The sequence below is a fragment of the Chitinophaga sp. genome, assembly GCF_035538455.1.
Classification (GTDB): Bacteria; Bacteroidota; Bacteroidia; order Chitinophagales; family Chitinophagaceae; genus Chitinophaga.
Genome location: NZ_DATLKJ010000156.1, coordinates 1 through 49,893 on the forward strand (window position 1 = coordinate 1; position 49,893 = coordinate 49,893).

General features: G+C 48.2%; 40 protein-coding genes. 21 read left to right on the top strand and 19 right to left on the bottom strand.

Annotation, left to right across the window (positions count from 1 at the left end; all coding sequences use genetic code 11):
• The 3 genes from cobA to VM802_RS19355 all read left to right on the top strand — a co-directional run.
• Window positions 1-757: uroporphyrinogen-III C-methyltransferase (cobA, locus tag VM802_RS19345; RefSeq protein WP_325533570.1), on the top strand; the 757-nt coding region annotated here is incomplete at its 5' end.
• Window positions 732-1,415, top strand: coding sequence for a Crp/Fnr family transcriptional regulator (locus VM802_RS19350; RefSeq protein ID WP_325533572.1), 684 nt, complete (start codon window positions 732-734; stop codon window positions 1,413-1,415). The genes cobA and VM802_RS19350, both read left to right, overlap by 26 nt.
• A gap of 226 nt (window positions 1,416-1,641) precedes the next feature.
• Complete coding sequence (locus tag VM802_RS19355; RefSeq protein ID WP_325533574.1) at window positions 1,642-2,160, top strand: hypothetical protein; 519 nt, start codon at window positions 1,642-1,644, stop codon at window positions 2,158-2,160.
• A gap of 90 nt (window positions 2,161-2,250) precedes the next feature.
• Here VM802_RS19355 and VM802_RS19360 read toward each other — a convergent pair whose 3' ends face one another.
• The 10 genes from VM802_RS19360 to VM802_RS19405 form a co-directional block, all read right to left on the bottom strand.
• On the bottom strand, window positions 2,251-3,468 hold the full coding sequence (locus tag VM802_RS19360) for a M57 family metalloprotease (RefSeq protein ID WP_325533575.1): 1,218 nt from the start codon (window positions 3,466-3,468) through the stop codon (window positions 2,251-2,253).
• Between the two features lie 199 nt (window positions 3,469-3,667).
• Window positions 3,668-4,078: a DsrE family protein gene (locus tag VM802_RS19365; protein WP_325533577.1), complete on the bottom strand. Its 411-nt coding sequence runs from the start codon at window positions 4,076-4,078 to the stop codon at window positions 3,668-3,670.
• An 18-nt stretch (window positions 4,079-4,096) separates the two neighbouring features.
• Entirely contained in the window at window positions 4,097-5,008 is a 912-nt protein-coding gene (locus VM802_RS19370; RefSeq protein WP_325533579.1) for a c-type cytochrome, read from the bottom strand.
• A 41-nt stretch (window positions 5,009-5,049) separates the two neighbouring features.
• Window positions 5,050-5,739: a hypothetical protein gene (locus tag VM802_RS19375; RefSeq protein ID WP_325533581.1), complete on the bottom strand. Its 690-nt coding sequence runs from the start codon at window positions 5,737-5,739 to the stop codon at window positions 5,050-5,052.
• Between the two features lie 142 nt (window positions 5,740-5,881).
• Complete coding sequence (locus tag VM802_RS19380; protein WP_325533582.1) at window positions 5,882-6,694, bottom strand: DUF6597 domain-containing transcriptional factor; 813 nt, start codon at window positions 6,692-6,694, stop codon at window positions 5,882-5,884.
• Between the two features lie 52 nt (window positions 6,695-6,746).
• On the bottom strand, window positions 6,747-9,404 hold the full coding sequence (locus VM802_RS19385) for a hypothetical protein (RefSeq protein ID WP_325533584.1): 2,658 nt from the start codon (window positions 9,402-9,404) through the stop codon (window positions 6,747-6,749).
• Entirely contained in the window at window positions 9,401-9,898 is a 498-nt protein-coding gene (locus tag VM802_RS19390) for a DUF4402 domain-containing protein (RefSeq protein WP_325533586.1), read from the bottom strand. The genes VM802_RS19385 and VM802_RS19390 overlap by 4 nt, the downstream gene beginning before the upstream one ends.
• 31 nt (window positions 9,899-9,929) lie before the next feature.
• The gene (locus VM802_RS19395) at window positions 9,930-17,828 is read right to left on the bottom strand and encodes a DUF8693 domain-containing protein (protein WP_325533588.1); all 7,899 of its coding nucleotides are present in this window, start codon (window positions 17,826-17,828) and stop codon (window positions 9,930-9,932) included.
• 170 nt (window positions 17,829-17,998) lie between these two features.
• Entirely contained in the window at window positions 17,999-18,871 is an 873-nt protein-coding gene (locus VM802_RS19400; RefSeq protein WP_325533590.1) for a fimbrial biogenesis chaperone, read from the bottom strand.
• A gap of 88 nt (window positions 18,872-18,959) precedes the next feature.
• Window positions 18,960-19,469: a DUF4402 domain-containing protein gene (locus tag VM802_RS19405; RefSeq protein ID WP_325533592.1), complete on the bottom strand. Its 510-nt coding sequence runs from the start codon at window positions 19,467-19,469 to the stop codon at window positions 18,960-18,962.
• A 307-nt stretch (window positions 19,470-19,776) separates the two neighbouring features.
• Between VM802_RS19405 and VM802_RS19410 the strand changes: the two genes are divergently transcribed.
• The 5 genes from VM802_RS19410 to VM802_RS19430 all read left to right on the top strand — a co-directional run bounded on the left by VM802_RS19410 (window position 19,777) and on the right by VM802_RS19430 (window position 24,542).
• Window positions 19,777-20,331 carry a carboxymuconolactone decarboxylase family protein gene (locus VM802_RS19410; protein WP_325533594.1) on the top strand — a complete coding sequence of 185 codons (555 nt, stop codon included), beginning with the start codon at window positions 19,777-19,779 and terminating at the stop codon, window positions 20,329-20,331.
• Window positions 20,321-21,127 carry a mycofactocin-coupled SDR family oxidoreductase gene (locus VM802_RS19415; RefSeq protein WP_325533596.1) on the top strand — a complete coding sequence of 269 codons (807 nt, stop codon included), beginning with the start codon at window positions 20,321-20,323 and terminating at the stop codon, window positions 21,125-21,127. The genes VM802_RS19410 and VM802_RS19415 overlap by 11 nt, the downstream gene beginning before the upstream one ends.
• A 1-nt stretch (window position 21,128) precedes the next feature.
• Entirely contained in the window at window positions 21,129-22,316 is a 1,188-nt protein-coding gene (locus tag VM802_RS19420) for a dicarboxylate/amino acid:cation symporter (protein ID WP_325533598.1), read from the top strand.
• A 231-nt stretch (window positions 22,317-22,547) separates the two neighbouring features.
• Window positions 22,548-23,381, top strand: coding sequence for a DUF6438 domain-containing protein (locus VM802_RS19425; protein WP_325533600.1), 834 nt, complete (start codon window positions 22,548-22,550; stop codon window positions 23,379-23,381).
• Window positions 23,382-23,471: 90 nt separating this feature from the next.
• Complete coding sequence (locus VM802_RS19430) at window positions 23,472-24,542, top strand: ArsO family NAD(P)H-dependent flavin-containing monooxygenase (protein ID WP_325533602.1); 1,071 nt, start codon at window positions 23,472-23,474, stop codon at window positions 24,540-24,542.
• 42 nt (window positions 24,543-24,584) lie between these two features.
• Here VM802_RS19430 and VM802_RS19435 read toward each other — a convergent pair whose 3' ends face one another.
• A complete protein-coding gene (locus tag VM802_RS19435; RefSeq protein WP_325533604.1) occupies window positions 24,585-25,064 on the bottom strand; it encodes a nucleotidyltransferase in 480 nt (159 codons plus the stop codon).
• The gene (locus VM802_RS19440) at window positions 25,061-25,483 is read right to left on the bottom strand and encodes a hypothetical protein (protein ID WP_325533606.1); all 423 of its coding nucleotides are present in this window, start codon (window positions 25,481-25,483) and stop codon (window positions 25,061-25,063) included. The genes VM802_RS19435 and VM802_RS19440 overlap by 4 nt, the downstream gene beginning before the upstream one ends.
• Before the next feature lie 356 nt (window positions 25,484-25,839).
• Between VM802_RS19440 and VM802_RS19445 the strand changes: the two genes are divergently transcribed.
• Genes VM802_RS19445 through VM802_RS19465 form a run of 5 tightly spaced genes read left to right on the top strand, consistent with a single transcriptional unit; the run spans window position 25,840 to window position 31,109 of the window.
• The gene (locus VM802_RS19445; RefSeq protein ID WP_325533608.1) at window positions 25,840-27,195 is read left to right on the top strand and encodes a TolC family protein; all 1,356 of its coding nucleotides are present in this window, start codon (window positions 25,840-25,842) and stop codon (window positions 27,193-27,195) included.
• Window positions 27,196-27,241: 46 nt separating this feature from the next.
• Window positions 27,242-28,252, top strand: coding sequence for an HlyD family secretion protein (locus VM802_RS19450; protein ID WP_325533610.1), 1,011 nt, complete (start codon window positions 27,242-27,244; stop codon window positions 28,250-28,252).
• A 7-nt stretch (window positions 28,253-28,259) separates the two neighbouring features.
• Window positions 28,260-29,810, top strand: coding sequence for a DHA2 family efflux MFS transporter permease subunit (locus VM802_RS19455; RefSeq protein WP_325533612.1), 1,551 nt, complete (start codon window positions 28,260-28,262; stop codon window positions 29,808-29,810).
• Window positions 29,811-29,834: 24 nt separating this feature from the next.
• Window positions 29,835-30,518, top strand: a complete 684-nt coding sequence (locus VM802_RS19460; RefSeq protein ID WP_325533614.1) for a hypothetical protein — start codon at window positions 29,835-29,837, stop codon at window positions 30,516-30,518.
• A 39-nt stretch (window positions 30,519-30,557) separates the two neighbouring features.
• On the top strand, window positions 30,558-31,109 hold the full coding sequence (locus VM802_RS19465) for a Crp/Fnr family transcriptional regulator (protein WP_325533616.1): 552 nt from the start codon (window positions 30,558-30,560) through the stop codon (window positions 31,107-31,109).
• A 54-nt stretch (window positions 31,110-31,163) separates the two neighbouring features.
• Here the strand turns inward: VM802_RS19465 and VM802_RS19470 are convergent, their stop codons facing one another.
• Window positions 31,164-31,748 carry a Crp/Fnr family transcriptional regulator gene (locus VM802_RS19470; RefSeq protein WP_325533618.1) on the bottom strand — a complete coding sequence of 195 codons (585 nt, stop codon included), beginning with the start codon at window positions 31,746-31,748 and terminating at the stop codon, window positions 31,164-31,166.
• Window positions 31,749-31,977: 229 nt separating this feature from the next.
• Between VM802_RS19470 and VM802_RS19475 the strand changes: the two genes are divergently transcribed.
• The 3 genes from VM802_RS19475 to VM802_RS19485 all read left to right on the top strand — a co-directional run bounded on the left by VM802_RS19475 (window position 31,978) and on the right by VM802_RS19485 (window position 34,505).
• Window positions 31,978-32,694, top strand: a complete 717-nt coding sequence (locus tag VM802_RS19475; protein WP_325533620.1) for a hypothetical protein — start codon at window positions 31,978-31,980, stop codon at window positions 32,692-32,694.
• Window positions 32,695-32,738: 44 nt separating this feature from the next.
• Complete coding sequence (locus VM802_RS19480) at window positions 32,739-33,557, top strand: AraC family transcriptional regulator (RefSeq protein WP_325533622.1); 819 nt, start codon at window positions 32,739-32,741, stop codon at window positions 33,555-33,557.
• A gap of 69 nt (window positions 33,558-33,626) precedes the next feature.
• Complete coding sequence (locus VM802_RS19485) at window positions 33,627-34,505, top strand: SDR family oxidoreductase (protein WP_325533624.1); 879 nt, start codon at window positions 33,627-33,629, stop codon at window positions 34,503-34,505.
• Window positions 34,506-34,693: 188 nt separating this feature from the next.
• Here the strand turns inward: VM802_RS19485 and VM802_RS19490 are convergent, their stop codons facing one another.
• The 4 genes from VM802_RS19490 to VM802_RS19505 form a co-directional block, all read right to left on the bottom strand.
• A complete protein-coding gene (locus VM802_RS19490; protein ID WP_325533626.1) occupies window positions 34,694-35,113 on the bottom strand; it encodes a winged helix-turn-helix transcriptional regulator in 420 nt (139 codons plus the stop codon).
• Between the two features lie 262 nt (window positions 35,114-35,375).
• Entirely contained in the window at window positions 35,376-36,197 is an 822-nt protein-coding gene (locus tag VM802_RS19495; RefSeq protein WP_325533627.1) for a M57 family metalloprotease, read from the bottom strand.
• A gap of 527 nt (window positions 36,198-36,724) precedes the next feature.
• The gene (locus VM802_RS19500) at window positions 36,725-37,333 is read right to left on the bottom strand and encodes a hypothetical protein (RefSeq protein ID WP_325533629.1); all 609 of its coding nucleotides are present in this window, start codon (window positions 37,331-37,333) and stop codon (window positions 36,725-36,727) included.
• A 31-nt stretch (window positions 37,334-37,364) separates the two neighbouring features.
• On the bottom strand, window positions 37,365-40,241 hold the full coding sequence (locus VM802_RS19505; RefSeq protein ID WP_325533631.1) for a triple tyrosine motif-containing protein: 2,877 nt from the start codon (window positions 40,239-40,241) through the stop codon (window positions 37,365-37,367).
• A gap of 290 nt (window positions 40,242-40,531) precedes the next feature.
• On the opposite strand from VM802_RS19505, the gene VM802_RS19510 reads away from it, so the two are divergent.
• The 5 genes from VM802_RS19510 to VM802_RS19530 all read left to right on the top strand — a co-directional run bounded on the left by VM802_RS19510 (window position 40,532) and on the right by VM802_RS19530 (window position 47,603).
• Complete coding sequence (locus VM802_RS19510) at window positions 40,532-43,747, top strand: SusC/RagA family TonB-linked outer membrane protein (protein ID WP_325533633.1); 3,216 nt, start codon at window positions 40,532-40,534, stop codon at window positions 43,745-43,747.
• 21 nt (window positions 43,748-43,768) lie between these two features.
• Window positions 43,769-45,268 (top strand): RagB/SusD family nutrient uptake outer membrane protein, encoded by a 1,500-nt coding sequence (locus VM802_RS19515; protein ID WP_325533635.1) that lies wholly within the window; start codon window positions 43,769-43,771, stop codon window positions 45,266-45,268.
• 25 nt (window positions 45,269-45,293) lie between these two features.
• On the top strand, window positions 45,294-46,157 hold the full coding sequence (locus VM802_RS19520; protein WP_325533637.1) for a PKD domain-containing protein: 864 nt from the start codon (window positions 45,294-45,296) through the stop codon (window positions 46,155-46,157).
• A gap of 9 nt (window positions 46,158-46,166) precedes the next feature.
• Window positions 46,167-47,198 carry a family 16 glycosylhydrolase gene (locus VM802_RS19525; protein ID WP_325533638.1) on the top strand — a complete coding sequence of 344 codons (1,032 nt, stop codon included), beginning with the start codon at window positions 46,167-46,169 and terminating at the stop codon, window positions 47,196-47,198.
• Window positions 47,199-47,363: 165 nt separating this feature from the next.
• Window positions 47,364-47,603: a hypothetical protein gene (locus VM802_RS19530; RefSeq protein ID WP_325533640.1), complete on the top strand. Its 240-nt coding sequence runs from the start codon at window positions 47,364-47,366 to the stop codon at window positions 47,601-47,603.
• Window positions 47,604-47,621: 18 nt separating this feature from the next.
• Here the strand turns inward: VM802_RS19530 and VM802_RS19535 are convergent, their stop codons facing one another.
• Entirely contained in the window at window positions 47,622-49,280 is a 1,659-nt protein-coding gene (locus tag VM802_RS19535) for an NAD(P)/FAD-dependent oxidoreductase (RefSeq protein WP_325533642.1), read from the bottom strand.
• Between the two features lie 15 nt (window positions 49,281-49,295).
• A partial coding sequence (locus VM802_RS19540; protein WP_325533644.1) for a sensor histidine kinase occupies window positions 49,296-49,893 on the bottom strand: 598 nt, incomplete at its 5' end.

Consider the following 49,893-nt stretch of genomic DNA (forward strand, 5'->3'; position numbering starts at 1 on the left):
AGCAGGCCCTGGGGATCCGGAGCTGATCACCGTAAAAGCTATTCATGCCATCCGGCAGGCAGACGTTGTACTATATGATGCGCTGGTGAACACTGCGTTGCTGGAATACGCCTCTCCGCATGCTATTATACAGTTCACCGGGAAACGATACGGGTGTCATACCTTATCACAGCAGGAAATCAATCAGTTGATTGTGGAGATGGCATTGGCTCATGGGCATGTGGTAAGGCTGAAAGGCGGCGATCCGTTTATATTCGGCAGAGCTGCGGAAGAGATCACGGCAGCTAAAGAACACGGTATAGGTGTCAGCGTCATACCGGGTATCAGCAGTGCGCTCGCGGTACCGGCTTCACAAATGATACCGCTTACTTCCCGTGGCACTGCGGAGAGCTTCTGGGTTACCACGGGTACTACCAGAACCGGCGATATTTCAGCCGACATAGCATTGGCGGCACGCTCTACTGCCACTGTGGTAATATTGATGGCGATGAACAAGCTGGAAGCGATCATGGACATCTTCATCAGCCAGGGCAGAAAAGATACACCGGCTGCCATTATTATGGAAGGCACCACTCCCACTGCCAGAACAGTAACGGGTACCGTTGGCGATATTGCCCTGCGGGCGCAAGCCGCCGGCATAGGTAACCCGGCCGTGATCGTAGTGGGCGATGCTGTATCCCTTCAATCATTATTACAGACACAACATGCACTTATCAACCCATATTTAATACATGAAGAAAGACAAAGAGGGATGTGACGGAAAAAGCTGCCTGCTCTGCCGCTTGTCGGTTCGCGAGTGGGATGTGGCTATTGCTTCCCACAAAAAGAACTTCCGGTTGGCGAAAGGAGAAACGTTATTTAAGGAAGGCGATGAAGTAACAGGCATCTATTTCGTGTACGAAGGCATTGTAAAAGTACATAAGCACTGGGGAGCAGACAAAGAGCTGATCATCCGTTTTGCGAAACCGGGCGATATAGTGGGGCATCGTGGAATTGGAGGTACGGATCTGCGTTTCCCGGTAACCGCCACAGCGCTTACGCCTGCAAGGGTATGCTTTGTAGCCATGGATTTCTTTCAGTCTTCCCTGCACATCAATCACCACCTGCTTTATGAACTGATGCTCTTCTATGCACAGGAGTTACAGACGTCAGAGAAACAGATGCGTAACCTTGCCCATATGTCTGTAAAAGGCCGTGCCGCCAACGCGTTGCTGCTATTACAGCAACAGTTCGGCCGTACTGATAAAGGTTTTATTAATATCACCCTCCACAAACAAGACCTCGCGTCCTATATCGGTACTACTTATGAAACTGTATTCCGTGTTTTGAATGAACTTATTTCCGATAAGCTGATTATCTTATCGGGGAAAGATATAAAAATAGCAGATAAAGCAGGACTGAAGCAATTCCTGTAGCGTATAACTCCAATTATGATTTATTGTATAGCAATGGGGAAAATGGGAGAAAAACGGCGAAAGTGCGCTTTTAACCGGGCGTTGACTGGGCGTTGACTGGGGGATGGCTGGGGGATGGCTGGGGGAATCGAATGACAAGCCTGTGAAAGCATTGTGTTAAACACTTGGCGCCTTTAGACAATATTGGTAAATTTAGGTAAGACGTTGTTGTTTAAACCCTTATCCCATGGCAAAGATAGATTTAGGTGAAGGCGTTAAGCCTCCGTTTATGGGTACTATTCAGCATCTTTGCATCTACGAGATGCATGGGAGATATTATATACGCCTGAAGAGTTCCCTTACCGGTAAAAGGGTAAAGAAAGACCCTGCCTTTCGCAGAACGATGGAGAATGCGGGGTTGCTCGCTACTGCGTCAAAGATGGCATCCGGCGTATACCGGCAGCTGCCTCAGGAGCAGAAGATACATGCCTTTTACCGGCAACTCACCGGAAAGGCATTACTCTTATTACGGGCAGGGATGCACCATGAGGTGATTATTGCGGAGCTGTTGAAAATGTGTCAACCTGCGACGGCGGCGAAGCCTATTCGTAAACCAGTGGTTCGTTGTAATCAGTTACCGGCCCTGTGGCGATATGGTAACAAAGCTCTCTCTTCCAAGCACAGAAAGAAGCATGTGGAGCATCAGTATGTATCGAAACAATCAGGGAATAGATTCATTTATACCCGGCGGATAGATGATACCTAGTGCCTATTATGGCGCTTGCATGCAGATGTAAGCTGACCCAAAAGCGTTCTTTTACTTTTGAGTCAGCTGTGTATTATATGTTAACCTTTACTATTGTTGTTGCCAGTAGAATTTCTCCCAGGCGCCAATTGCTTCCCTGTTGGCTACCAGTTCATTTGCACCTGCATTTTCAGCGCATACATAGCTATTGTTCACAAACGCCTGTAAGCTGATAGTACCGTCTGCATTATTGATCCAGCGGAATTTTTCCCAGAGACCTACAGCACCGCGATTTGCGATCACAGGTGACGCACCCGCATTCTCTGCACAGGTATACGCGTTGTTAACTACTGCGCGCAAGGAGATCAAACCATTCCCGGCGTCCAGTACCACAAATTTCTCCCACAGACCAACGGCCGTGCGGTTTGCTATTAATGGATTGGCGCCACCGTTTTCAGCACACACATACTTTCCATTGATAGCGGCTTGCAGGGAGATGGTCTTTCCGATAGGAGCGGCATCACCAGGATAAGTGCCGGGGTAAGTAGTGACCAGCGCGATTTTGTCGTAGAAGGTGAAAGGCCGGTCGGTATTGCTGGAACAGGCCAGCATCCAGGAATTAGCAGAAGGTGTTGTAGGTGTTCCCAGGATTGGGTTTGCCCCCACGCCTGCTGTGCCTTCGTCGCCACCGGCACCACAACTAAAGGCCCTGTTCATGTAATCTGTATGCCGGAATCCAATGGCATGACCTATTTCATGAGCAATCACCGTAGTGGCATCAGGGCGTTGAGAGCCGTTGTTATAGTAGTAAGTGTTCAGGCGGATAGGGCTGGCAGGGTTTCCGGCGGAAGGGAAGCCAGCGCTGTATCCCAGCACATTGCTCACTTCATAGAAAGAGAAGATACTGATATCTGCTCCTGCGGAAGCAGCATTCCTTTGAAATGACAAGGCCAGATGCTGAGCATTATAACGAGCCAGCGCAGCGTCAAAGGCGCTTTGCATATAAGTGTCGAAACCTGCATCCATAAAAACTTTGATCACTCTGTTGGTGCCGGATACCAGGTTATTGGTGCTGTAGTGCTCTACTTTGGGTTTTTGTTTGTCTTTGACTGCGGCCAGTTCATCAATCTGTTTTTCTGTGAGGAATATGTCATATTCAACGAGATAGCCATCCTTGTATTTCATCACACCTTCGCTGGTATCAAAGCCAGCGGCCTTTAGTTTTTCAATAACGCTGTTATTAACTTTTGTGGGTTCCTCGCTATTTTTCTTACAAGCAAAGAGGAACATCAGGGCTACAATGAGAAGATAACGAAATGAATTTTTCATGCTACTTGATTTTGGGTTTATCATTGAGGTTGTATGAACGGGGTAAACACGTGGAAGGGCTGTCGGGTCTATAGGTCAACAGGTATAAGGGCAATTGGCTGATCTTTAAGGTAACAGCATACTTCTTCAGCAAGATATCTACAATGTATGTAGTTATATCGCAGTTACAGTAATTGTCTTTCGCAACCAGTGGCAGGTGTTAATGCGCCACCTTTATATATCCCCAGCCTTCACGTTGCCGGGAAATGATTTCATAAATAGCATCCGGCACTACCTGTACCCCAGGCAGCAGCTGGCTTTCATCTTTGTTATTCCTTTTCATGGTGAAGCCACACACTTTCACACAGACTTTTTTATCGTTGATCAGCTGTGTGAGTGCCGGGGCAATTTTCGATTTATCTTTCAACACCATATCCAGTGCATCGCCGTATACGGCTACTTCCAACTTTGCGTCCGGGTTGCTGTTCATGATAGCATTCACCTGGCGCACGATGGTGTTATGGTCTTCCGGATTTTTACTGGTGATGTCAAATACTACTTTGTAGTCCGCCTGTGCATAGCAGAAAATACCTGCCAGTAAAAGCATGGAGAGCAGGATTAATTTTTTCATGATGCTATTTTTTTGATATTACTTTTTATGTTGCCGGGCGATAGGTTCGAATGGACCGTATTTATGTTGATGGGAAGAGAAGGTATCACTGAAGGGACCGAAAGGATGATCGGGAGGTTTGGCGCTGATGTCTGGCCAGTCTGACGGGAAGGCGATAACGGGCCGTGGCTGCGAGTTTACAAATGCCGCCACATTCCAGGCTTCGTCATCGGTGAGTTGTGTGTTATTATAGGTAGCTCCCAGTGGCATATTGTATCTGGCATATCCGGAGAACCTGGAAAGCCTGTATAGTCCGGCGCCTGTGTTGTAGCTATTTTCGCCCCACAGGGGCGGATACAGGTATTCGATGCTGTCTGGCCTGAGTTGCCCTGTTCCGTTGCTACCGTGGCATCGCTGGCATTTCTGTTCAAATACGGTTTTCCCTTTTGCAGTATCCGCAGCATATGGCAGGTATGCCAGTTCGCGGATGCCGCTGCCGGGGGCTTTGTACCCTTTGGGCAGATCTTTTCCCAGCCAGCGTATGTAAGCAATGATGGCCTGTAATTCACGGCTGTTGCTGTCCAGCGGTTGCCCATTGAGGCTGCGGATGAAGCAGTCGTTTACTTTTTTCCCGATTGATTCTACGGTGCCGCTCCTTGCCCTGAACCTGGGATAAGTGGTGGCAGTGCTCCCGTAATTATTGCCCCAGGGCCGCGTGCCGGCCTCCAGGTGACAGTTCTGGCAGTTCATGCCATTGCTGATCTGCGCTACACTGCCATGCGGGCCAAGATATGCAGCGGTATGCGCGATGAGCTCACGCCCGTATCTGACCATATCTCCTGTTGCAGTGTGAGGGATAGCGGTGGTATCGGGCGCCTGCCAAAGGGAGGCCGGCCGCGGTCCGGTATTTCTCAGCATATACCTGACCGCACCAACGATTAAAAAGGTCATCAGGAATCCTGATAATAATACTGATGACCCTTTGAAATTATTCATCCCGCAAAGCAGTAGCCGCAGTTCCTTTCCTGCGCACGGCCTATTGCCCACATACCGGAAGGCACCAGTTGCACGCCCGGTAACAGGCCGTCAATCCACTCTTTCTTTACCATTTGCGGATCGAGCGACATCTTCTGGGCCATGATTGCGCTGTATACGGTGATAGCCATATTGCATACACAAAATAATACGCCGCTGGCCTGTAATTCATTGATGCCTATTTCCACATTACCTATACCGGGTACACTGAAGTCGCCCGGTTTCGGTTCCCAGAAAGGGTTACGTGTTGCGGGTGTCATTGTTTTCGGGTCATCGGCCTTAAACATCTCACCGAATTTGTATTTTTCCCACAGCTCATTCTTCATCGCATAGGGGATCGCATCATGCCGCAATACTACCACTGCGCAACAATCTTTTTCAGTAGCGCCGGTGGCCTGGTTAGTCAGCAGGAACACTTTAGCCCAGGCAAAGGGGAAGATTTCATGCGGGCGTGTAACATCCAGTACAATCCTATGTTTTCCCTTGATCTTATTGAGCCAGTTTTCAACACTGTCTGTACTGAGCCGCATGCCTTCCTGCCCGGAAGCCTCTTGTACACCCATTGGAGCAAAGGATGGCATACCCAGAATGGCGGCTCCGGTAATCATTTTTCCCAGAAAATCGCGACGGTTGGTTGAATGCTTCATTTCACGGAGTTTTATTTTATAAAATGGATTCACATGAAACAGAGGAGGTAGATTCACGGGGATGGCTAAAATGTATTGGGGTGAGGGAGACCGTAAAAGTAGGCAAATAATGCAGGGGTATATCGGTTAAAAGTGACAAAATCTACATGGACCATACCTGGTCTATATCGCCTAATGCCGCGGTATACTCGTGGGGCAGGCATTGTGTGAAGTAATGGAATTCGTTGATAAAATGCGTCTGATCACTGTATCCGGCCTGTTGCGCCAGCAGGCTCCAATTGGGGCAGCGTTCCCGCTGCATGCATGCGAGTACTTTCCGGAAGCGCACGATGCGGCAGAACATTTTGAGATGCAGGCCGGTCTGTTCCAGGAAAGAGCGTTCCAGTGTACGTTTGGTAAGAAACACCGCTGACTCCAGCTGGCGGATGGTGATATTGCCATCGGCGGTGTAGATCATATTGATGGCATCTTCAATGCTACGGGGCCATTTTGTTTGTCCGGACAGTTGTGTAGTAAGCCACGATTGTAATATGCGCACCTGCTGGTCATGATCTGTACAGGCTCTGATACGTGCTGCCGCTTCATTTGCAGGGACGCCGAGTATAACGGCGATGTCTGCACTTCTGTTGCAAAGGTCACGGGGGGAGATCCTGAATAGCCGGAAACATGCACCGGGCCTGAAGCTGACAATGAGTTGCTGTGTGTTACCTTTTATCTGTAAACCTGTGATCCGGTCAGCAGGACCGGTAATAGCGCTGGAGGGGAAGTATTCCCGGCGGTTTATATCATAAACAGGTTGTCCGTTGCCGAGGTGGAAAATCAGTTGTTGTGCGAGGTGCGGCAAAACGGTGATGTCTTTGCTTTCCTCCTCCGGGAGATCGCACTCCAGGATCTGGCAGGAAAGCATATAGTCCTGAAGCAAACCCACTGGCCTGTAATGCTGCATCCTGAACATACGCTTTTGAGGTATCTGTCACAAAGATCATGAAATTCCGGGAAGCATTCTGTTACTCTCCTGTTTTCTTCAACCGGAAATCCAGTCCGTCTACCACATCACCATCCATTGTGAACTTCACTTCCAGTGGCAGTTTTATGGGATCGGCCTTCAGTCCGATTTTTTGCAATTGTTCTTCATCTATCTTCACGGTATATAGCCCTGGTGCGAGGCCCATATAACTGTAGAAGCCATCAGCTTCTGTTTGCGTACTGGCTACGAGGGTGTTTTCATTCTTATAGAATTTTATGGTGATACGTCCTATACCTCTGGTTTTTCCGTGGTCGTCCAGCAGTACTTTTCCGGACACTTCGCCCATGATAGATACCGGCACTTCCACGAGCTTCATCTGGTTGGGGTCTATGGCGATACTGAGTGCAGGCTTTTTAATACGCCAGGCTACGTTGTCGAAACTGTTCTTCGACAGTTCTATAAAATAATATTCATATGGCTCCATGTTGATAATACGCACGGTGCTGTCTTGTAAATTCTGTAATATCCTTCCGCCGTTGCAGTTCACTTTCAGACCAAAGGCTTTGGGTTCGCCGGGATCGCGGCGGTTGTTGTTGTTGAGATCAACAAAAGGCAGCAGTACCACGCCACCGGCGCCCACGCTTACGCGGTTGCTGAATCCTGTAAAGCGGGTTTTGTCATCATATATGAGGCTGCCTCGTGCAGATTCAACGATGGTGCTTATGTTGGTACCTTTCCAGGCGGCGAAGCCTATCTGAGAAAAAGCGAAATCATAACGCAGCCCGATGCCTACATTGGTAAAATTGCTTTTATAGTTGCGTTCATAGGAAGTGTTGATATAACCATGCCGGAATACATATTTCCCCAGCTCACACCGCAGTGCCATCAGGCTGCCGGTGTTGTATTCATACTGCACCTGCGGCGTGACGAGGATATTACCGGGCATCCGGTAAGTGAGGGCCAGGTTGGTGTATACGTATGCCGGTTCGGGTTTGATGAATATAGCGTAGGTATTAACGTTGAAGCCTACACGGTTTATAGCGCCGGAGAGCAGCCATTCTCCGGTAGTATATTTTGTATCCGGCAGCACGATCTGGTTAAATGTAAGCCGGTTGAACAGGGTGAATTTCCTTGCCATAAATGGTTTGGAAATAACGATCTTTCTTTCCTCCACGAAGTTATAGATAATCGCCTGTTGTCCTTTTTTATACCGGGTATAATACAACTCCACCTGTAAGTTGGACGGGCCGCGATAAGTAAGTATGCCGCGGCCTCTCACACCGTAGGTATACTCGCCGGCCAGCAGCACATTAGGCGTCAGTCTTGCTGAAGCTGTCACAAAAGGCATGGTTTTGTCTTTAGCAATGGACGATAAATATTCCATGCCGCCGCCGATTGTTACATTGCGATGCAGTCCATAGTTCATCTGTACCCGTGAAAAGATGCTGTTATGTCCATCCTCAACCATGCCTGCTGTGGCGGTATATTCAAATTCATGTAATGGCAGAAAGTTAAAAGGAATGGTGATGTTCTCTTCTCTGAAACGCTCTTCTCCCCAGGGCCCGAAGAAACGGAGTTTTACTATTGAATTACCATATACGAGCGGCACCTGGAATGTATAGAAGCCGGCCGCGTCTGCTATTGTATAATCCACGAGTGCGTTGTTCACATATAACTCTACTGTCCATCCCGGATCTGTGTAATTACTCAATGTATAGGAGCCGAAAGAGCGCCGGTAAGAGGTAGGCGTATTGGTTACCTGCACGCCCACTATGGGGTCAAAGATGGAAGCGATGGAAGGCACAAACACTTTTCCTGCTATGATCTGCCGCACGGCCTTATTATCATTGTTAACATACCGCCAGCGATAATACTGTTGCCGTTGATCGAATGGTCTTACGAGGGAGCTGTCGTGCGTATATATCACCTGTTGTTGTGCATAGTTGTTATAGTTGAGCGAAACCGTTGTTTCACCGCCGAGTACCATGCCGCCGAGCGAGAGGTTCAGCCAGGTATCATTAATGCCCCCTTCCGGGCGCTGTGTGGCCACAACAGACCAGTCGGCCATACCGAAGCTGAACATGGACCGGCGCGGCCCCAGGATAGTGTCTGCCTTCTGTTGGCCTTTCAGCCGGCTGATATTGCGGCGCATCAGTTCCTGCCGCATTTCCCTGATAGCGGGTAGTTCTTGTTTTGTACTCAGCTTAACAGAGAGCGAACGGAAACTAAATTTGCATTCCAATCCGAAGATAGTGGCGAAGTAACCGGTGCGCAAGTAAACAGCGGTTTCTGTTTGCACTATATCTTCTTCATTCAGTTTGTAAGTCTTTCCCTGGTAATAAATGAGGTTATTTTTCTTATCGATAAGGAAGGGCGCTTTCTCTGTAATGAAAAAACCGGATATGGAATCCAGGTGTGGGGATACATTGTTTCTGATCTTCAGAAAATTGAAAACATCTGTAACAGAAAGATAGGCTGAATCATTGTTGATGACAGCGGGGATTTCAGCGCCGCCGATCCCCTGCACCACAACAAATACGGAGGTCTCATAAAAAATAGGATCAGGGTCCGGGCCGGGGCCTATAGCAGCGGCTGCAGCGCGGCTGCCCAGCAGCATCCACATCATTGTTATTGCGGCCAGTACCGGAAGTATGCTGCCGAAACGATGCGGGATGATATGTCTGCCGCCTGTCCTCATTCCTTGATAAATGTAACGGTGAATATCCCGCTGTAAGAACCGGAAGGGTTGGCGGGCGGACTGCCGACCGTCAGCGTCCCTCCTATCTTCACGAGGTTACGCGCCGGTGGTGTGGCGGTTGTAATAAATGTGCTTCCTGTGCTGGCGGCGCCAATATGTAAACTGATTGTACCGCCGTTGCTGCCGGTGAGTAATACATCGGGGCCATTTAAAATAGAGACCACCGTGCCTCTGTTGGCATCTATCTCAAAGATAGCCGGAGAAAAAGGATATCCCAGGTTAGCCAGTACGATGCTGCCGGTGGCGATGCGGGAACCGTCCGGGTAGAGGATGACCGTACCTCCCGCCATACCCTGGAAGAAAGCGCCGAATATAAGCCCCTGCGCAGGATTCACGAACACGGAAATAGGCCGTGGCGGCTGTTCCTGTGCGGAAGCTGTACCTGTTATCAGCCATGCTGTTATACAAACAGGCCAACCGGATATATATTTCATCAAGTTGTTAAGAAGCATGGATCAAAGGCTGTTAATGATTGCTTACAAACACTTTCCTGGAAATCACTTTTCCGTTTACATAAAATGAGACGATATATACACCGTTACTGTAGCGCGATCCAAGCAGATGGTAATAACCATTCCCTGCAAACTCTTTTCTGCCAAGCAGTTGTCCGGATATACCTGCGATGGTGATAAAACATTTTTCGCCGGGTATGTGATCGAAATAACCGTACAATGCACCGTCTTTGCTATAAGCCCGGTACTCTTCTTCATTGGCGGGAGATACCACCTCACCGCTCTTTCTGAACACAATGGAGAAGCGTTGCTCATAACTGCCGGCATCGAGGTATACCCTGTACTTTGCTTGTTCCTGCAGGGACGTATACAGACCGGTTACTTTATCATAGAAGTAAACGGGTTGTTGCTCCGGAATACGTTCACGACTGATTGTATTAAATGTTATCCAACCGGTTCTTGCTATCCTGATGCCTACAGGGATTACTGCGGTACTGTCCGGCCAGTTGGGCCATGCGCCGATAGAGAGACGTGCGCTGTCGTCTGCCAGGGCATATATATTAGGCACCGTGGGGTCTGTATTCATTAGTTTCCAGGCGTCTGCCTGTTTTTCAAAATGGGCGGTTGCAGCGTCATCAAAATAGATTACCAACGGGTCTGGCGTCTGTCCTTCATCGGCGAAAGCGGCAGACATCCGTAGCATTGGTGTTGTTTGCGGCACGCGATGGAATACCGGCGTAAGCGTATTTACCCTTGCATTATTATTGACGGACAAAGCACCCGTAACGGGGAATGTACCATTGGTTACGTGTATAAAGAATCCCTGCATAGAAGCAATAACATTGCCTGCAACACCATCGCTGGACACACCATTGATATAGGTGCTGTAGGTACCGGTATACTGGTCTGTAGCGCCGGGATTGAAGTAGTATACAGCGTTGTCAATATTTGTACGACTCCATCCTGAAGCGGCATCCCAGTCTACCGGAGAAGGGTAAGGATTGCCCACCAGGTTAAAGCCCAGTGTATAGGGTTGATTGTGATTAGTGGGCGCTACGGCGGTAATCACCTGGTTATTTACGGCTCCTGTTATACTTACCGTTGCCACTCTGTGGGTAGCTCCCATCTGGGCAGCATAGCCCTGCATCGGCACGAGCGTTCCCGCAGGATTGGTATAAGTAACCCATCCTGTTGACACTTTGTTTTCATCATAACGATAGAAAGACGGGAATGTAGCGTTCAGGTTAATATCATCGGCAAACTCATTGACGGTGGATGCCTGGAAAGGCGAGCTGAAATATCTGTATCCGAATGCATCCGGCAGGTAACGCTGCATGCTGACATTACCGGAGACCTGGCCTGCGCCGCTACCGTCTATCAGTGCCGTTTGCGTGGCAGTGGAGAGCAGTGTCAGCAAGCCACCGGTATTCAGTTGTCCTGTGGCCACTTTCAGTATACCGCTGAGATTCAGTGTACCTGATAATGTTATGCCGTTGGTATTATTGGCAGTAAAGTTTTGTATGGTATTGGAAGAGAAAATTCCTGCAGGAATCGTCTGTGCAGCAGTGCCATTCATTTCAACAGTACCGGCGGCAGCAATAATAATACCGGGACCTGTAATAACGCCGCCAATCCGGAACACAGCTCCCGTCACGGTAACCGTTGCACCGGTTTGTATGGTGACGTTGTTAGCAACAGCTGTACCTGTGCTGATCAAAGGATAGTTGAGCAGCCCTGTTGGAATAGTTACGTTGGTGGTATTCACCGGCACTATGCCTGTAGACCAGTTGCCTGTAACGTACCAGTTGGTGCTGACAGCACCTGTCCATATAGCACCGAGCGAGAGCTCTCCTACCACGAGGTCGCCCACTGCGGGAAGCCCGGTAGTCTGTATAGAAGTGGGAAGCGGACTATTGACGGCTGGCAGCGACCAGCCGGCGCCATCGTACCTCGCCACTTTGAAGTTGGTTGTTGTGGCGCCGGCATCCACATCAGCGGCTACCCAGTTCAGTGTAACATCAACAGTAGTAAAAACAGCGCTGCTGTTAGTAAACGACCAGTAACGGTTCACTTTTTTACTGGTGTTTATACCGGACGATGATAAGCCGGGATGACTTCCTGCTGTTACACTTCCCAGGATATTTCCGGCAGTGCCTACACTTGCAAACAAGGTCGTGGCAGGTGAATAAACGAGGCTATCGCCTACTTCAAATGTTCTTGACACGGCAGATCCCGTGCTTACATTTTTCTGAAGGCGGCCGTACACCCACCCGGTGCTTTGTCCTGCACCTGTGACTGTTCCTCCGGCGGGAATGATGACAGCATTACTTCCTGTTTTTATATTGCCGCGTGTGAAGGTGAGCGTACCATTCGCGGTAGCATTGGATAGCAGGTTGATCTGTCCGGTTGGTTTATTCACCCTGATGCTATTGAATGCACCTGTGGAGTTAATATTCTGCGTTGTAATGCCGGAAAACCAGATAGTAGATCCGGTATTGGTAAATGTACCACCGGTCATGGTCCAGTTACCCCGGAGCGTATCTGTAAAGCTACCCGGAATAAAGTTTCCGTTACTCAGGGTGAAATCATTCAGGATGTTAAGTGCAGCTGATGCGGTCTTATTGCCTGCCGCAGAGATCACGAGATTGCCATACGGCGTTGCAGAAGAAACTGCCTGCGCAGCGCCGGCGTATTCCACTGTGCTCAAAGTATCCAGCAGATAGGTATCGAAAGCAGGCAGGCTGTATACTCCTCTGACGATAAGCCGTGCACCGTTATTGATAGTGAGTTCACCTCCGTTAACGATATCTTCTATGATGGTGGAATCACCGGTGTCCAGTACACCACTGAGAATATCCAGGGCCATTACGGTGTTCAATGTTCTGCCAAGTGATACCACGGCGTTAGAAGATTTCTCAATCTGCAGAGATGCCAGGGTGAACGGGCTTGCGGCGCCGCTGATAAGCGCGGGTAAAGCACTTGTCATTCCCGGCGTACCTACCGAAGCATCCAACGTGCCGTTCAGTGTAAAATTATGATCTATGTTAAAATCCGAAGCGGCGGTAATATTGCCATTCACCACCAGGTTATAGAAAGTGGTACTATCGCTCCCTGTCAATGTCGAACCGGGAGAGGTCAGGGTAAATGTAGAAGTACCGCTGTGTAATGTTCCGTTGCTTTCAAGATCTCCGCCAACGGTGTAGGTATTACTGCCGGCATTGAATATGGCATTTCCGTTGATATGAAAATCGGCGGTGGTAGTCCAGCTGGCGGTGGGCGTAACTCCTACGGTGTTGGCAATGGTAACTGTATTCAGCGAGGTTGGCGTACCTGAAACCGTCATTGCGGCGGTACCTCCGAAGATCACTGTGCCAGTGCTGGTAAACGTAGTTCCACGCAGTACAATATTCTGCGGGGAAGACGGGTTAAAATTCAATGTTCCGCTACTGGTTACTGTTCCATTGTTGGTAAAACTCCCGCTGATCGTATGCCTGGAAACTCCTCCGTTGAAAGTTGCGCCGCTGCTGATATTGAAAGCTACCAACACAATCCAGCCTACGCTGGCTGTTACGCCTGCCGTATTATTAACATTTAATGTAGCATAAGTGGGGGAACTGGTAGAGTTAAGCACCGGCGATACATTTCCGTTGAAGTTTATGACTCCGCTGGAATTGGATACAACAGCATTCACAAAACGTATAGTCTGCTGTATCAGACCAGAAAAAGTAGTAACCCCGTTACTGATCAATGAGCCGTTATTGATCAGATCTCCGTTGACAGTGGCAGATCCGCTCCCGCCGTCATAGGAGCCACCCGTGATGATCTGCAGCAGTCCGTTATAGGTGATGTCGCTCCCGGCAACAGCATAGCTACCGTAAACGGTAAGCCTGTTGAAGGTGGTATTACCCGTAATAGTTTTATTAGTACCATTGAGTGTCACGGTTCCACTACCGCCGCTGAAAGTACCGGCATTATTCCAGTTGCCGTAAAGATTGATTGTATAAGTGGCAGCGTTGAAGGCAGCGCTGGCGCCTATCTGCAGGTCACCATTAACAGTGATATTGGCGGCCATTGTTTTGGCGCCGCTGCCGCTCACTGTTAGATAACCATAAGAGATGCCGCCGTATACAGTCTGACTGCCTGCGGCGTTGTAGGTAACCGTGCTGGCGCCTGCCAGATTAAACTGTGTATAGTTTGATGGAAAATTACTTGCGCCGCCCACTGTTAAGGCGCTGCCTGCCGCCAATGTAAACGTTCCTCCCGGCGAACTACGGTTAAGGGTGTACGTAGAAAGGTTCATGATCCCGCCACTGATGGAAAGATTGCCATTGATGGTAGCATTGCCGGTTAGTGTTGCAGCGCCGGAGGTACTTACAGTAAGATTATTGAAAGTAGTTGCACTGATATTTTGCGTGCTGCTGCCGGTAAGGTTCACTGTTCCTGAGGATGGCGTGAACGTGCCGTTGTTGTTCCAATCGCCGTTAACCGTGAGGGATGATGCACCTCCATTCACAGTGGCGCCTGAACTGATTGTCATGCTGCCGCCGACAGTAGTGGTAGCATTGATATTTAAACCGCCGCTGCTGACGGTGAGGTTTCCGCCGACATTGACAGTATTACCGATCTGTGCACTTGCGGCAGTTTTATTAATGGTCAGGTGATTGTAGGTAAGTCCAGCTACTGACTGTGTGGCGGCACCATTATATACTACGGTGCTGCTGCCGGCACTGAAAGTACCGCTGCTGTAATTAAAATCGCCTCCGATATTCAATGTACCTGTACCAGCACAGGCAATGCCTGCGTTACCGGACTGCGTTACAGATCCGGCTACCGTTACTGTGCCATTGCCTACATTTAACTGTATATTATGCCCGGCAGTACCATCGCTCAGGATAAGACTGCCGTTTACGATTAGGTTTTGGTTATTGACATTGATCGTATGCGCTGCATTCGCCGACCAGATCCCCGCAATATTTCCCTGTGTGGTGAGCGAACCGCCGGTTGCCAGCGTCAGCGTGGCTGCCTGTGCGCTGCCGAAGGAGATACTTTTTACACTTACTGTATTACTTATCACGGGCTGATTGGTAAATGCCGCAGTGCCTATCTCCACAATGTCGCTGGCGCCAGGCGGCCTTGATGGGCTGCCCTGTACAATTGTCCAGTTGGCAGCGGTATTCCAGTCGTTGCTCACGGAACCGTTCCATCGTACCACATTCGAAGAGGATGCCAGCGTATACCGGCCTGCAAAACTCAGTGCCAGCAACTGCGACTTTTCCACATAATTGCTGGTGGCGCTGCTGGCATCATTACCATACACTGACCATCCGGAGCCGGTGTTTCTCCAGATGCTCAGGCTGGATTCAGTGTTGCCGTTCAGTTCTGCATCCTCATAATGAAAACGAAGGGTGACCGCTGCCAGCGAGAGACCCGTTGTGGTAACGTTATACTCCCGGTTGATGGCAGCGCCAGAAGGAAAATCAGCTACCACTTGCGGATTTACGGAAATCGTAACGGAGCCGGTGAGCGCCACTCCCAATGTAACCGTATTATTAGGGCCTTCAAATGCATAGGAAGTACCCAGCGCAAAGGTGTGTGAATGCTGAATAGTGCCAAGTATAATTCCATTTCCACTTCTGTTACCCGTAATTGTAAGTGTATTTGTACCTGTGAGTACGGTACCGGTGGTCATAGTCAGTGTCTGTACAGCAATATTATTCAGCAGCGTAACCTGGTTGGTAGAAGACGTTTTATTAACTGTAAGATTATTAAAGGTATTGGCGCCTGCGACGGTGGAATTGGCTCCTCCGCTAAGTGTTACTGTACCGGTGGATGCTGTAAACGTGCCGCTGCTGATCCAATTGCCCAGAATAGAAATAGTTTGCGCTGTACCGCCGTTGAATGTGGTACCGGCTGCAATGGTAAAGTCGTTGTTAACGGTTACCGCGCCGCCTAATGTTTTTGTACTGCCATTACTTACCGTGAGATTATAAAAAGTACCGGCAGGCAGGGTTTGCGCTCCTGTGCCGTTAAAATTCACCATATTCGGAACAGAGGAAGTAACGTTGAGAGTGCCGGCAGTAAGGGTATAAGTATTTGCTATGCCCAATGTTGCATTGGCGGACAATTGCAGAGAAGTGGCGTTGATATTAACATTGAACAGGTTGGCTGTGCCGTTAAGGAAACTGGTTCCCGTAAATGTGGCTGTACCTGCGCTTGCAGAAAATGATCCCTGTATATCGAGCGAATTGCCGATAGAGAAGTTAGCGGAAGATGAAATACTGCCGGTTACAGAGAGTGTTCCGAAACTGATAGTACCGGCGCCGGAAAATGTTTTACCGGCGCCGCTCATGATCACGCTGCCGGCAGTACCATTAAAGCTGCCGCTTACGGTGAGGTTACCTGTAATTGTTATACCGGAAAGTTCACTTGCTGATCCGGTGATAGTAAGATTTTCGATGGTGATGCCGGTGCCGGTGATCGTTTTGCTTGTGCCGCTCATAGTGAGTGTACCACCACTAAGAAGGGTGAATGTACCTGGAGGCGAGGTGCTCAGGTTACCGGTGAGCGTAATTGTGCTGCCGGCAGCTGCTGTAATGTTGGTGGCAGCAGCAGTAAAATTATTGAAGTTGTGCGTACCGCTGCCGCTGATGGAAGCGCCGCCGCCAGTCATTGTTACGGTACCGGTGCTACCAACGAAGGTACCGTTGTTGACCCAGTTACCGGCAGCAGTGATATTATAACTACCGCCGCCAAACGTAGTAGAAGCACCAATGTTCACGTTGCCGCTCACGGTCATATCGGCAGCGGCAGTATAACTTACAGATGTGCCGCTGCCGATAGCAGACGACAGGTTACCCGCCACTGTAAAAGTTGTTGCAGGCAGCACTTTCACGGCTGCGCCACTACCGGAAGACAGTGTAAGGTTACCGTATGTTTGCGCTGCCACAGATTGATTGGTTCCTGCATACTCCACTGTACTGGTAAGACTGAGTGATACAGTGCCGTAATTAAGTGGGAAACTGCTGGTACCGCCTATCTTCAAGGTTGCGCCATTGGATACCGTAAGCGCACCGCCAGCCACGGTAGTGCCTCTGTTGGCAGTGAAGGTTGACAGGTCTAATGTACCGGCCAATACTTCTATATGGCCTGCATTTGCAGTTGTCGAGTTAAGGGCATTTAAATTTCCACCGGCTGTTTTTACGCCACTACCACTGATTCTGAGCGTGGAATAAGTAAGCGTATTCCTCACTGTCTGGCTGACCAGGCTGCTGCTATAATTTACAATACTGCCTGCAGAGAGGCTGACAGCTCCCGTCAGTGCATAGTTGCCGGTCATTGTGGATGCATTTACATGCATGCTTCCGCCATCAAGTACAGAGATCGCCCCGGCACCGGAAATCACAACAGGCGTGGCAATATCTACAGGGATAAAAGTGCCGCTCACCGTGAGCGTACCGGCGACACTCATGTTTACATTCAAGGTAGTGACACTGCCCACTCCGATGGTGAGTTTCCGGAAACTGGTACTGGCAGATCCTCCGATGGCCTGTGTAGTACCAGCAAAAGTGACCTTTGCATTGCTGCTGCTGGTGGTGTAGGTACCGGCATTCGTCCAGTTGCCTTTTACAGTAAGGGTGACACCTTTCTGAGATATGGTGCTGCCGGAAGCAATAACCAGGTTACCCGCCACCGTCAGGTTTTTACTGATAGTGAGCGTAACATTTGTACCGGCGCCTACAGTCAATGCCCGGCAACTGGAACTGCTATTGATGTTTGGCGCAAAGGCTCCGGTAAAGTTAGCGTCGCCAATGATGGCGTCGACGCTGCTGGTGGGTATGCCTGCCGTCCAGTTGGCAGCTGTGGACCAGGCGGTGCTTACGGTACCTTTCCAGCTGGTCTGTGCCAGCAGCATGACTGGGTGGAGACAGCAGTAAACGAGTATACAGACGGGTAGTCTTTTACAGGCTTTCCTGCAACAAAAAAAATACAAAAGCCGGTTTAAAATCACTGCCATAGAAGCGATATTAGGCGGATGAACCCTTTCATGCCGGCAGGCGCCGGTACTTGCCTGATGCCTTGTAATTACCTGAGTTGCAGCTCAGCTTGTGCCAGCTGTTCTGTGCGCGACTTTGATGTTACGGTGTAGGCTATACGAAGTTTTCCCGAATGATAATTGATACCTGGATTTTTTTCGAGGGGCAGATGCAGGTATCGCTGCTTGTTAGGGGTATATACCGCCAGTCCTCTAGCAGTAGCCACCTGGGTGGATTTACCCTGCGGAGAAACATAATCGACTGTAATATCACCGTAAACAGAGGAATTCCCGGACCTGTTGAACAGCATTGTGAGCCGTGGTTCTGTGGCCAGATCAAGGGAAAGGTCAGACAGCCGGACGTTGGCGTTAGTTTCACCGACACGGATAATTACCGGTATTGTGATACCAAAGACAGGTGTGAGTTTAACACTAATACCTGAGCTGTCCTGTGTTTTCTTATCATCTGTATGCAGTTCATCCGGTACTGCTCTAAAATAGAGGTGTGATCTGTATTCGCCGGGAGTCAGCTGGCTGAGGCCTGTGACCTGTAGTTTTATCACCTGCGCTTCATTGGGCGCCAGCACCACACTACGGGGGAAGAACCGGAGGTATTTACTGGCAAACAACTGACCGGAATCCGGTTCGTCAATCTGATCAAAAGTGCCGTTTCTGTTCATCCTGATTTCTACGAATGAGATCAGGTACCGGGCAGTATCCTTTCCGGCGTTCGCCAGGTTCAGTTCTTCTGCACGTTTTTGTCCGTCGAAGACGACGCGCACCGGCGTTATCAGCAGATTTCCCTGGGCCGCGGCTTCCTGCCAGGGTAAACAGCTACAGCCAATAAACACTGCTGCTACAAGTAAGGCGTATCTGATGACAAGTAGTTTTGGTTGTACCGGGGCCAATATCATGGGCTTCATACAGTTTTAACGTATACGACTAATGGTCTGTCGTACAGGATAATGGTTATTCACATGAAAAACTATAGCTCTTTTGCTTTGCGGCCGGTCAGTTGTAATTAACTGTTACATCGAACGGAGTACCGGAAACGTAAACCCCTGCCGCTTGTGCAGCACTTACGTTTAATGTGGCGCCAACAGTAAGTGTTTGTGTGCCGGCAGTCAGCGTACCAGTTCCGGAAGGACTACTTACGAAAGTGGATACCGTCATTGTGTTGGAACCGCTGGTGATAGTAAGAGGAGAAGAAGGAAGTGTAATGCTATAGGTGTAATTTCCATTTCCTGTTACCGTGAAAGATGCTGCCGTAACTGTTCCGGTGGCTGTGGAAGGAAGCGTAACGCCACCGGTAGCTGAGCGGACACCAGCAGGAGTAAGTACTACTGTTCCTCCTGTGGAAGATTGCACGGCTACATTTCCAAAATTCATATCCACATCTTTTGTGATACTGATCGGCGTTACAATAGTCGCAGTAGCAGTAGCTGAGGCTGTTGCCTGCGCATAGGCTGTATTAGCTGCAAAAAGTACAAGCGCTAAAGCAATGAGGTGTAGTCTTTTCATTTTTTCGTTTTTTGAGGGGATTGAAAATCGAACATTCTGAAAATGTAAAAAGTTTTGGTTGTAATCAGCATTTCAGAGCTAAGGGCTTCATAATCCGGTCTTTATACTCAAAGTAATTTGCGTAATGAAGATAATAAAAAATATTAACTATCCCAATTAACTTCTAACCTTATTTACTACAAAACATAATATAACATAATAACATGCACGGTCATACGAGCTAAAGGTTTCCATCCTTTATAGTAGTCTACTTAATTTGTAGATTATATTTTTTACAGTATATTAGCTGATACTATCTGAAACCCTTATGGCCAACATCAACCCCTTGCCGGAGGTTACCGCATCACCGGCGGTACAGGCAGCATTCGAAAAGCACAGGACGCAATACAATGCGCGCATTACCAATATGAAAGCAACACTGGCCCACTCCCTGCCGGCTTTCGAGATTTATATGGAATGGTACCGACTGTACGACAGCATGAAAGCTATTCTCGGTGAAAGGCTTGCGTACCTTTATGCATATAGTATCTCCAAAGGCAGTGACTGTCCTCTGTGTACTACTTTCTTCAGAAAGATCATTATTGACAACGGCGAGCGGCCGGAAGACATCCGGTTTACGCCGCATGAGCAGTTGATCATGGAATTCGGCAGCGGGTTGTCTCTTCATCATGGCAAAACAGATCCGGCGCTTTTTAAGGAAGTCAGCCGCCATTATACTATTCCGCAGGTAGTGGATCTGATTGCCTTTGCCGGTCAGATGATCGCTACCAATGTATTTGCCAATGCGACTGAAACAGATATCGACGATTATCTCCAGCCTTATTTATCATTCAATCAAAATACATCTTCACATGGCCAATGATCTCAAAGGTAAAACCGCTTTCATCACCGGCGCTGCCCACGGTCAGGGCAGAGCTACGGCTCTTGCGCTGGCAGCAGAAGGCGTGCACATTGCCGCTTATGATATTGCCCGCGCATTATCTTATCCTGGTTATACGCTCGGCACGGCCACAGAGCTCGATACACTCCGCGAAGCCTGTGAAGCACTGGGTGTGCGCTGCCTTACCTTCACCGGCGATGTGCGCGATGATGCAGCCATCACTGCTGCCGTGGACAGTGTAAAAGATACATTCGGCCGGATCGACATTCTGTTTAACAACGCGGGTATCTGCGCATATGGCGTTGCACATGAAATGCCGGAGGAAGAATGGGATTCCATGATAGACATCAACCTGAAAGGTGCATGGCTAGTGGGCCGCCGTGTGATTCCGCTGATGATACAACAACGATATGGCGTGATCATCAACAACTCTTCCATTGCGGGCCTGCGGGGTATGAACAGGCTGAGTCATTACGCCGTATCCAAGTGGGGGCTTACCGGGTTAACCAAATCGTGGGCAATTGAGCTGGCTCCCTATAACATCAGGGCCATCTCGCTGCATCCTACCGGTGTGAACACGCCGATGAATGACGGGCTGGCAGCACTGGAAGGTGCTACGCCGCAGGAGATTGCCGAACGTTCGGCAGGTAATCTCATTGATGTGCCTTGGGTGGAAGCGGAAGATGTGGCCAACGCTGTGGTTTTCCTGGTGTCGGACAAGGCGCGCTATGTAACAGGGTCTTCATTTGTACTGGATGCAGGATTATTAACCCGCTGATATGAAAAACTATGCCGGCATCGTCTTCCTGCTGTGTGGAATTGCAGCGGGTAGCCTCCTGGGGCTTTACTTTCCCCTCTATGTGCCATACGTAAAACCTGTTGGCGATATTTTTCTGAATTTATTATTTACTGCGGTGATACCCCTGGTGTTTTTTGCCGTTGCTTCGGTCATTGCCAACCTGCGGGTATCTAAAGAAACAGGCCGGTTAATCACCACGATGACAGTGGTTTTCACAGGAACGGTATTATTGGCGGGGCTAATCACGCTGCTGTATTTTCAATTCTTTCCTATCACCCTTTCATTGACAACAGGAGACATACCCGCAACCGGCAAGCAACCAGATGCCGGAGAGCAGATCGTACAGATGCTCACGGTAACGGACTTCCATGAGCTGTTTTCCCGTAAGAGCATGCTGGCACTGATGATCGTTTCCTTCCTGGTGGGCGCCGCTGCGCGTCGTGCGGGTAGTGGCGGAGAGGCCTTCCGTGCCTTCCTGGTATCCGGCAACCTGGTGATGAGAAATGTGATCCATTATATTATGTTGCTGGCGCCAGCGGGACTAGGGGCTTATTTCGCGTGGCAGATTGTGGCTATCGGTCCGCAACTTGCAGGCGCCTATACACAGATATTGCTGGTGTCGCACTGGATTTCATTTGCCTACTATGTCATTGCTTTCAGCGTATACGCCTGGATAGCAGGCGGCGTGAAGAACATAGCCTTTTACTGGAAGTATAACATCACACCGTCTGTTACAGCATTGGCCACCTGCAGCAGTATTGCCACGATACCGGCCAATATGGAAGCTGCCGGTAAAATGGGTATTCCCTCCCGTATAGCCGACATTGTTATACCGCTGGGCGCTTCCCTGCATAAAGAGGGCTCTGTGATAGCGGCAGTGGTGAAAGTGGCGGTAGCGCTGGCATTGGCGCACCACAGCATACATACCTGGCATGATGCATCCCTCGCATTGCTGATTGCTATACTGGTCAGTGTGATAGAAGGCGGTATTCCCAATGGCGGCTATGTTGGCCAGCTGCTGATTGTTTCAGCGTATCATCTGCCCGCGGAAGTATTACCGTCCATTATGATTATCGGTACGTTGCTTGACCCTGCGGCCACGCTGTTAAATGCTACCGGCGATACAGTGGCGGCTATGTTGGTAAGAAGATTTACGGGGAGAGAATAAATACCGGGGTACTGCTACTATCGCTTCTCGCATGAAACTATCAAGCGAAAAAATTACTATCCTACACTCCGCGTTTCATCATGGTGCGATAACAGGTTTCTGACATTTTCCCGTATCATTGTACTGTTTAACTTTGGTATATAAGATCACGCAGCAATGGGAAAATCTCTTTTTCTCTTAATCATTTTTAATTTCATAGCAGTTACGGGCTATTCTAACAAAATAGACAGCTTGCAGACATTGGAAGAAATCCAGGCATTTGTCACTGAATTGAATGGTCATGCCAATGAAGGGGTTATTTCGTTCTTTAAGACAGATATGGATGGCGACGGTTTTACAGATCTCATTATTAATGGGGTAGATAGATTAATGGCGGTAATGGACAGGGGGCGTACCGGATATAAGCTATATCGTATCGATCCATCGGATTACATTTCGAAATATTTATTGCAGAAGATTGACAGCACTGGCAGGCAAAAGTTATTGTTATTGAAAACCACTACGAAGCAAAGCGTTCTGAACAACCGAAAGCGCCTTCCAAAAGTTGATGAGGATACATCTCTCCATAAGCTGCCGCCAATAGATTATTATGCATATAAGGAAGCACAGCGTATCGATACGCTCGTGTACAAATTTAATGGGTTTATTGAATACAATGCAGCTCCTTCGCCATCCAGGTTAAAGTCCATAAGGCTGGCCAGGACCTCCTGTCTGGGCACATGTCCTGTATATAATTTAACGATAAACAGCGATCGCAGTGCAGATTATAATGCTGGTTATTACACCGGGAAGAGCGGGCATTTTACCGGGTTAATCAGAGAAACGGAGTTCAATGAACTCATGCAATTGATAGATTATATTCATGTACAGTCACTGGACGTAAATTACGATATAGACGCAACCGACCACGCTACGGCCCACTTAACAATAATATTTGAGGACGGGCAAGAAAAGTCCATACGGGATTATGGAATGAGCGGTACGCATGGTTTAGGTTTGTTATACAGTTTTATTGATGTGCTTAGGAATTCGCAAAAGTGGGTATGGGACAGGAAGATCCGTTAAACGTCCTGAGAAATGAGCATGCATAAGATATAAAACTCTGTTTATTATACCCCTAGATATACTACTTGCATTTTCCCGTATCATTGTACTATGGAAGGAGATACAACAGGCAACAGTACTATTTACGATGTGATCATCATCGGCGGAGGGCAGAGCGCATTATCAATAGCGTATTATCTTCGTCGTACCAACCTTCGTTACATCCTTCTCGACAGTGAACAACATCCAGGTGGTTCCTGGCAGCATGCGTGGGATTCATTGTCGCTCTTCTCTCCTGCTCAATGGAGCTCCTTGCCTGGTGTTATTATGCCGGGTGGTCAGCAGTATTATCCCAACAAGGAGGAAACACTGACCTATCTGCGCAACTATGAAAACAGGTATCAGTTTCCCGTAGAACGATCTGTAACGGTTACTGCTGTTGAAAAAAATGATGCCTACTTTCTGCTGCATACTACGTCAGGCCAATACCAGGCCCGCGCTGTTGTGAGTGCTACCGGCAGCTTTGCAAATCCTTATACACCACCGATTCCAGGCAGAGAACAATTCCGTGGCCCAGTACTCCATTCTTCTGAATACCGTGACCCCAATCTCTTCGCGGGGCAACGTGTAGCCGTGGTTGGTGAAGGAAATTCCGGTGCACAAATACTTGCTGAAGTATCACAGGTAGCGGATACGATGTGGATTACCCGTCAGCCGCCCAGCTTTCTACCTGATCATATTGACGGCAAATATCTTTTTGACGCAGCCACTATGCAATACGAGGCACGCAAACAAGGCCGGGATTTTCAGCCGCCCTCACTGGGACATATCGTAGCTGTTCCCACAGTTGTAGCCGCCCGTGAAAGAGGCGTATATGATTCCTATTACGGTGCATTCGATCATTTTACGGAAGAGGGCATTGCCTGGAGCAACGGACAACGGGAACGCACCGACGCAGTTATCTTTTGCACCGGCTTTCGTCCGGTGCTGCATCATTTACATCCTTTAGGCATTACTTCTCCCGACGGCAGAATCGCCACACAGGGTACCAGAGCCACCGCCATCGACGGCTTATGGCTGGTTGGTTACGGCTCCTGGACCGGCTTTGCATCCGCCACGCTCATCGGTGTAGGACGTACTGCGAGGCAAACCGTAGAAGAGCTGAACAACTTTTTGATGTAGATCAATCGGAAAAGATGGAGCTCCCGGCACTTGCCACACCCTCTACTTTTTTTTGGCGGGGTGGTCCTTTTTGGGGATTATTTTCTTTATTTGCTGTGCATCGGCAATATCCATTTTTCTCCCAGACGCTATCTTATTTACCAACAGTTCTTGTAATCCGATATACCATATTTCCAGGCCTCCCTCGACAATCTTTTGCCGATTTCCATAAGCCTCCTGAAAATCTACACCGTCAATATTGTTAAGTATATCAATTCGCAAAGGAGGATAACCAATCTGTGAAATATATCCAGGTTGTAAAAAATCCTCTTTTTCAAATCCTAAAGAAGTCATTCCAAAATCATCAATAACCCTAAGCAGCTTTTCTGCATTCTTGTCGGACACATCGATCCAGATATCTAAATCTCCTGTATAACGTGGCTTTCCATGAAAAGCCATTGCATAGCCACCCACTATCATGTATTCAACTTCATGCTTATTGAGCAACGCGATAAAATCCTCAAAATCTTTGGCTAATATCATTGTCTTTGCTTTATTTTTTTGATCATCGTTTTATCCATCCGCTGTCCCTTTTCAAGCATCTGTCCAACCAAAAAAGTTACAGCCTCCGCCCTTTTAATGACCGGTTGGGATAACCAATATTGCCAATCGCGCATTTCCTCTTCAGCGTTCTTCATTTGCACCCTACGTAAAACAGGAACAATAGCCCTTGAAGTTTGTTGAATGGATTTGGGTTTTGCAATAATTTCCTTTCTCTCTACCCGGATTTGGTCATTATCGTAAGCCGTCTTGCCTTTACTCAAATAGTTATTGAGTGTATTGTAATTGTATTGAGGATAGCTGAGACAAAAGTTCTTCAAATTAGAAAAAACCTCTACCTGTACTTGTTGTTTCCAATGTACCAGCACTACCCGCTTATTTCTAGGAGTCTGTTGTTTCATACACAAATTTAACAAATATTATGCCTTTATTTGTCAAAAATACTTCTGTAAGCAGTAAAATAAATTCGAAATTTGTGTAACCCATTATGTGATTATTCTTTGCTTATATTACTCACATTGGCATAGGACGTACTGCAAGGCAAACCGCAGAAGAGCTGAACAACTTTTTGATGTAGATCAATGTTTACCCCCTTTTCCTGCCCCAATTTTGCATCATGAAAAATAAGAACGCCGGTCAGCTGACCAGGCGATAACAATTTCCCACCTACATCATATCTGCTGCGACACGGCCTGATAGCCCGTCTGGCGGAGCTATGCGCGGGAATATACACAACCGTAATAAATGACCAACTAACATGACAACGTATACTTCGGAAAAATGGAACAACAAAGTCAACAAGCGATTATTCAGATGGCTCATCATAACAGTATGTTCATTGGATCTATCTGCGAGCTTTGCGCAACAGAAAACACTGGGTCTTGCTGAGACCGTTCGACTGGCTGTTGACAACAGTCATACGCTTAGCCTGTTGCAAGCCAGGATCAGGGAAGCCGCCAGCAGGTATAAACAGGCAAATGACGATCTATTGCTGCCCAATGCCACAGCCAGCGCCGCAGTGAGCCATGCAGAAACGCCTGCGCATCATATTATACTGGGTTCACTCGATCTGCTAATGCCCGAAAGATCTGAATCCTATACCGGTAAAGTAGCTATCAGCAAAACGATCTACAGCGGCTCCAAGCTGCAATATGCCACCAGAACCGCGGCGTTGATGCAGGACCTATCCAGGCTTGATCTTGAAAAAAACAGGGACGCTGTAATACTCACCGCTATTGAACTCTACGGTGAGTTATATAAAGTAACCAAAGAACTGGAAGTAGCTATCAGGCATAGCAAATCGGCAGACAGCCTGGTAGCGCAGGCCGAAGCATTCTGGGAAACAGGCATCGTTACGAAGAATGATGTGTTGCGGTTCAGGCTCAGAAGATCAGAGATAGGTATCAACATCACAGACCTTCAGGCGAACTACAACATTATTAACTATCAGCTGCTGGTATTACTGAACCTTCCTGAAAGCATCAGGATAACACCGCAGCAGATATTGCCGGAACTACCGGTAGCTACAGATCTCAGCCGGTATATACAGGATGCGCTGCAACAGCGTCCGGAACTGCAACAGGTAAATGTACAGACAACCATCGACAGTCTGGCGGTGAGATCCATACGTGCAGAGACCCTGCCCAGGCTCGATATTAATACCGGTGTGAACTACTTCCATGCAGGTTCTGCATTCATTCCTGCCTCCGGCAGTTATCTCGCCCAATTCTCTATCGGTGCAGGCATCTCCTGGAACTTCTCTTCGCTATGGTTTAACAAAAACAATCTGTCCACAGCAAAGATCAGGTATCAGCAGAACAGTATCGAAAAGAGCATTCGCACCGATGTGATCAGAACGGAGGTGAACACCAGCTATCAGCGCTATCTACAGGGTCTCAGTAAAATACAACTGCTGGAAGATGCTATCCGGGAGGCTACTGAAAACAACCGGATGCAGGAAGAAAGATACCGCAACAATGTAGTCACTGTCATTGAGCGTATTGATGCCGACACACAATTGTATCAATCGCTCGCCAGCCTGGAAGTGGCCAGGGCAGAGTCAGGTGTGGCATGGTACCGGTTATTGAAAGCCACTGGTAAATTATTCAGATAAACTCATAAAAAAACGAATGATGGAAATAAGCAGCAAAAGAAAAAAGATGATTATACAGGCCATCCTGGCATGCGTTTTCGTGGCGGGCGTGGTATTCGGGATAAAGAACTACCTCTATTACACTACGCATGAAGATACTGACGATGCGCAGATAGACGGAGACCTGAGCGCTGTAGTTGCCCGTGTTGGCGGCTATGTGGATACGATTGCGTTTGAAGACAATCAACGTGTGGAGAAAGGGCAGCTACTGGTGAAGCTCGATGAAAAAGAGTACCGGCTGAAACTTGAACAAGCCCTCTCCTCGCAGAAAGTAGCCGGGTCCCGGATTGGCGCTGCCATGACAGCAGTAACTACTACACAGGTATCTTCCGATGTCGACAAAGCTGAAACAGATGCCGCTAAAGCAAGCCTGTGGCAGGCGCAGCAGGATTACAACCGTTATGCTGCACTGATTAAAAGCGGTTCTGTTCCCCAGCAGCAATACGACAAAGCCAAAGCCACACTGGATGCCTCCACCGCAGTGTACCAGGCAGCCGTAGACAAACATCGCGCTGCCATTGCAGAAATAGACAACAGCCGTTCGCAACTGGCTGTTACCAACAGTGAGCTTACACAGCAACAGGTAGCCATTGATTATGCGTCGTTGTTATTATCGTATACCAATATACAAGCGCCGGTATCCGGCATCGTCACTAAACGGCGCATACAGAAAGGGCAGCTGGTACAGGCAGGACAGACACTGTTTGCCGTAGTGGATGAAAGCAACATCTATGTAACCGCCAACTTCAAGGAAACGCAGATGCGCAATATTCATGAAGGCCAGGAAGCTACGATCAGCGTAGATGCATTTCCGGATATACCTGTCAAAGGCGAGGTATACAACTATGCAGGCACCACCGGCGCAAAGATAGCGCTGCTGCCACCGGACAATGCCACCGGTAACTTTGTGAAGGTAGTACAACGCATCCCGGTTAAGATAAAGATCAATGCATCCAGGGAACTCCTCTCGAGGATAAGGCCCGGGATGAATGTGGAAGTTTCTGTGAAAACAAAATAACAGTACCATGGCAGAGAAAGGATTAAAAAAATGGATTATCACGGTCACCATGGTGCTGGCCTGCATGCTGGAGTTTCTTGACACGACCATAGTCAATGTAGCGATACCACATATCCAGGGAAACATGGGCGCCATCCTGGAAGATGTAGCCTGGGTAACTACCGGTTATGCCATTGCCAACGTGATCATATTACCGATGTCGGGCTGGTTGGGTGGTCGTTTTGGAAGGAAGAACTATTTCCTCTTTTCCATCATTATGTTCACGATTGCCTCTTTTTTATGTGGCAATGCATCCACGCTCACAGAACTGATAGCCTTCCGTATCCTGCAGGGGCTGGCTGGCGGTGGACTGATCTCCACGGCCCAGGCGATACTGCTGGAAACATGGCCACCGGAAGAAAGAGGTACCGCCACCGCCATCTTCGGATTTGGCGCGGTGGTGGGTCCTACCGTGGCGCCCGCACTGGGCGGCTATCTTACAGACACGCTGTCGTGGCCCTGGGTGTTTTACATCAACCTTCCGCTGGGCGCTATTGCTGCATTCCTCACCTATTCCTATGTAAAGGAAACGCCGAAAGACATGCAGGGCAAGCCTGTTGACTGGTGGGGGATTCTCCTCCTGGTGGTAGCAGTAGGCAGTCTTCAGACTGTATTGGAAAAAGGCGAAGAGAAAGACTGGTTTGCCACCGGCTACATCACCGTGCTTACTGTTACTGCGCTGGTGGGTATTGCGCTTTTCATCTGGCGAGAGCTGCGCACAGACCATCCCGTGGTAAACCTCCGGCTGTTCCGCTACCGCAGCTTTTCGGCGGGCATGGTTACCTCTTTTGTTTTTGGGATAGGATTGTATGGATCGGTATTTATTTTTCCGCAGTTCTGTCAGACGCTACTTGGCTTCTCTGCACAGCAAACGGGATTACTGCTGCTGCCAGGGCAGTTGTTTACCGTTATGCTGATGCCAACTGTGGGCAAGCTGCTGAAAAAGGGCATCGCGCCGCAATGGTTTGTGATAGCGGGTTTCAGTTGCTTCTTCGTTTTCCCTACCTTGATGAGCAAGGCTACACTCAGCTCAGGCATAACGGACTTCTACTTCCCGCTGAACTTTCGCGGTATTGGTATAGGCATGCTCTTCGTACCACTGATCACGTTGGCGATAAAGGATCTCAATGGTCCTGAGATAGGCCAGGGCGCCGGGTTGTATAACATGATGCGGCAGCTGGGCGGTTCATTTGGTATTGCTGGGCTGGCCACCAAGATACATATTGGTAATGGCACACACCGCAACTATCTGCTGGAACATGTTAATGAATACAATCCACTTTTTGCGGACAGAATCCGGGAATATACCACTGCATTCAGCGGTAAGGGCTTCTCTCCCGCTGATGCTATGCAGGCCGCCGTGGCGGCCATGGACAGGACCATCAACAAACAGGCGTTGCTGCTCTCTTTCACCGATGCATACCAGTTGCTCGGGATTGTAATGCTGTGTTGCGTTCCACTGGTTTTTTTACAGGGAATGAAGAAGAAGCAGGTGGCATTACCTGCTGATGCACATTGATCAATAATCACAAACCACATCAACATGAACCCGATCATCATGGAAGGTCGTATCATCAACAACACCAGGCTCACGGCGGGCAGCAGGCATCTGAAAATATTTGTGGAGCATTTCCCAACAGTTGATGCGGTTGCCATTACAGGATATGCGTTACCGTTATTCGCCGGAGATGCGTACCAGACAGGCGCTCCCTTACTTCGCACTCCCGTGTGGGATATGGACCCGCTGCATTGTACGATTGATATTGTGATCACGCCAGGTGTACAGACGCCGCTGCATCACCGTATCCTGAATAGTGCACCGGGCGGCCTTCTACAGTTGCTGCCGCCGGAGCCAGTGATGGAGTTGCAGGAAGATACGGCTACTTATTACTTCATTGGCAATGCCACATCACTGGCTTTCCTATATCAGGTGAACAGGAACCTGCCATTTGTAAAGAACGTGGAAAGCCTTATTATCAGTGATGTTGCAGGAATGTTCTTTCCTGATACAGATAGAAGTCACCCCTTCTGTTACGAGGTTATTTATCCGTTCAATGCGGAACGGGTGATCGATTTTTTCACCAGTCGCTATCCACACCCCGGGTCTGATGCTACTTTTATACTGGCAGCAGATCCAGTTACCAATCATGCATTCACTCATTTTTTCACCAGGCAATGGGGTATTGATGAAAAGCGGATAAAAATTGCGACTTTCGAGGATATTTAATTTATTAACCAGCGTTTACCTGTTGCAGAGGAATATAACATGGGGATCTTACAGATAACAAAAGAAGAGCAGGAACTGATGCTGTCCCGGTTCCGGGTGATGCATGCAGACAAAGATGAAATACTGGTACGTGAGGGCATGGCATCCAACAGGATGTTCTTTGTGAAGAAAGGGTGTCTGCGCATTTATTTTCTGCAGGCAGATGGCACTGAAGCTACCCGCTACATTGCTTTTGAAAATAATTTTGCTACAGCGCTGATGGCTTTTATTACACAGGAACCTTCCCTGGAATATGTACAGGCGCTTGAAAGCAGCGAATTGCTGTACATCAGCCGGGGGGAGTTTTATGACATGATGAACAAAGTTCCGGGCTGGGAACATTTTTACAGAAAATACCTGGAATCAGCGTATGTCAATAATACGAACCGGCTTATGAGCTTCATTACGATGGATGCAACTGCCAGATATAAGCTACTGCTGGAAGAAAATCCCGCTATAGTGCAGCGTCTCTCCAATAAGATGGTGGCCAATTACCTGGGTATTACACAGGAAGCATTGAGCAGGCTGAAAAGCAAATTGAGCAAGGGTTGAGTAGCTTTTAACCATTAGTATTTGGCATCAGGAACTAAAAGCTAAAAACAGTACTTATTTTGAAGACAATTCCTTCCTGATCCTGCTCAGGAATTCAGGCGTGATACCAATATAAGAAGCGATCTGTGTGTTGGGAAGGCGATTGATCAGGTGTGGATATTTGTTGAGAAATGAGCGATACCTTTCAGCAGCCGTAGAGCTAAAGTTCTGTAACAGCCTGTTTTGCAGTTCCACGAGACTATCTTCCGCCATGACCCTGAAGATGCGATTGAATTTTGGGTAATCAGTGTAGAATAATATCAGGTCTTTCTTTTCCAGTTGTAATACGATCGATGGCTCTACCGCTTCCATATACAGGCGGGAGGGCTTTTCTGTATGGAAGCTACCGATGTCGGCCAGCCATTCATTTTCCGCTGCAAACTGGAGATTGTGCTCATAACCGTTTACATCAATATAATACAATTTAAGGCAGCCTTGCTCCACGAAGGTATAATGCCTGCATATCTCACCTTCCTGCAACAGAAACTGCCTGCGCTTTATTTTTCGCAGATGTGTTCTTTGTGCCAGTTCATCCAGCTCTTCTTCACTCAATGGAAGAAATCCCTGCAAGTGTTTTACCAGTGAGGCGATATCCGACATATCTATCTATCATGTGTGTTAACTGATTCAAGATAGCATTATTACCGATAACGGCAAACAGCGCGCGGCGGTTAAGGTTCTGTTAAAATGCCCCTACCTATATAGGGGGCAGCACAATACCCGCACGTTTAATATCTGGAAACAATGTTTAATCACAGGGGTCTGCCGGTATCTGTTTTGAAAAACCTGTATGTGTAGCTGATGCCCGCCCTTATTAAGATCTGTATTTATGCTGCTGTCGTATACCAGGCGCAAGCTGAAACCTATATTGCTGACATTGACGGCTATCTTCTTCAGTACTTTCGGCTGCAGGAAGCAGACTTATTGCAATGTGGAATATACCAGCAGCGATGATATTCCTTACATAGATCTGCTCAGTGGTCATGACTGGCAGCATTTCTCCCGCGCGGAGGTAAAGCCGCAGGGGATACTGATACGCGGGGCCTCAGCGCTTCCGTATAACCGCAATGGGCCGCTGCTGAAGGTAAAGGGTGATTTTATCCTCTCTGCGACTATCAATATACAATCGAAAAAAAGCGCCTTAATATATTTCTGTGGCCAACTTCCGGATACCTGTGGCGATTGGTTGCAGAAAAGCAAGTACATTGCCATAGGCGTGGAAAAAGAAATGCTAAGGCTGGTTATACATAACGGGGAATTGACCATTGAAAAGCCTTCTGTGGATATTGGCGACCCCACCACGATACAGTTCCTGCTCAAAAAGAATGGTAACCGGATTGAATACTATGTGAATAATGTGCTGGCCGGCAGCTTTCATGATATTGACGGCATTTTTGAACAAGGCCGGATATACTTTGGCGCCGAAGCCGAAGCCGGCAGCAGTTTTCTGCTCAGCAAGCTACAGGCGAAACCGGCCAATGCAACAGCCCGCATGGAAGTATACGACAACAAAATACAAGCAGCCCCCGTGGGCAATCACTTCTGAATCATAACAGCAAATGCTTAAATTAGTGGCCTGAAACACAGGTTATGGATGATAAAGGCTACATTAGCTATCGTATAAGCGTTCCTGTTATTTTTGAATCGCTGTTCACGCATTTCTATGTAGCAGCCAATAATACCGGAGAGGACATACGGAAAACCTTTGTGCCTTCCTTCCAGACCATTATGGTTTTCAGTTTTGGAAAAGAAGTGAGCTTTCATACAGCGGACCACCATGCCGTAGCAGTAGATAAATGTATAGTGCTTGGGCCTGTAAGACAGCCATTCAGCTATACGCTGACACCTGGCGCCGAAATATTCGTAGCTAATTTCCGCGGCGACGGCTTCTATCGGTTCTTTGGACAGGCCCTGGTGGAAGGCGATCTTCCCGTATTACCAGATGATCTGATCCACGACAACTGCTTCACAGCCCTCTGGCATACCCTGAAATCTGTGCACAACACAGAAGACCGCGTAACCTGCCTTCTGGAATTCAGCCGTCCCTATATCAGGCAGCAGGATGATGTGGCCGGCGCTATACTCTCCGCCGCCGCTGACCCTACAAAGGATATTATCAAATCTACCGCTGCCCTCACAGGCGAGACTGCACGTAATATACAACTGAAACAGAAAAAGTATTTCGGCTATTCTGCTAAAGAAAAAGCCCGCTTCCAGCGTTTCCTGAAAGCGATAGAACTGATACAGCAACTGGCTGCCGGCAATACCAGAACAGATTGGTTTGAGGTTGTGGACCAATGCGGCTACTACGACCAGAGCCAGCTTATCCGCGACTTCAGACACTTCCTGAACCTTACTCCTGGCGCATTTTTACAATTCCAGCAGGACATCTGTCTCACCACCCTCTGAACGTTTTCGTTTTCTTACAATACCAGCAACACATGCGCTGGTAATTTTGTGTCATAAAATTATTCATTTATGACACAACACAACACATCTTCTATCCTGATCACCGGCAGCACCGGTACTATTGGCTCCGCACTTACACAAATCTTATCCGCACAACAGATACCTTTCCGTGCCATGGTACGCAAGCCTGAAGACGCCACACAACTTTCACAGCTTCCTTATGCTGAAGTAATCGTTGGTGATTTTAACGATACAACCAGCATCCGCCAGGCGCTGCAGGGCACAAAAAAAGCGTTTCTGCTGACCAACTCCTCAGAGCTGGCGGAACAACAGCAGCTTGGTTTTGTAGCCGCAGCGGCAGATGCCGGTGTACAACATATTGTAAAGCTCTCCCAGCTGAAAGCCGATGAGCAGTCGCCCGTGCGTTTCCTGCGCTATCATGCCAAAGTAGAGAATGCTATCAAAGCGTCCGGTATGGCCTATACTTTTCTCCGGCCTAATCTGTTCATGCAGGGGCTGCTAGGTTTCCGCATGCCCATCATCCACCAGGGCAAGTTCTTCGCCACCGCAGGCAATGCCCGCATCAGTATGATAGACATCCGGGATATTGCCGCAGTAGCGGCCGCCGCGCTGACCGATGATCAGCACAGGAACAAAACCTATACACTCACAGGCGCCGAAGCCTTCACACATGAAGAAGCCGCCGCCATGCTTTCAGAAGTACTGCAACGTGATATTCAATATATCAATGTATCAGATACAGAACTGCAGGATGCCCTTGTAAGCAATGGTTTCCCTGCCTGGCAGGCAGAAGGGCTGATAGAAGATTACGCCCACTATGCCCGTGGAGAAGCCGCAGATCTTACAGATGATATTCATACCGTAACCGGCAGAACACCTTTCACCTTCAGGAATTTTGTGAATGACTATGCTGATTTTTTCAAATAATACTCAAGAGCGCTGTATTCCGGTTATCCGTTTTACAGCGTTGCCCTTTTATAAATATGGAAATGAGGATACAACAACCATGACATCGTGAAACTGAAAGTTCCGGATGATGATTACCGTCAGGGAGCGTACTTTCACAAGAAGATGAAGAAAGGCGCACTGGGTATCTCCTATGATAAAAACTAATCCTATTTCGCCTGCAGGTGTTCTTTCACGAGCAGTTTCTTCACCTCTTTCTGCAGGTCTTTGCCTCCTTTTACGAGAGTGATGGCATGCTTGTGTTTTACCTGGTCGGCGGGCATGTGCCGGAGGCCCCAGCCTCCAATCTCCACCATGATGGGGAGGAGATCAATGCCTTTGGAGGTAAGACTGTAAATCTGTTTTTGCTTATGATCAGGATCCTGACGTTTGCTGATGATGCCTTTGCTTTCCAGCATGTTGAGGCGATCAGTTAAAATATTAGAGGCGATTTTTTCTTCTGATTGTAATAGTTCGCGGAAATATCTCTTTCCGTCAAACATGATATCTCTGATAATTAAAAGACTCCATTTATCTCCAAATATCTCCAACCCCAGGCTCACCGGGCAATTCGATCTGTGTTGCTCCATCTCCGACTAATTCCGTTTTAAAAAAAAGCTGCATTTTACGACTATTTATTCACACTTTATCTGATTGTGAAATTAAAGCAGCCTAAAAAAGCAATCAGCAAATATATTGCCGGAATTGTTCTGCAACCAATTGTAGTATGCCCGTTACTGTTGGGTGGATGTATAATGAAGTGCAAACGAAAAAAGGTTACGCCGGCATTATTGCGATAAGCGTAACCTTTCCCTTTTATTCTTTCTCATGCATATCTCAGCCAGTGGATGATCAATAGAGATACCTCAATGCAATGATGTCGTTGCTATTGAAGGTACGGTTACCTCCGTTGGAGCAAGCCAACATCCATGAATTAGCATCAGGACCGCTAGGAGTACCGGGGATCTGCACAGCACCGACGCCACCATCGCCTTCATCGATAGGATCGCCGCCACAGCTATAGGAGCGGTCCATATAGTCTGTGTGACGCATGCCGATGCAATGGCCGATTTCATGTTGAATAACAGATCCAACGTATTGTACGTTAGGATTACTGCCGTAAGCATCAGGGTGTGTGTTCATTGCAACCTCACTGTATGGATTTCCATTTTCCGGGAAGCCGGAATATCCCAGTGTAATATAACCTCCACTGGGGCCTTCATAGAAACCCTGAATAGTAATGTCAGCAGTACCGCTGGTGACACGTCTGAACTTGAGGTCCAGGTTCAATGCGTTATAACGCTGAATAGCCAGGTCAGTGCCCTGTACAAAAGCAGTACCCAGGCCGGATACACGTACGGTGAAAGTGCGTGGCAGCCCAGATACCAGTTCATAAGTGCTGTATTGTTCTGATTTAGCAACCCTGATCTTGCTGCCAGCTGGTGTGGCTGAAGTCAGTGATTTAGTGCTCAGATAGATGTCGCCTTCTACCAGGTATCCATCTTTGTAAGGGTGTACATTACTTGTGCCGAAACCTTTGGCTTTGATCTGTGATAATACGGCATCAGAGATCTTCTGTGGTTCATTGCTGGTTCCCTTATTTTCTTTTTTACATGAAACAGTCAGTGTACCTGCTATCAGGCAAAAAAGTGCTAGGAGAGTGTAGTTTTTCATTGGTCTAGATTTTGGGTTTTGATTTGGATTTAATAATGCCTGCATGAAAAAAGTTATCTGTACAGCTATGGCGTATAGCTATGCGGGTGATTTGTCAAGTAAACACGCTCGTATCCCTGAAACAATCCAGGATGGCCAATAAAACGGGTATTACAATGGCCAGATATTATTTCTGCATTACAAACACTTAACCTGAAATTGTGGGAAACTACTTTTCTTTAGTTGATAATGATTTGCTCAGTTTGGGTTCGTTCGGATTAGCGATAAAGATTATGGCTCAGCTTACGATTTTCGTTGTAACTCTATATCAGTATATCAATATTACGACTTTCCCGTTATTCAAAAAAAATATTTTACAACTTTGAAGTAAAAGAGCTCATATCGGTTAAACTTACACGGTAATATTTCCAACTTTCTTCTATGTTACCATAGCCATGATAGAAAACATGTACGCGTCATGCCTCTGATATCTGCTGCCATACTATGTTTCAGCCAGATAATTATGGCATACTCACATTCTGTGACCATCAGGGAATGGTGATGCCGTTTTTCCTGATCATGACATAACATGCACACATCATATCAATACCGCAAACGGCCGTGGCCAGTGCTGCTCCGGCGCCTATGAGCATGTACGCCCGGCCGGGCGTTTCACCGCCTGCCAATATATACATCCCCGTTAGTGTAACAAAGCAGGTCCACGCGGCGAGGTAGTAAGCGGTGTTCCTTCTGAATGCCCATGCAACCGGATAGAAGTGCAAACCTGTAGCCAACGCAATGACCGGAATAGCACCGTTCCACTGTTCGGGCGACAACAATACGGTTGTCACCGCGAAGAGTAATAACAATTCGCAGGTGATCACAATACCGTATAAGATGCCCTGTCCGCGGTACGCTGCGTAATCAGTTGTTGTGTCTGTGGATGAGAAACGGCTGGATGCAGAGAAAGAACAGGCCGCACAGATAGTAAGCAGTCCACTATAAACGAAGAATATCCACACTACGAGGCGACTGGTTGCGTCATCCATTCCCAGTGAAGCCACCTGTGTCCAGAAAACGGTGAAAAGGGCCATCATCAGCATGGTTGTGGCAGTTATCCGGATGGCTCTACGGGGTGTCATTTTATTGTAGCTCATAAGATGGGGTCCCAGCTTACAAGTTAGCGTATCATACTGCGTTCAAAAAATCAGTCATAGACTGATCTGTGGTGAGGTTGAGTTTTTTGCGCAACCGGTAACGCCGGATCTCCACTCCACGAACGGATATTGCCATCAATCGTGCAATTTCTTTTGTGGATAACTTCAGCTGAAGATAAGCACACACTTTCAGATCGGAGTTGGAAAGCGTTGGGAATCTTGCTTTCAGCTTCTTTAAAAAATCGTTGTTGATCTCGTCGAAATGTTTTGCAAACTGTTCCCAGTTGGCATCATTTTTTTCTGCATCGTTCAGTAATGACAGCACATTTTTAATTTCGGTGCTTTTATTATTCTTCTTATAAATATCTTCCAGCATTTCCTTCACCTTCACCAGCGCATCATTTCTCTCCACCAGGTGCATAGAGGCATCCGCCAGCGCGTTGTTCTTGTAGGTAATTTCGCTGGCCATCTTTTCGTTCTGCAATTTCATGATTTCTTTTTCACTTTTCTCCATCTCCAGCTGATGAATGTATTTCAAACGCTTCTGCTCTTCATCAAACCGGCGCTGTTGCAGGTGTAATTTTTTCTGCTGCCACTCCTGGAGAAAATACAGTAGCCCACCAAACAGTAACGCATATATGATATAAGCCCACACTGTTTTATACCAGGCCGGGCTGACCACAAAGCTATAGCTGACTACAGCAGATTCATTTCCCAGATTATCATGTGCCTTTACATTGAAAGTATATCTTCCATCAGGCAGGTTCGTATAATCCTTTTCTGATTTCAACGACCAGGCGGACCATTGCGGGTCGTAGCCCTCCAGCTGATAGCTGTATTCAATATTGTTCTGCAAGCCGTAGGCCGGCGAGCTGTATTCGAAATGAAAGGCATTGTCCTTACGCGGCCAGCGGATAGCTGACTGTTGCTGTAAAGGTTGATAGCCGCCGAAGATGACGCTGTCCTGCTTCCCGGAAGCCCTCACCTGATGCAACAATACGGTGACCTGTTGTTTACCGGAAATATATTTTTCGTAGTTGAGGTGTATCATTCCCCGGTCAGAGCCGATGAAGACATTCTGTTTATCGTAAGGATAAATATTTTCGAAGCCCAGCAATATTTTTCCGTTCAGCTCCGGGAACCAGGTGATACCTGAAGATTTATCGGAGGACGTTTGATGGAAGCTAGCTACCCCCATCTGTTTACCGCTGCAAAACCAGATATTTTCGTCCGCATCTTCGTTCAGGTAGCGGATCTCCATTGTTCCGAATACCGGTTTAAGAAATGCAGAAGGCACGAATTTCTTTGATGCAGCGTCGTATTCATATACGCCACGCGTGGTGCCAAATACCACCCTGTTCCTTATTTTGAACACATAATTTCCCAGTGCGGAAGGTAATCCATCTTTATCGGTATATAATTGCGGTGTAATGCTTTTACCATCATCAGACAGCTGAAGCCTGTATACGCCACGATAAGGATGCGAAGCCCATATGGTATTATCGTTGTCTATCTCCAGAAAACGCAATGACTCCTGGATGCCGTCCAGTTTACCTTTGCCGGTGAACGCTTCTCCGCCGGATTCCAGCAATTCCACTCCACTGTAGGTGCCCACCAATATTTTATGCACCGGGTACACAGATGATACCGGCTTGAAGATCCAGGTGCCTATGCCGTCAATCAATGACCTTGCCGTATTATTTTCTATCACATAGCAGCCGGTATGCTGCCCCATTAATATATGCCGGTTCACTTCATCCAGGCGCCATACTTCGCCGCGGCTTTCAGGAATACGCTTGAACTCACCCTTCGAAAAACTCAGATCGCCGCTACCTGTAAGCGGTACGCTATAGGCGCCGTCTGAGGTGCCGATATACAGCTGCCTGTTGAAGATACGTGTGGAGTAACCGGATACTTCGTTGTTTTTATTGGGAGCAATATATTTTATCGCGGCATTGTATGCGATAAAAGAGATACCGTTATTCAATCCTGCCCACAGGTTACGGTCTTTGTCGAGGAAGACACTGAGCACATTGTTGTTCTGTAATCCTTCGGTGCGGGCGATTTTCTGGATTACATGTCCTTTGAAATCCATGACCATACAACCCTCCGTGGTAGTGCCGGCTACCAGTTCGGTGGGATTGATCTGCTCCGAAGTAGTAATGCGTTTGTTGGTAAAAGCGCCTTCCGGATCGGGGAGCGAGGTGAGTATGGCATCTTTATATAAAAGATACAGACCGTTGTATTCCGTGGTGATGAGCAGGCTGTCGGCGCTGATCTTAGCCATGCCTGATATTTCCACTTTGCCGAGTGAGCCTGAAGTAACGGCTGGCAACCATTCCTGGTTGTGCAGCCGCAGCAGGCCGGTGGACTTATCCTGTGCATAGAGCTGATCGCCGACTTTCCGGAGATAAAGCCATGCCTCCCTGGTGGGATATACTTTGATGCTGCCATTACGGTATTCCAGGATGCGGTCTGAAGCCTGGAAGAAGACGCCACCTTTAAAGATTTCTATCTTCCAGACATCTGCCAGTTTATTTTGTGACTTTGGAAGAATATCTTTGAGGGATGTATAGATGAGCTGACCGTTGGGTGCAGGAGAGAAATAACCGATTTCATCCTGACCACCTGCATAAATACGGTTATCATTATCGATGGCGAGGGCCCGCACGATCGTTTTATTGGGAAGCGGATAAATTTTCCAGTGGCTACCATCGTAGACGAGCATCCCTTCGTTGTTGGCGAAGTACATAATCCCGCGGCTATCCTGTTTGATATCCCATGTTTGTGTTCCTGCCAGATAGTCATTCTTATTATAATTGATCAAACGCGGCAACCCAATGGTGTTCTGGGCGATGCCGGCCAGCGCAAAAAGGTGAAATAGGATAAGTAGACAACAGCATTTCATGAAATAAAGATAATTTTTCCCATGATGTAGTAATGATGTATTTTATTTTTATTGAAAACCAGCAATTTACAAAAACGTGATGCAGTAGAGATGTAGTGTTTTTATTTGTGCTGTATACCTGAAACGTTAATTTTAGTCCCATAAATCAACCAGGTTTTTATCCACAACTACCTGCAACGCCTATACGCCATGAACTGATACCGGAACCAAAGCACCCAATATAAAAACACCCGATCATTTACCTGGTTACCCAGGTCTGTATGAAAATTTGTCATTATCAAAATTCACGTATGAAAAAAATCTATGCAGTTCTTATCTGCTTTCTGCTGCTGTTATGGACCCATGCCGCGATGGCGCAGCAGCAGACAGTTACCGGCAGGGTAACGGACGACAAAGGCCTGTCGGTGCCCGGTGTATCTGTATTTGCCAGGGTTACCGGCAAAGGAACTGTCACCAATGCCGAAGGAGCCTTCACTATCGTTGTAGCTCCCGGCGAAAAAATGCTCATAGTTACCGCCCTCGGATACACGCAGCAGGAGGCGCCGCTCACTGGTAGCCCACTGCACATTGTATTACAGCCCTCCTCCAAAGAGCTTGGAGAAGTGGTGGTAGTAGGATACGGCACCCAGAAGGTTACTAAGGTATCCGGCGCCATCTCCACCGTGAAGGGCGCCGATATAGAAAAGCTGAGACCCGTGAGAGCTGAGGAAGCCCTTCAGGGGCGTGCCTCTGGTGTCAATGTGATCCAGAGCGGATCTCCCGGATCCAAGCCAACCGTACTGGTAAGGGGTATTCCTTCCTTCAGCGGCACTGACCCTGTTGTGATCATAGATGGTATTCCACAAACCCTCGATGATCTTAACGCTATCAACTCCGCCGATATTGAATCGATTAACGTATTGAAAGATGCCGCTACCACCGCCATCTATGGCGTTAAGGGTGGCAACGGCGTTATTCTCGTAACCACCCGCACTGGCCGTAAGAACCAGCGCACCGAAATTTCCGTAAATGCCAACTACGGTGTACAGGAAGTGCTGAAGACCATCGGTGTGCTCAACGCACGGGAATATGCGGGTATCATTAATGAAGGCAGCGTTGCGGCTGGCGGTAATATCATATTCCCCGACATCAACAAATTCGGGGATGGTTCCAACTGGCAGAAAGAGATCTTTCATAAAGCGCCGATGCAAAGCTATAATGTGAGTGCAAGAGGTGGCGGTGAAAGGATGACCTACTTCGTGTCTGGCGGTTACCTTGGCCAGGATGGTATTGTAGGCGGCGGAGAGAAATCCAACTTCAACAGAATCAACGGTACCGCCAACCTCATCTTCGATCTTACCTCCCGCCTGAAATTCATCGTTAATACCAGCTTCGTTAATATCAAAAACAAAGACATTGCGGAGAACGCCTTCAACTCCATCATCGGTAGTGCACTCAACTTTGACCCTACTGTGCCGGTATATAATGATGTACCCAATACTGTTGGCAAATACGGCTTCAGCAATCTGCTGCTGTCTGAAATCTTCAACCCGCTCACCAAACTGGACAATACCTATAACACTTCCAACGGCAACAAACTGTATGGAAAAATGGAATTGCAGTATGATGTGCTGAAGGATCTGAAGCTCACCGGCCGCTTCGGCTATACCCGCTGGGATATGACCAGCAAAAGCTTTAACCCGCTGGTGTTTTATGGTCCACTGAATGTGGAAAACACTATGAATGCAGACGGTACCGCCGTGTCTATCCAAAATGGACTGGGTCAGATCTCCTCGCAGAAACACAATAGCGTAAGTCAGACCAAGCGCAGCGACTACAGCTATACCGGCGAAGTGTTTGCGAATTACAACTTCAGCTTCAACCGCAGTCATAATTTTGAAACGGTGGCTGGCTTCTCCCTCTCCCGCAGCGGCTACGATGGTATCACTGTATCCCGCCAGGATGTACCGTTCAACTCCTGGGCCTTTGCAGACCTCAGCGCTGCCACCGGTGAAAACAATGCGGGACTCATCTACTTCCGTGACACAGTGATTAATGGTGAGAGCGTGAAAGTACGCGACCAACGCGGCGACGTTGCGCCACGGCTGGACGCCCGCACCAGCAGCAATGAGCGCGGCTTCCGTAAAAATCTGTCTTACTTCGGCAGGGTGAACTACGACTATAAAGAAAAGTATCTTGCCTCTTTCACCTTCCGGCGTGATGGTTCCTACGCTTTCGGCGCCAACAACAAATTCGCCAACTTCTTTTCCGGATCATTGGGATGGGTGGCCTCCAATGAAGGCTTCTTCCATTCCGGCTTCATCAGCTACCTGAAGATCAGGGGCAGCTACGGCAGTATCGGCAACGAGAACGTAACGCCACAGTTCAGGATGATTGCCGTAGGCGGCCCCAATTACTCGGATGGTAACAATAACGGTTATACGTTTGGTAATACCTTCCTTCCCGGTTCTACCCTGGCGTCTTACGACAATCAAGCCCTGGCCTGGGAAAAACAGTTACAGGCCAACGCCGGCTTCGACATTACCTTCTACAATAATAAATTCTCTTTCAGCGGCGATTACTTCCGCAAAGATGTAAAAGGTCTGCTGTTCTATCCTTCCGCTTCCGATTACCTGGGCACCGCGCCGGCGCCTTTTGCCAACATTGGCTCCACCAAGAGCAGTGGCATAGACATGACGCTCTCTTACAACGACAAGGTAGCACGTAACCTATCTATCAACACGTCACTCACCTTTACCACAGCGAAAAACGAAGTAACTGCTACGAACACAGACAACTCTGCCATTATTGAAGGCGGCAGCTACTTCAACGGTCAATCGCAGAATGTGACACGCTTTGAAAAAGGATACACGCCCGGTTACTTCTACGGATACAAGACAGCGGGACTGTTCCAGACCACCGAAGAGATCAGCAAGGCGCCCAGGCAGGATGGCGCGCAACCCGGCGATATCCGCTTCGTGGATATAAACGGCGACGGTGTCATTAACGATAAAGACAAAACCAAGATAGGCGACCCCTTCCCGAAATTCACGATGGGGTGGAATGTATCCCTCTCCTGGAAAAGTCTGGACCTTAACGTATTTACTTACGCATCCGTAGGTAATGATGTATACAGTGCTTATGAAAGAAACGCCAACTTCACCAACAAGTACCGGGGCGTACTGGACAGATGGACGGGCCCTGGTTCTACCAGCGATGCACGTAACCCGCGCTACTCCTTCACAGACGCCAACAGCAACATCAGGGTATCAGACAGATATGTGGAAGACGGCTCTTTTGTGAAGATCAAAAATATACAGCTGGGATACACGCTGCCTGCGGGCTTCCTGAAACGTACGGGATTCAGGCAGGTGCGTATCTACGCGCAGGCGAAAAATGCCTTCACCATCACAAAATATTCCGGGTATGATCCTGAAGTGGCCGGAGGTATTATGAACACAGGCGTTGACCGCGGTGCATATCCGCAGGCAAGAACCTGGTCACTGGGCATTGATTTCAAACTGTAACGTCTACCTAAAAAAACAAACATGAAACGCATTATACAATTATCCACCCTGCTCGCCCTCATCATCACGGTGGCTTCCTGCAAGAAGTGGGTGGACTACGATCCGCATGACGACTATAAAGTAACCGATCTCGATTACTTCAAATCGGAAGACGATTACCGCACCATGGTGGTGAGCGTCTATTCGCCGCTGCAGTGGCTGAACCAGGCCGTACCTATCGGCGATATCGCTTCAGACAATGCCGTAACCGGCGGAGAAAATGCCTCCGATGTGCTGGGATTGCAGCAGATAGACGATTATACCCACACTGCCAACAATGATTATCTCCGGGAGATATGGCGTTCTGCCTACGAAGGTATCAACAGGGCGAATTACATGCATCAGTATAAAGACAAAAATCCGGCAGGTAACGTCATCAGTTTTGCAGGTAAAGATGCCCTGTATGGCGAAGTATATTTCCTGCGTGCTTATTATTATTTCGTACTGGTCAGATTTTTTGGCGATGTGCCTCTTTTTGCAGACAGGAGATTGACGCTGACTGATTCGAGAACATTGAAACGTTCTCCCAAAGCGGATGTATATAAACAGATAGAAACCGATCTGAATACGGCCATTGCTGCATTGCCCGCCATCAATGCCCAGCCTGGCCGCATCACCAGGTATGCAGCGCAGGCATTGCTGGGAAAAGTTATGTTGTATGAAGAGAAGTTTGATGCAGCTGCCGCCATGCTGGAAAATGTCATTGCCGGACCATTTACGCTGGTAAAAAACTTCGGCGACATTTTCCTGCAGGCTGGTGAAAACGGTTCTGAATCTGTGTTTGAAATCCAGTACTCTAACCTCTCTCCGTATTATAATTGGGGAGCGGCTACCCGCGGGCAAGGCAACTATGCCGTGCAGCAGTGTGGTATCCGCGGGCTCAACGGTGGTAGTCCCTATGCATCCGGATGGAGTACCAATCTCCCCACCCAGAATCTTGCACAGGCCTATACTAACGGCGACCAGCGCAAAGATGTGACTGTACTCGACATTGAAGCATATAAGGCTGCCAATCCACAGTTCAATATTACTTACCAGGTAGCACCCTATAAAAACACTGGCTTGTACAACCAGAAGTACCTGCCACGTAAGGGCGAAACTTCCGGTCAACCGGAACTGAATTACCTCAATAACTACAGGACCATCCGTTTTGCAGAAGTGTTGCTGATGGCAGCTGAAGCCTATAACCGCAGCAGTGCACCCAACGACAACAAAGCACAGGAATACCTGAACCGTGTGCGTCGCCGTGCTTTCAATGACAATCTCCATGATATAATTACCACCGGTACAGCATTGCGCCAGGCTATCTGGGATGAACGCCGGCTGGAACTGGCTATGGAAGGCGACCGTTTCTTTGACCTTGTGAGAACAGGAAGGGCTGCCGCTGTGATCACCGGTTTCAAAACCGGCAAACATGAACTGTTTCCTATTCCGCAACAGGAAGTACAGGTATCAGGTCTGACACAAAATCCAGGTTATTAATTTCAACAACATTAATCATTGTCCCATGAACCGCTTTTTATCAGCTATACTTTTGCTCCTCTGCAGCTGCGGGAAAAATAACAGCGAACTGGGCGATCTTATACCGCCTGCACAGCCTGTGCTCAATATCGCCGTTGCTGGCAAAGACGCCACCCATCCTGAGGGTGATGGCTCCGGCGCTGTTGCCGTTACAATCAACTCCGCACATGCGTTTAATTACAGAATAGAATTTGGTGACGGACAAACCGCCTCCGTTTCTACCAACAATACTTTCACACACCTGTACAAACATACAGGTGTGAGACGTTTCACTATAACTGCCACAGCTTCGGGGAGAGCCGGTGTTTCGAGCACCGGCACCGCCGAAGTATCGGTGTACCGAAAGTTTGAGCCGAATCCTGAACTGGTGGCTATGCTTACCGGCAATGGCACCAGGAAATGGCGTGTGGATAAAGACGCACCGGGACATCTCGGCGTATCAGATATTTCTGTGTTCACGCCGGCCTGGTGGTCAGCAGCCCCTAATGATAAAGACGGGCTGGGTATTTACGACGACGTATATACGTTTACAAAAGATGGTAATGTCTTCACCCATCAGACCAATAACAGCCTGTTCGGGAAAAAAGAATACCTTAAGGACTTTGATCCATCGCTTACCGGCGAGGGCGACTACACGCTTACCGGTACTGCTGCGGCTGATTATACTGAGACCTTCGGCTATGATGGCAACGACAAAGACGAGTTCATTGTCTTCTCCCGCAAAGGTCACCTGGGTATGTATTTCGGTGTACACCGCTACCAGATACTGGAAAGAACAGACAAACAGATGACGCTCCGCTGCGAACAGGCGCCAGGAGCGTGGTACGTTAAAATAATTGCTATTCAATAATTGTGTTTCATGAGATTTACAACTGTCATACTTCTAACGTTGCTCACCAGCATGACCAGCTGTGGCAAAAGCAACAATAAACCAACAGACAAGGCGCCTTCCGGCCTGGTGGTGAAAGCCACCGTCAGTGAAGACGGCAGCGGCGTGGTGCTCTTCAGCGCCACTGCCAGCAACGCCGTATCATATGAATACGACTTCGGCAACGGTAGTTACCAGACTGTTGCCTCCGGTAATGTGAACTATACCTACACGTTACCCGGCAACAACACGTACACCGTGAAAGTAACAGCGACCAGCGCCGGCGGGCAAACGGCCAGCGCCTCCATACAAGTAACGGTTGATCTTTCGCTGAAGCTCTATTGGTCTGATGAGTTCTCTGTCAACGGTCAGCCAGACGCCTCCAAGTGGGGCTACGACACCGGCACCGGCAACAATGGATGGGGCAATGCCGAAGCACAGTACTATACCAACAGGCCGGAAAATGTGATGGTAGCCGATGGTAAACTGAAGATCACCGCCATCCGGGAAAACTATAACGGCAGCGCCTATACGTCTACCCGTCTGCTCACCAAAGATAAGTTTGACTTTAAGTACGGCAGAATAGAAGTAAGCGCCAAACTGCCCACCGGTGGTGGTACCTGGCCAGCTATCTGGATGCTGGGCAGCAATATCAGCTCTGCCGGATGGCCTGCCAGCGGAGAGATAGACATCATGGAGCATAAAGGCAACGAACCAGGGAAAATCTATGGCACACTGCATTATCCTGGACATTCCGGCGCCGGCGGAGAAGGATCACAGGTGATGATCAAAGATGTTTCAACAACGTTCCATAAATATGTTGCGGAATGGTCGCCTGCGGACATCAGGTTTTATGTAGATGGCAGGTTGTACTATACTTTCAGCAACAACAGCAGCACTCCCTTCAATCAAAGTTTCTTTGTACTACTTAACTTCGCTATGGGCGGATATTTTGGCGGAAGCATAGACCCCACCTTTACATCTTCCACTTTTGAAGTGGACTATGTAAGGGTGTATAAATAGCAGCCTGTTTAACATGTAATGAACACAAAGCGGATGGTCCCGAACCGGCCATCCGCTTTTATTTTCCATCTGCACAAATCATCTTTCCGTCCGCACAATTACCGGTGTTGTCAACTCTCCGGCTCCGGCTTACTATTGCTGCATAATTTTATCAAAACATTCTCCATGAAAGCGAGTACGGAAAGGAAGATCATCCGGTGGGTACATATCCTGCTGAGCATACCGCTGATCGGATACATCTACGGACCTGTGGCCAGTATACCACGGGCAGCATTTGCCACCAAATTCATTTTTGTTCCGGTGATTGTACTGAGCGGCCTGTGGCTGTGGAAAGGACAGACGTTGAAAAAGAAGTGGCGTAAACCAGATCACGGAAGCAGCCGTAAGACCGCTCCCGTGATATAAAACAGTTAGCTGTATACGTTACAGCTCTGCGAGATACTTATGCACGAGGCTGATGCTCATGGAGCCTTCTCCCACTGCGGAGGCCACCCGGCTCATAGCGCCAGAGCGCACATCACCGGCTGCAAAGATGCCAGGGCAACTGGTTTCCAGCACATAAGGCTCACGCGGCATCTTCCATAATTTATTAAAATGCTCCATAGACTTCATCTCACGACCCGTTTGCACGAAACCTTTTTCATCCTTGATGATGAGATCTCCGAGCCAGTCAGTATAAGGTTTTGCGCCAATGAAGATATAGAGCGCATCTGCAGGCATCTCTGTCGTTTCGCTGGTATCTACCCTGCGCAGGCAGATCCTTTCCAGCTTCTCATTGCCAGAAGCCCCATTAACTTCACTCATCGGCACCAGGTTAATATTAGATGTAGCACTGATCTGATCGATAAGATAAGCCGACATAGTAGCGCTAAGATCTTCTCTGCGTATCACGATGTTCACCTGCTTCGCGAATTTGGAAAGATACATTGCCGCCTGGCCTGCTGAATTACCACCCCCCAAGATGTACACAATGCGGTCTTTACAGGAAGCGGCTTCCGTATTGGCAGCACCATAGTATATACCGGCGCCGGTGAATTTATCGATGCCTTCTGTTTCCAGTTTGCGGTAGTCGACACCGGTTGTAATCACCACCGCACGCGTATTGATCTCTGTACCATTTTCAAGGCATACGATCTTATAGTTGGACTTCAGCTTTATCTGCTTCACTTCCTGCGGCGAGAGAAACTCTGCACCGAAGCGCGTCGCCTGCGTGATGGCACGGCGTGTAAGCTCTGCGCCACTAAGGCCGGTTGGAAAGCCGAGGTAATTTTCTATGCGCGAGCTGGTACCTGCCTGTCCGCCCGGAGCATGGCGTTCTATCAGCAATGTCCGCAATCCTTCAGAAGCGCCGTACACAGCGGCCGCGAGGCCGGCGGGTCCTGCGCCGATGATCACCACATCATAGATCTCACTTTTCACCGTAGGGTTCAGTCCTATCCTCGATGCAATATCCATGATAGCGGGTGACTTCATCACTTGTCCGTCTTCAAAAATAACTACGGGCAAGTCTACTATTTCCAGTTGATTGTGCTGCATCAGTTGTTTTCCTTCTTCTGCATTTACATCCACCGACAAATAGTGAATCAGGTTACTCGCCAGGAATTCCTTAATGTGATATGCATCTGAAGAGAAAGGATAGCCCAGTACTTTGATACCTGTAAAGTCAGGATGGAAGCCACCCTGCCAGTCGTCAAGCAACTCGTTCAGCACGGGGTACAACCTTTCTTCCGGTGGGTCCCAGGGCTTGGTGAGATAATAGTCCAGTCTTATTTCATTGATCGCTTTAATGGCAGCATTTGTATCTGAGTAAGCGGTGAGCAGTACCCTTTTAGCATCAGGAAAAATCTCCAGGGCTTTCTGCAGGAAGTCTACGCCTTCCATTTCGGGCATGCGCTGATCAGATACGAAAGCGGCAATGCGTTCTCCTCTGTTCTTCAGTTCCACAAGACTGGTGAGCGCCTCCTGCGCAGAGATTGTGCTGAGGATGCGGTAGTCCTTTCTGTAGTAGGTTTTCAGATCGCGGGTGATAGCATTCAACACCTGGCGATCATCATCAATGGCAAATATTATTGGTAAAGACATAAGTTGAAAATACAGTTATGAGTTTTGCGGGAACGAAACACTGAATGATGTTTTTCCGGGAACAGAAGATAGTTTGACGCTACCTCTGTGAAAGCGGACAATCTGCGACACTACATCCAGTCCCAGGCCGGTGCCTTTGCCTATTTCCTTGGTGGTAAAGAACGGTTCGAATACGCGCGATTGTATCTCCTGCGGAACACCAGGTCCGTTGTCGGTGATGATTACTTCCACGCAGCCGCCATCTTTTTGTGTGGTAATCTTTATCTGCGGTTTATCTTTTCCGCTGAGCGCATCTATGGCGTTGTCCAGCAGGTTGGTCCATATCTGGTTCAGTTGTCCCGGCAGCGCTTTTATCTTAGGCAGACTGGTGTCATATTCTTCCAGCACTTCTACACCAGACTTCTTGAGTTTGTGTGTTAGTACGGTAAGTGAATCGCGTATACCCTGGTGTATGTTGATGAATTGCTTGTCCATACCCTGATCCATGTAAGTGAAGTTCTTCATGGCGGAGACGAGGCCCGCGATCTTCTTTACGGAAGATTGTATTTCTTCCACCACCTTATCGGCCACCAGCATATTTTTCAGCCATTCAAACACAACTGGCAGCTGTTCT

Coding starts and splice junctions, on each gene's coding strand:
- VM802_RS19350 (WP_325533572.1), top strand. CDS start 732: ATGAAGAAAGACAAAGAGGGATGTGACGGAAAAAGCTGCCTGCTCTGC.
- VM802_RS19355 (WP_325533574.1), top strand. CDS start 1,642: ATGGCAAAGATAGATTTAGGTGAAGGCGTTAAGCCTCCGTTTATGGGT.
- VM802_RS19360 (WP_325533575.1), bottom strand. CDS start 3,468: ATGAAAAATTCATTTCGTTATCTTCTCATTGTAGCCCTGATGTTCCTC.
- VM802_RS19365 (WP_325533577.1), bottom strand. CDS start 4,078: ATGAAAAAATTAATCCTGCTCTCCATGCTTTTACTGGCAGGTATTTTC.
- VM802_RS19370 (WP_325533579.1), bottom strand. CDS start 5,008: ATGACCTTTTTAATCGTTGGTGCGGTCAGGTATATGCTGAGAAATACC.
- VM802_RS19375 (WP_325533581.1), bottom strand. CDS start 5,739: ATGAAGCATTCAACCAACCGTCGCGATTTTCTGGGAAAAATGATTACC.
- VM802_RS19380 (WP_325533582.1), bottom strand. CDS start 6,694: ATGTTCAGGATGCAGCATTACAGGCCAGTGGGTTTGCTTCAGGACTAT.
- VM802_RS19385 (WP_325533584.1), bottom strand. CDS start 9,404: ATGAGGACAGGCGGCAGACATATCATCCCGCATCGTTTCGGCAGCATA.
- VM802_RS19390 (WP_325533586.1), bottom strand. CDS start 9,898: ATGAAATATATATCCGGTTGGCCTGTTTGTATAACAGCATGGCTGATA.
- VM802_RS19395 (WP_325533588.1), bottom strand. CDS start 17,828: ATGCTGCTGGCACAGACCAGCTGGAAAGGTACCGTAAGCACCGCCTGG.
- VM802_RS19400 (WP_325533590.1), bottom strand. CDS start 18,871: ATGAAGCCCATGATATTGGCCCCGGTACAACCAAAACTACTTGTCATC.
- VM802_RS19405 (WP_325533592.1), bottom strand. CDS start 19,469: ATGAAAAGACTACACCTCATTGCTTTAGCGCTTGTACTTTTTGCAGCT.
- VM802_RS19410 (WP_325533594.1), top strand. CDS start 19,777: ATGGCCAACATCAACCCCTTGCCGGAGGTTACCGCATCACCGGCGGTA.
- VM802_RS19415 (WP_325533596.1), top strand. CDS start 20,321: ATGGCCAATGATCTCAAAGGTAAAACCGCTTTCATCACCGGCGCTGCC.
- VM802_RS19420 (WP_325533598.1), top strand. CDS start 21,129: ATGAAAAACTATGCCGGCATCGTCTTCCTGCTGTGTGGAATTGCAGCG.
- VM802_RS19430 (WP_325533602.1), top strand. CDS start 23,472: ATGGAAGGAGATACAACAGGCAACAGTACTATTTACGATGTGATCATC.
- VM802_RS19435 (WP_325533604.1), bottom strand. CDS start 25,064: ATGATATTAGCCAAAGATTTTGAGGATTTTATCGCGTTGCTCAATAAG.
- VM802_RS19440 (WP_325533606.1), bottom strand. CDS start 25,483: ATGAAACAACAGACTCCTAGAAATAAGCGGGTAGTGCTGGTACATTGG.
- VM802_RS19445 (WP_325533608.1), top strand. CDS start 25,840: ATGACAACGTATACTTCGGAAAAATGGAACAACAAAGTCAACAAGCGA.
- VM802_RS19450 (WP_325533610.1), top strand. CDS start 27,242: ATGATTATACAGGCCATCCTGGCATGCGTTTTCGTGGCGGGCGTGGTA.
- VM802_RS19455 (WP_325533612.1), top strand. CDS start 28,260: ATGGCAGAGAAAGGATTAAAAAAATGGATTATCACGGTCACCATGGTG.
- VM802_RS19460 (WP_325533614.1), top strand. CDS start 29,835: ATGAACCCGATCATCATGGAAGGTCGTATCATCAACAACACCAGGCTC.
- VM802_RS19465 (WP_325533616.1), top strand. CDS start 30,558: ATGGGGATCTTACAGATAACAAAAGAAGAGCAGGAACTGATGCTGTCC.
- VM802_RS19470 (WP_325533618.1), bottom strand. CDS start 31,748: ATGTCGGATATCGCCTCACTGGTAAAACACTTGCAGGGATTTCTTCCA.
- VM802_RS19475 (WP_325533620.1), top strand. CDS start 31,978: ATGCTGCTGTCGTATACCAGGCGCAAGCTGAAACCTATATTGCTGACA.
- VM802_RS19480 (WP_325533622.1), top strand. CDS start 32,739: ATGGATGATAAAGGCTACATTAGCTATCGTATAAGCGTTCCTGTTATT.
- VM802_RS19485 (WP_325533624.1), top strand. CDS start 33,627: ATGACACAACACAACACATCTTCTATCCTGATCACCGGCAGCACCGGT.
- VM802_RS19490 (WP_325533626.1), bottom strand. CDS start 35,113: ATGGAGCAACACAGATCGAATTGCCCGGTGAGCCTGGGGTTGGAGATA.
- VM802_RS19495 (WP_325533627.1), bottom strand. CDS start 36,197: ATGAAAAACTACACTCTCCTAGCACTTTTTTGCCTGATAGCAGGTACA.
- VM802_RS19500 (WP_325533629.1), bottom strand. CDS start 37,333: ATGAGCTACAATAAAATGACACCCCGTAGAGCCATCCGGATAACTGCC.
- VM802_RS19505 (WP_325533631.1), bottom strand. CDS start 40,241: ATGAAATGCTGTTGTCTACTTATCCTATTTCACCTTTTTGCGCTGGCC.
- VM802_RS19510 (WP_325533633.1), top strand. CDS start 40,532: ATGAAAAAAATCTATGCAGTTCTTATCTGCTTTCTGCTGCTGTTATGG.
- VM802_RS19515 (WP_325533635.1), top strand. CDS start 43,769: ATGAAACGCATTATACAATTATCCACCCTGCTCGCCCTCATCATCACG.
- VM802_RS19520 (WP_325533637.1), top strand. CDS start 45,294: ATGAACCGCTTTTTATCAGCTATACTTTTGCTCCTCTGCAGCTGCGGG.
- VM802_RS19525 (WP_325533638.1), top strand. CDS start 46,167: ATGAGATTTACAACTGTCATACTTCTAACGTTGCTCACCAGCATGACC.
- VM802_RS19530 (WP_325533640.1), top strand. CDS start 47,364: ATGAAAGCGAGTACGGAAAGGAAGATCATCCGGTGGGTACATATCCTG.
- VM802_RS19535 (WP_325533642.1), bottom strand. CDS start 49,280: ATGTCTTTACCAATAATATTTGCCATTGATGATGATCGCCAGGTGTTG.